Source organism: Noviherbaspirillum pedocola, assembly GCF_016632335.1.
GTDB classification, from domain to species: Bacteria; Pseudomonadota; Gammaproteobacteria; order Burkholderiales; family Burkholderiaceae_D; genus Noviherbaspirillum_A; species Noviherbaspirillum_A pedocola.
In genome coordinates this window covers 1-56,702 of the sequence record NZ_JAEPBG010000009.1, presented here as the reverse complement: position 1 = coordinate 56,702, position 56,702 = coordinate 1, and the positions used below count along the sequence as shown (strand labels likewise).

Genomic DNA, 56,702 nt, shown 5'->3' with positions numbered 1-56,702 from the left:
TCACCAGCAAGGTTCACGGCCGCTTCCAGCCCTGGCATTACTTCATTCCCATCCTGCTGGTCGGCATCCTGCCCTGGCTGGCCGTGATGGCGCAGAGCCTGTGGGGCGCGCGGCGCGAGGCCGGCGCGCGCTTCCAGCCGAAAATCATGCTGTCGGTATGGACCATCTTCCTGTTCGTGTTCTTCAGCATCTCGGATTCCAAGCTACCGTCCTACATCCTGCCGATCTTCCCGTCGCTGGCCCTGCTCATTGCGCTGCACCTGCATCGCGCAGGCCGCGGCGCGGTCGCCGCCTGCGCCTGGCTGATGGCTGCCTTTGGCGCCGCCGGCGTGGTGCTGTGGCCGAAGGTGGCCGCGCTTGCGCACAATGACTACGAAGCGCCGCTGTACCTGTCCTATAGCCATGCGGTCGGCGCGGCCTGCGCGGCCATGCTGATCGGCAGCCTCGCGGCGATCTGGCTTGCGCGCCGCAACTGGCAGTCCGGCATGCTGGCGCTGGCCATCGGCAGCTTTGTCTGCAGCATGTTTCTGCTGGTGGGCCATCAGCCGCTGGGCCGGCATGCCGCTGGTCTCGAACACCTGGACGCGATCCGGGCCGAACTTACGCCCGACACGCCGCTGTACATCGTTGGCCGCTACGAGCAGGTGCTGCCCTTCTACCTGCAGCGCACCATGACGATGGTGCAGCATGCTGACGAGCTGGCATTCGGCCTGCAGCAGCAGCCCGAGCTGTGGATACCGACGCGCGCCGAGTTCGCGCAGAAGTGGACCGCGATGCATGACGCGGGCAAGAAAGCCGTCGCCATCCTGAGCCTGGACGCCTATGACGAATTCCGTCGCGCCGGCCTGCCGATGCGTGTCGTCGCGCAAGATCCGCGCCGTGTGATCGTGGCCGACCTGCCGGCTTCCGGAAAGGCTGGCTCATGAGCTTATCCACCTTCGGTTTCATCTTCACCGGCATCCTGCTCAACGCGCTGGCGCAGCTGCTGCTCAAGGCCGGCACCAATGCGGTCGGCGCGATACACCTGACGGCAGAGAACTGGCTGCGCATCGGTTTTCAGCTGGCCACGCAATTGCCGATCATTGGCGGCCTGTCCTGCTACGTGATTTCGGTGGCGGTGTGGATCATCGGCCTGTCGCGCGTCGATGTCACCATCGCCTATCCGCTGCTGTCGCTGGGCTATATCGTCAATGCCATCGGCGCCTGGTACTTCCTCGGCGAAGCGGTGTCGGCGCAGCGCATCCTTGCCATCGGCATCATCATCGTCGGCGTGGCGCTGCTGACCCGCAGTTGAGCGTCTTGAGCGCCTTCCCTACCCACCCCAAAGAATTCGACCAGCCATGACTACAGCTTTCCTGCCCTTTGCCAAGCCCGTGATCGACGAAGACACCATCCGCGCCGTCGGCGAGGTGCTGCGCTCGGGCTGGATCACCACGGGCCCCAAGGTAGCGGCTTTCGAGGCGCAGCTTTCCGAATACCTGGGCGGGCGCATCGTGCGCACCTTCAATTCCGGCACCTGCACGCTGGAGATCGGCCTGCGCATCGCTGGCGTTGGTCCCGGCGATGAAGTCATCACCACGCCGATTTCCTGGGTCGCCACGGCCAACGTGATCCTGGAAGTCGGCGCCACGCCGGTGTTCGCCGACATCGACCCCGTCACCCGCAACATTGATCTCGACAAACTCGAAGCGGCGATCACGCCCCGTACCCGCGCGATCATCCCGGTGTATCTCGCCGGCCTGCCGGTGGACATGGACCGGCTCTACGACATCGCCCGCCGCCACAATCTGCGCGTGATCGAAGACGCGGCGCAGGCGCTCGGCTCGACCTGGGGCGGGCAGCGCATCGGCAGCTTCGGCGACCTGGTGTCCTTCAGCTTCCAGGCCAACAAGAACATCACCAGCTCCGAAGGTGGCTGCCTGGTGCTCAACAATGCCGACGAAGCGAAGCTGGCGGAGAAATACCGGCTGCAGGGCGTGACCCGCAGCGGCATGGACGGCCTGGAAGTCGATGTCCTGGGCGGCAAGTTCAACATGACCGATGTCGCCGCCGCCATCGGCCTGGGCCAGTTCGCGCATATCGACCGCGTCACGGCGCGCCGCAAGGAACTGGCGCGGCTGTATTTCGACACCTTCGGCTCCGATTTCGAGGCGCGCTTTGGCGCACAGCTGCCGCCGGCGAATTTCGAGGACAGCAACTGGCACATGTTCCAACTGGTGCTGCCCGAGACCATCACCCGCGCCGACTTCATGACGCAAATGATGGAGCGCAAGATCGGCATCGGCTACCACTATCCGTGCATCCACCTCCTGAAGCTGTACCGCGAGCGCGGCTTCCATGAAGGCATGTTCCCGATCGCCGAGCGCGTCGGCCAGCGCATCGTGTCGCTGCCGATGTTCGCTACCATGACCGATGAGGACGTGGAGCGCGTAGTCGGCGCGGTAGAATCCGTGCTTTCCTGATTCCTGCCTTCCTCAATTCCGCTTGATCGATGAATCCTGAAATTTCCGTCGTCATTCCCGTCTATAACGAAGAGGCGGGCCTGGCCAAGCTGTTTGCGCGCCTGTATCCGGCGCTGGATGCGCTTGGCGCGTCGTATGAAATCGTGTTCGTCAACGATGGCAGCCGCGATGCGTCGGCGGCAATCCTGGCCGATCAGTACCGGCTGCGCCCGGACGTGACCCGTGTCGTGCTGTTCAACGGCAATTACGGCCAGCACATGGCGATCATGGCCGGCTTCGAAGCCACGCGCGGCAGCATCGTCATTACCCTGGACGCCGACCTGCAGAATCCGCCGGAGGAAATCGGCAAGCTGGTCGAGAAGATGCGCGAGGGTTACGACTATGTCGGCTCGATCCGCAGAAAGCGCCAGGATTCGGCATGGCGCACCTATGCGTCGCGCCTGATGAATCGCGTTCGTGAACGCATTACCCGTATCAAGATGACCGACCAGGGCAACATGCTCCGGGCTTACGGCCGCAACGTGATCGACCTGATCAACCAGTGCAAGGAAATCAATACCTTCGTGCCGGCGCTGGCCTACACCTTCGCGCGCCGCCCGACCGAAGTCATCGTCGAGCACGAAGAGCGCTCGGCCGGCGAATCGAAGTATTCGCTGTACAGCCTGATCCGGCTGAACTTCGACCTCGTCACCGGCTTTTCGCTGGTGCCGCTGCAATTCTTCTCGATGCTGGGCATCGGTTTGTCCTTTGTGTCAGCGGCACTGTTCTTCCTGCTGCTGGTGCGGCGCTTCCTTCTTGGCGCCGAAGTCCAGGGCGTGTTCACGCTGTTTGCGATTGCCTTCTTCCTGATGGGCGTGATCCTGTTCGGTATCGGCCTGGTTGGCGAATACGTAGGCCGCATCTATCAGCAGGTGCGCGGCCGACCGCGCTATGTGGTGCAGGCGGTGCTCGAGGGCGAGACGCCGCTGTACCGGCGCAGGAGCGATACGCCGCTGCACAGCGTGCAGGAAGCCGCCGGAGGTCAGTCATGAAGCGCGCGGTGGTCTTTGCCTATCACAATGTCGGCGTGCGCTGCCTGAAGGTGCTGGCCGCGCGCGGCATCGACGTCGCGCTGGTGGTCACGCACCAGGACAATCCGGCCGAGACGATCTGGTTCGAGTCGGTCGCCGCGCTGTGCGAGGAAAGCGGCATCCCCTTCATCACTCCGGCCGATCCCTCGGCGCCCGAGGTGATGGCGCAGGTGGCAGCAGCCCGGCCGGACTTCATTTTCAGCTTCTACTACCGTCATATGCTGCCTGTGACCCTGCTGGAGATGGCGCCGCGCGGCGCCTATAACCTGCATGGCTCGCTGCTGCCGAAATACCGCGGCCGCGTGCCGGTGAACTGGGCCGTGCTGCATGGCGAGACCGAGACCGGCGCGACGCTGCATGAGATGACGGCCAAGCCCGATGCCGGCGCCATCATCGGCCAGACCATGGTGCCCATCCTGCCCGACGACACCGCATTTGAAGTCTTCGGCAAGCTGACCGTGGCCGCCGAGCAGACGCTGTGGAGCGCCCTGCCCGGCCTGATCGATGGCACCGCGCCGCGCATGCCGAACGAGCTGGCCAAAGGCAGCTATTTCGGCGGACGCAAGCCCGAGGATGGCCGCATAGACTGGAGCCAGCCGGCGCAGGCGGTGTACAACCTGCATCGCGCGGTTGCGCCGCCGTATCCGGGCGCATGGACCGTCGTCAATGGCCGCACCGTGGTCATCGGCCGAGCGCGTCTGGCCAGGGGCCGTTTTGATGCGGCGCCGGGCCTGTCGCTGATCGATGGTCAGCTTTACGGCGTTTGCGGCGATGGCGGCGCGCTGCGAATCAGCGAGCTGCTCGAGAACGGCCAGGCGCTGGATGCGGCGCAGCTCGCGCAATTGCTGGCGGCGGCATGATGCCGACGCTGGTACTGAAAATTGATGTCGATACCTACCGCGGCACCCGCGAAGGCGTGCCGGCCCTGGCGCGCATGCTGGCGGAACATGGTGCCGGCGCCAGTTTCCTGTTCTCGCTGGGGCCGGATCACACCGGCCGCGCGATGCGGCGCGCGCTGCGCCCGGGCTTCTTCAGCAAGGTATCGCGCACGTCCGTCGTCGAGCACTACGGCATCAAGACGCTGATGTACGGCGTGCTGCTGCCCGGCCCCGACATCGGCCGCGCCGCGGCAAATGAATTGCGTGCGGTGCGCGACGCCGGCTTCGAATGCGGCATCCACACCTGGGACCATGTGGCCTGGCAGGACCATGTCCGCAAACGCGACAGCGCCTGGACCGCGCGTATGATGCAGCAGTCCTACCAGCGTTTCGCCGAAGTCTTCGATGTGGCGCCACGCACCCATGGCGCGGCCGGCTGGCAGATGAATGCGCATGCGTTTCGTCAGCTCGATGCCTTCGGCTTCGCCTATGCATCGGATGGCCGTGCCGCGCTCAATGAAGATGGCAGCCTGGCAGAACCGGGCATCGGTCCGCATCGCTTGTCCGTCGATGGGCAAGCGCTGTCGTGCATACAGATGCCGACTACCTTGCCCACGCTGGATGAATTGCTCGGACGCACGATCAACGGCGAAACCATCACCACGAGCAACATTGCCTCCTTCCTGCTGCGCTTGACCGAAAAACCGCGTGACCATATCTATACGCTGCATGCGGAACTTGAAGGACAGAAACTTGCCCCCATCTTCCAGCAGTTGCTGCAGGGCTGGAAGGCGCAAGGCTATCGCCTGGCGTCGATGGCGGATTACCATGCGCAGATCGCTGACGCTGAATTGCCGCTGCGGCCGATGCGCTGGGGCGAGTTGCCGGGACGTTCGGGCGAGCTGATTCTCGATTGAACGCTGCGCCGCGGTCGCTTGTCCATTGCCGTATCCGTACCCGCCAGACATGCGCCCCAACGCCCGAACGCCGGAACTGCCCACACGAACAAGGAGAACATTGTGGTAGAGAGCCCACCCGCGCTGGATGACATCGTGCCCGACTTTTCCGCCGCGATGACCAGCGATAAAACCTTCCACCTTTCGGATTACCGCGGCCGGAAGATCGTGCTGTACTTTTATCCGAAGGACAACACGCCCGGCTGCACGACCGAGGGCATACGCTTCCGCGAGCTGTACCCGGAGTTCCAGGCGGCCGATGCCGAAATTTTCGGTGTTTCCCGCGACAGCCTGCGCTCGCATGAGAATTTCCGCGCAAAGCTTGAGATGCCTTTCCAGCTCATTTCCGACCCGGAAGAAACGCTGTGCTCGATGTTCGATGTGATCCGAAGCAAGACTATGTACGGCAAAGCGGTCCGTGGCATAGATCGCAGTACTTTCATCATTGACGCTTCCGGCAGGTTGGTGAAAGAATGGCGTGGAGTAAAAGTCCCGGGCCACGTGGACGAAGTACTCGAATTCGTGAAGGCCCTACCCTGAATCGCCAAACATTGAAATCCGTAGAAAGTCTCAGTCCCAAGCCGTTGTCGAGAAAGGATGCTTCCTTTTTCCGCAACGGCTTTTTGCATTCCGGGACGGTGAATGATGTTCTTCCCCGTCCCGGCATTTCCGCCAACCGCCTGATCGCCCGTCAGGCTCGTCAAGATTGAGATCCCATGCCCCTGCCCAAACTGCCCAGCAAGCCTGCCACCCTGCTTTCCCCCAGCGATTATCCGAAGGCTGAGAAAGGCAAGTCGGTCAAGCCATCCATCAAGTTGCTCGAGCCGGCCGCGGCACCTGCGAGTGCGCCTGCGAGCGCGCCAGCAGTCGAGGCTCCGGCCGCGCGTGGCAAGGCAATTACACCGGTCGCGGAAAAGACCCGCGGCAAATCTTTGAAGGCAGTGGAAACGCGTCCGAAGTCGAGCACCAGCCGCGCGGCGGACAAGGCTGGCGGCAGCAAGCTGTTCGTGCTCGACACCAATGTCCTGATGCATGATCCGACCTCGCTGTTCCGCTTCGAAGAGCACGATGTCTATCTGCCGATGATGACGCTGGAAGAGCTCGACAATCACAAGAAGGGCATGTCCGAAGTCGCGCGTAATGCGCGCCAGGTATCACGCACGCTGGACGCGCTGGTGGCCGACACCGACGACAATGCCATCGACCAGGGCATACCGCTGGCCAAGCTCGGCAACAAGGATGCGCGCGGCCGCCTGTTCTTCCAGACCAAGCTGCAGAACGTCACCCTGCCCGAGGGTCTGCCGGTGGGCAAGGCCGACAACCAGATCCTGGGCGTGGTGCGCGCGCTGGAAGACCAGTATCCGGGACGCGCGATCGTGCTGGTGTCCAAGGACATCAACATGCGCATCAAGGCGCGCGCGATGGGACTGCCGGCCGAGGAATACTTCAACGATCATGTGCTGGAAGACACCGACCTGCTCTACAGCGGCATCATGCAGCTGCCGGACGACTTCTGGAACAAGCATGGCAAGGGCATGGAGTCGTGGCAGGAGAGCAAGAACGGCACCGGCTATACCTATTACCGCCTGACCGGGCCGCTGGTGCCAGCCATGCTGGTCAATCAGTTCGTCTACATGGAGCCGACCAACGGCGAAGCGTCGTTCTATGGCCATGTGCTTGAGATCAATGGCAAGACCGCGGTGATCCGCACGCTGCGCGACTACAGTCACGGCAAAAACAGCGTCTGGGGCATCACCGCGCGCAATCGCGAGCAGAACTTCGCGCTGAATCTGCTGATGGATCCGGAATGCGATTTCGTGTCCCTGCTCGGCCAGGCCGGCACCGGCAAGACCTTGCTGGCACTGGCCGCGGGACTGACCCAGGTGCTGGAAACGAAGACCTACAACGAGATCATCGTCACCCGTGTCACCGTGCCGGTCGGCGAGGACATCGGCTTCTTGCCGGGCACCGAGGAAGAGAAGATGTCGCCATGGATGGGCGCTTTCGACGATAACCTCGAAGTGCTCAACAAGTCCGACAATGACGCCGGCGAATGGGGCCGCGCCGCGACGCAGGACCTGATCCGCTCGCGCATCAAGATCAAGTCGCTCAACTTCATGCGTGGTCGCACCTTCGTCAGCAAGTACGTGATCATCGACGAGGCGCAGAACCTCACACCGAAGCAGATGAAGACGCTGATCACTCGCGCTGGCCCGGGCACGAAGATCGTCTGTCTCGGCAATATCGCGCAGATCGACACGCCCTATCTCACCGAGGGTTCGAGCGGCCTGACCTATGTGGTCGACCGCTTCAAGGGCTGGTCGCACGGCGGCCATGTGACGCTGGCGCGCGGGGAACGCTCGCGGCTTGCCGACCACGCCAGCGACGTGCTGTAAGCAGCGCCACGCAAGCGCGCCGCAAGCGCCATAACAAAAGCCCCGCGATGCGGGGCTTTTTTCATTCCATGCATGGCGGGCAGCGCCCGCACGGGGATAGGCCTCAGAGCACGAGCGTGCCGATGTACCAGGCGATCGCCGCCATGAATGCCGATGCCGGGATGGTGAAGATCCATGCCCAGACGATGTTGCCGGCTACGCCCCAGCGCACGGCGGTCACCTTGCGCGACGCACCCACGCCAACGATCGCGCCGGTGATAGTGTGCGTAGTCGACACCGGCACGCCCAGCCAGGTGGCCATGAACAGCGTGATCGCGCCGCCGGTTTCGGCGCAGAAGCCGCCTACCGGCTTGAGCTTGGTGATCTTCTGGCCCATGGTCTTGACGATGCGCCAGCCGCCGAGCAGCGTACCGAGGCTGATCGCGGTATAGCATGCGACCACGACCCACCAGGGCATGCCGGCATCGGCATCGGTTTGACCTGCCACGATCAGCAGCATCCAGATGATGCCCATCGTCTTCTGCGCATCGTTGCCGCCATGACCGAGGCTGTACATCGAAGCAGAGAGCAGCTGCAGGCGGCGAAACCAGCGGTCGATGCGACGCGGCGTGGCATTCACGAAGATCCAGGACACCAGGATCATCATGATCGAGCCGAACACGAAGCCGAGCAGCGGCGACAGCACGATGAACAGGATGGTCTTGAACAGGCCGCTGGCAACCAGCGAGCCGGTTCCGGACTTGGCAACGGCCGCGCCCACCAGGCCGCCAATCAGCGCATGCGAAGACGAGGACGGAATGCCGTAATACCAGGTCAGCACATTCCACACGATGGCGCCGACGAGCGCGCCGAAGATCACATAATGATCAACGATGGCCGGATCGACGGTCCCCTTGCCGACAGTGGTTGCCACCTTGAGATGAAATACCAGGATGGCGACGAAGTTGAACACGGCGGCAACCAACACCGCGGTCTGCGGTTTCAGCACGCCGGTCGACACTACGGTGGCAATGGCGTTGGCGGCGTCGTGGAAGCCATTCATGAAGTCGAATATCAGCGCGAGCGCGACCAGTAACCCAAGGGTGTAGATGCTGATCTGGATGGTATGCATGTGTGTTGTTGGATGAATGGGTACCTGCGCCAGAGCCCTGGATGACACCGTCCGCCTCATGCGAACGGGTGATGCAAGACACTGCCGGAGCGAATCCTGCGGCTGGGCCGCAACCGTCTTCGACGCTCAGGCGTTCTCGACGATGATGCCTTCGAGGATGTTGGCCACGTCCTCGCAGCGGTCAGTCACGCTTTCGAGAATTTCATAGATGGCCTTCAGCTTGATCAGGTTGCGCACGTCCGGCTCGTCGCGGAACAGCTTGGACATCGCGGCGCGCATCACGTGGTCCGCATCCGATTCCAGCCGGTCGATCTCCTGGCACAGCTCGAGAATCTGGCGGGAATTGTCCATGTTGTGCAGCAGGCTCACCGCAGCCTTGACCTTCTCGGTGCAGGACAGGCACAGCTCGGCCAGGCGCTTGGCCTCGGGCGTTACGGCCTTGATGTCGTACAGCGAGACGGTCTGCGCCGCATCCTCGAGCAGATCGAGGATGTCATCCATGCGGGTGATCAGCTGGTGGATATCGTCCCGGTCCAGCGGCGTGATGAAGGTCTTGTGCAACAGCTCGAGGGTGTCGTGGGTGACCTTGTCGGCCTGCTTCTCGATGCCTTCGATGACATGCGCCCGGTTTTCCAGATCATCGAAGTTGGACATCAGGCCAAGCATCTCGCGCGCGCCCTTGATGCACAGGTCCGCATGCTGGTTGAAATAATCGAAGAATTTGCCCTCGTTGGGCATCAGGCGTCCGAACATGATTTGTCGTTGTGTAAGGTTGTCTTCATCGCAGCGTCATTGCCTCGCTGCGGGCTTTATTCATTGCTGAAGATGGCGGAGCCGCCGGTGTAATTGTCGAACTTGGTGAACTGGCCAAGGAAGGTCAGCCGCACCGCGCCGATCGGACCGTTACGCTGCTTGCCGATGATGATTTCCGCGGTGCCCTTATCCGGTGAATCCGGGTTATAGACTTCGTCACGATAAATGAACAGGATCACGTCGGCGTCCTGCTCGATGGCGCCCGATTCGCGCAAGTCCGACATGACCGGGCGCTTGTTCGGTCGCTGCTCGAGCGAACGGTTCAACTGTGACAAGGCAATGACCGGGCAGTTCAGCTCCTTGGCCAGACCCTTCAGGTTACGCGAGATCTCCGAGATCTCGGTTGCACGGTTCTCGCCAGCCGAGTTGGCCGACATCAGCTGCAGGTAGTCGACGATGATCAGGCCGAGCTTGCCACATTGCCGTGACAGCCGACGCGAGCGCGCGCGCAGTTCGATCGAGGACAGTGCCGGTGTTTCATCGATATACAGCTGGGCGTCGTTCATCTTCTGGATCGCGTGCGTCAGCCGCGGCCAGTCCTCGTCATTGAGGCGGCCGGTACGCAGACGATGCTGGTCGAGACGGCCGACCGAGCCGAGCATACGCATAGCGAGCTGCGCGCCGCCCATCTCCATGGAAAACACCGCGACCGGCAAACCGCTGTCGATGGCCACGTTCTCGCCAATGTTGATCGAGAACGCGGTCTTGCCCATCGAGGGGCGACCGGCAACGATGACCAGGTCGCCGGGCTGCAAGCCTGAGGTCATCCGATCCAGATCGGTAAAGCCGGTGGGCACGCCGGTGATGTCGCTGGTGCTGTCGCGATTGTAGAGCTCGTCGATGCGTTCCACCACCTGGGTCAGCAGCGGCTGGATTTCCATGAAACCCTTGGCGCCGCGCGCGCCCTCTTCCGCAATCGCGAAAATCTTGGCTTCGGCTTCGTCAAGCATCTGCTTGACTTCCTTGCCCTGCGGATTGAAGGCGGCGCCCGAAATCTCATCAGACACGGTAATCAGCTTGCGCAGCACACCACGGTCGCGGACGATCTCGGCATAGCGCCGGATATTGGCCGCCGACGGTGTGTTCTGCGCCAGCGCATTCAGGTAGGACAGACCGCCCACTTCCTCGGCCTTGCCTGTGGAAGCGAGCGCTTCATAAACGGTAATGACGTCAGCTGGCTTGGACTCGTTGATCAGCTTGACGATGGACTGAAAAATGATGCGGTGATCGTAGCGGTAGAAATCTTCCTGGGAAACAAAATCGGCGATGCGATCCCAGGCAGCATTGTCGAGCAACAAGCCGCCTAGTACGGACTGTTCTGCTTCGATGGAATGCGGCGGGATGCGGAGGGAATCGACTTGCGGATCGGAACGGCTATTCATGGCGCGCCATTATACCCGCTCGATCTTTGCTGCCACACTGCATATCGCCCGAAATTATTTTCTTCATGGCATTTTTTCCAGCAAGCGCCCTTGCCAACCCGGCCTCCCCTCGTTACATTGGGAGCCACCCTTCTCCTTCCGACACCGATGAGCGACGCTTACCGCCTGGACACCTACTCGCCCGATGAAAGCATCGGTTACCTGATCAAGCGCGCGGGCGGCCAACTGACCACGACCGTGGACAGAGCACTTGCCGAATTCGACATGACGCATGCTCAGCTCGGCATTTTCCTGCGGCTGCTGCATGGCCATGCCAATACGGCGGCCGACCTGGCGCGAGAGATGGTGATTGATACCGGCGCGATGACGCGCGCGCTCGACCGTCTTGAGGAAAAAGGTTTCATCCGGCGCCTGCGCAGCAATGCCGATCGGCGCGTCATTGAAGTCAGTCTCACCGAAAAGGGCAAGTCACAGGCCGATCAAATGACTCGCGTGGCAATCGATGCGCTCAACCATCACCTGCGCGGCTTCAGCCCGGAAGAAATCGACCAGTTCAAGAGCTTTCTGCGCAGAATGATCAGCAACACATAAGGCGGTCAGAAAGCCGATGGACGAAAAAAAACCGGGAAATTTCCCGGTTTTTTATTCGCCAGAAAGGCTTTATTACGCGTGTTCGCCGAGCACGGAAACCGTGACGTCGGACAGGACATCGGTGTGCAGCGAGACCGTGACCGGATGATCGCCAACAACCTTCAGCGGACCTTGCGGCAGGCGAACCTGCGCTTTCTCGACCGGGAAGCCCTGCTTCGTCAGCGCTTCGGCGATGTCGGCATTGGTAACGGAACCGAACAGGCGACCATCAACGCCGGCTTTCTGCGAAATCTGAACGGTCAGACCGTTCAGCTTCTCGCCTTGCGCCTGGGCAGCGGACAGGCGCTCGGAAGCGGCTTTTTCCAGGTCGGCGCGACGCACTTCGAATTCAGCGATCGCAGCGTCGGTGGCACGGCGGGCCTTCTTGTTCGGGATCAGGAAGTTACGTGCATAACCGTCCTTGACTTTCACCACATCGCCCAGGTTGCCCAGGTTGACGACTTTATCCAACAGAATGACTTGCATGTTTTTCTCCTAGTTCAGTCGCCGCTTACGCGTTGTGCAGGTCGGTGTACGGCAGCAGCGCGAGATAACGGGCGCGCTTGATCGCGGTGTCAACCTGGCGCTGGTAGTGAGCGCGGGTGCCGGTCAGGCGAGCCGGCATGATTTTGCCGTTTTCCTGGACGAAGTCCTTCAGGGTGTCGACGTCCTTGTAGTCAACCTGCTCAACCTTGGCGGCGGTGAAGCGGCAGAATTTCTTGCGCTTGAACAGCGGGTTCTGCTGCTTGCGCTTTTCCTTGAGTTTGCTCTTGTCGAATTTTTTACCGAATGCCATGTTCAGGCTCCTGTATCTGTCTGTTTGGTGTACGCCTCGAAATCAGTGACATGAAAAACGAGGCTTTTACTGTTGCGATTCTTGCGCGCCAGGAAACCGGAGAAGCGGTAGATGCCGCCGAGATCGGCATGGTTGAATCTGCCGGAAATCTCGCCCGCGGCGATCGCGGGAATTTCAAACTCTACCTGTCTTTCGATTCTCGCCTCGGTCTGCTGCGAAACATGCTGCAGCCGGGCTGAAACGATCGGGATTCCTGCCGGGGTGTAGCGCAAGACTTCGCGCTCGGCAATGGTCGCAACGAACTGAAACTGATTCACGCTAAGGGCTGTGCCCCCGTCTTAGCTGGCCGAAGCTTCCGCGCGATGGGTCTTCGCGGCGTCTTCCTTCTGCACCGCTTTCATCATCGGGGAAGGATTGGTTTCGGCGCGCTTCATCTTGACGGTCAGGTGGCGCAGGACGGCGTCGTTGAACTTGAAGCCGGTTTCGATTTCCGCCAGCGTTTCGCTGTCGCATTCGATGTTCAGGCAGACGTAGTGCGCCTTGGCGAGCTTCTGGATCATGTAGGCCATCTGGCGACGACCCCAGTCTTCAACGCGGTGAACCTTGCCGCCGCGGCTGGTGACGATGCCCTTGTAGCGCTCGATCATCGCCGGGACCTGCTCGCTCTGGTCCGGATGGACGATGAAAACGATTTCATAGTGACGCATGCAAACTCCTTTTGGACGGATTAACAAATCGCCCACCCCGGCGTCAGGACGGGTGTGGGAAGAGGAAAACCCGCGATCATACGCGAAACGCAACTGCGGCTCAAGCTTTAATCGATTCCGTACGGACTTTTCGATGACCGATTAAATTCTGATGTCAATTGTCTTGCTTTTCAGCGTTCACTGTATAAAAATACAGGCGACTTTTCCCAGACACATTGTCGATCATCGTCGTTCAGCTTCCCTGACGCCCTTAAATCAAGGTGCATTTCATGCTCAAACTCACTGCCCGCCAGGAGCAAATCCTCAGGTTGATCCGGGATGCCATCGAAAAGACGGGCTTCCCTCCCACGCGTGCCGAAATCGCCAAGGAGCTTGGTTTCCGTTCCGCCAATGCTGCGGAAGAACATCTGCAGGCGCTTGCGCGCAAGGGCGCCATCGAAATTTTTCCTGGTACCTCGCGCGGAATTCGTCTGCGAGATTCTTTCGCTTCCCGCTCGCACTCCCATGCACACACTCTGCTGAAGGACAACCCCGACGCGCATCCGATCATGCATCCCGGGGCGATGCAGATGACGCTGCCGCTGGTAGGCCGAGTCGCCGCTGGGTCGCCGATTCTCGCGCAGGAGCATATCGATGCGCAGTACACCGTCGATCCGACTCTATTTAAAAGCCGTCCCGATTACCTGCTGAAGGTGCGGGGCATGTCGATGCGCGATGCCGGCATCATGGATGGTGATTTGCTTGCCGTGAAAAAGGCGGATAGCGCCAAGAATGGACAGATCGTGGTGGCACGTCTTGGCGATGAAGTCACGGTCAAGCGTTATCAGAGGTCGGGCTCGCTGATCGAGTTGCTGCCTGAAAATCCCGACTTCGAACCGATACGCGTTGAAGCCGGGCGCGATGAATTCGCGCTTGAAGGGCTGGCGGTCGGACTCTTGCGCTCCTGGAATTAATCATTGCATGCCGGCCCGGCTTCATCCGGGTCCGGGAAATTGAAAGCCGCGCCAGCCATTCTGGCGCGGCGCAGCTGTCCACTCCCTGGCACTGCTCTTACTCTTCTCCCTGCTTGCGCTTAGCATCCATGACCGCGTCCGGGTTTGCAGGATGCGCGTCCAGAATCTGCCGCGCGATGCCGCGCAGGATATTGACTTCTTCGACTTCCAATCCAGCCCTGGAGAACATGCGCTTCAAACGCGGCATCAACTTCTTCGGATTGCTCGGATCCAGAAATCCCAGCGCAACCAACGCCTGTTCGAGATGGGCATACATGCCTTCGACCTGGTCGACGTCCGCCGACACGCCCTTGAATCCGATGGCTGTTTCCGGCAGCGCATTTCCGACCGTGGCCAAGCGACACTCGTAGGCCAGCACCTGCACTGCCTGAGCCAGGTTCAGCGATGAATAGTCGGGATTGGCCGGAATATTGATCAGCACGTTGCAGCGTGCGACCAGCTCGTTCGGCAAACCGAAGCGTTCATTTCCGAAGATGATTGCCGCTGTCAGTTTCGCATCGGCGGCAAGCTGGGCCGTGAAATCGCGCGGCGTCGTCACCGGCGGGGAATATTCGCGCAGGCGCGCGCTGACTGCAGCGGCAAAATTGCAGCCGGCCAACGCCTCGTCGACAGTACTGACGATGCGCGCGCGCGCCAAAACGTCGGTGGCGCCGCTGGCGAATGCCAGCGCTTCCTCATGAGACCGGGGGTCGGGGTCACGCGGAGCGACCAGGAACAACTCGGAAAATCCCATGGTTTTCAGAGCCCGCGCTGCAGCGCCGACGTTGCCCGGCCGACTGGTTTCGACCAGCACAAATCGAACGCGGTGGAAAAGAGACATACTGGATACAGACAGCTTCATTTAAAATAGCGCGCTTGCGCAGCGCGAACGTAGGCTCCCAACCTGTTCCGGCTGCCGCGCCAAGACTCTACATGCGGTCCATTGCCAGGCAAGGGATTCGCCATTCTAACGGAACCTTTATGCATCCCATGATCAACACGGCGGTCAAAGCCGCCCGCCGCGCCTCCGCCATCATCAATCGCGCTTCCTTCGATCTCGACCGTCTCCAGGTGTCGGAGAAGAAGCACAACGATTTCGTGACCGAAGTCGATCACGCGGCAGAGGCAGCGATCATCGAGGTGCTGCGCGGCGCCTATCCGGACCACGCGATTCTGGCTGAGGAATCCGGCGCATCGGCCAATCTGCATGATGACAACGAAAATGTGTGGATCATCGATCCGCTCGACGGCACCACGAATTTCATCCACGGTTTCCCGCAATACTGCATTTCGATCGCGCTGCAGCAGCGCGGGCAGATCACGCAGGCCGTGGTTTACGATCCGAGCCGCAACGACCTGTTTACCGCCACCCGTGGCGCAGGCGCATTCCTGAATGAAAAGCGCATTCGCGTCAGCCGCCGCGACAAGCTGTCCGACGCGCTGGTCGGCACCGGCTTTCCGTACTCGAACCTGGAAGCGCTGGATGAATACCTGAAGATGTTCCGTCTGATGACGGAAAAGACCGCCGGCCTGCGCCGCCCCGGCTCGGCCGCGCTGGATTTGGCCTATGTCGCATGCGGCCGCTTCGACGGCTTCTTCGAAAAGAATCTGAAACCCTGGGACGTGGCGGCTGGCTCTCTGCTGATCAGTGAAGCCGGCGGCATCGTCGGCACCTTCGCCGGGGAGTCCGATTATCTGTACAAGGGCGATGTGCTGGCTGGGAATCCCAAGATTTTCGCTCAGATGGTTGCACAGCTGTCTCCGTTCGCCCGTTAAAGCGCGTGCACTGCAGCCGCCACGAACCGAAGGCGGCTGTTATACTCCGCATCCCGTCGCCGGTGCGACTTCCCGCTCTCGGCACTCCCTATACCAATTCTTTCGACCCGCGCGATGCGCGTGGACGAACCGCTCATTCCGATTGAGGTTTATGTCATTTCAAGAACTCGGCTTGTCCGAAGCCATTGTGCGAGCAGTTACCGAACAAGGTTACACAACTCCTACGCCTATCCAGAAACAGGCGATTCCCGCAGTGCTCGCTGGCGGCGACCTGCTTGCCGGCGCCCAAACCGGCACCGGCAAAACCGCTGGTTTTACCCTGCCGATCCTGCAGCGTCTGTCCGCTCTGCCCGTCAAGAGCGGTGCACGGCGCGCCATCCGTGCACTGATACTTGCGCCGACGCGCGAGCTTGCCGCGCAGGTGGAAGAAAGCGTGCGGACTTACGGCAAGTATCTGAAGCTGACTTCGGCGGTGATTTTCGGCGGCGTCGGCATCCATCCGCAGATCAAGATCCTGCAGCAAGGCGTGGATATCCTGGTAGCGACTCCCGGCCGCCTGCTCGACCATATGCAGCAAGGGACGGTCGACTTGTCACGCATCGAAATCCTGGTTCTCGACGAAGCGGATCGCATGCTGGACATGGGCTTCATCCGTGATATTCGCAAGGTGCTGCAGGCCCTGCCGCCCAAGCGCCAGAACTTGCTGTTCTCGGCAACATTTGCCGATGAGATCCGTGCCCTTGCCGACAACCTGTTGAATTCACCGGCAACCATCGAAGTAGCGCGCCGCAATTCCACCGCCGAAGTCGTCGCCCAGAAGATTCACCCGGTCGACCGTGACCGCAAGCATCCGCTGCTGGCGCATCTGATCAAGACGAACAATTGGCAGCAGGTGCTGGTTTTTACCCGGACCAAGCACGGGGCAAATCGTCTGGTCGAGCAACTGGCGAAGGATGGCATCAGTGGCATGGCCATTCATGGCAACAAGAGCCAGTCGGCGCGCACGCGCGCGTTGGCCGAATTCAAGGATGGAAGTCTGCAGGTGCTGGTGGCGACCGATATCGCCGCGCGCGGCATCGACATTGACCAACTGCCGCATGTCGTGAATTACGACCTGCCTAACGTGCCGGAGGATTATGTACATCGCATTGGCCGCACCGGCCGCGCCGGGGCAACGGGTGAAGCCGTGTCGCTGGTCTGCGTGGACGAGCATCTGATGCTCAGGGACATTGAGCGCCTGATCAAGCGCGAGCTGCCGCGGGAAGTGATTCCGGGTTTCGAGCCGGACCTGAGCGCGAAGCCGCAGCCGATACAGCTGCGCAGCGGCAACGGCGGTGGCGGAGGACGCACGCAGCAACGGCGCCCTCAAGCCAATCCGTCCGCACAGCCGCGCCAGAACGCGCCACGCAATCACTCCCGCAATCGTTCGCAGACAAGTTCGGCAGCGCCGGCTTCACGCGACAGCCGGAACCGCAAGTCCGCCTGAGAAAAAACGATCTTGCCCAAGCGCCGCTCAGGCGGCGCGGGCGGCGCGGGCGCTGCGCTTCTTACGCACCGGCGTGGGAGCGATCGGACTGTAAACCACATTTTTCAAGGTACGGCCTTCGCGCGGCATAGGCGTCGGCAGACCGAGCATCGACCGCACCGAATTGATGGGCAAACCCGTCACATCATGAATCCGCACCAAAAGTCCTGCAGAAAAACCGATTTTGTTATTTCTGAGCTTGCTGATCACCGGCGGCGGAACCATCAGCTTGCGTGACAATGCCGCATCGCTGGTTACGTTCAGGTTTTCCATGAGGATGTCGAGCATCGCTCCATGGTTGCAGTCGGCAGCGGAGGTGATGGTGGAAATGTCCTTGCTCATCGGTGTTTCCTTCTGTTTCATGATTCCCTTGTTTCGAAATCGTTTTCGGTAGACACGATCTTCTTTGCAGCGCAATCGTCCTGCCGTAACAGGCGGCCGGTGCGCGCTACTTTGAACATCATTCCCTCTCTTCTTACTTACTCAGCTTGCCCGGCATATTTGCCGCACGCAGCACGGAAAGAGAAGTCGAGAACCGTGCGTGATTCAATCAACCCACTTCATCCAGGGCAATGTCCGCAATCGCGAGCAGAGCGCCGTAACCATTTGTATGGGTTAATTGACTATTGGAATCACATCATATGACAGAAAATCAAAATTCACAATAAATTTGACATATCTGTGTTTTTCAAGCAAAATCGCAAAAAATGAAAAAGGATTTTTATGTCTGCTGAAGTTTGCACCACGCAGCAAGCAGCGGCCTTGCTGGGCATATCTGTCACTTCAGTGCAGCAATTGGTGGAATCAGGCGAAATTGAGGCGTGGAAAACCAAGGGCGGGCACCGGCGCATACCGGTGACTGCGATCCATGCATTCAAGGCATCTTCGCAAGGCGATTCGCCGCATGCTGCCGCTGCTGAGCGAGAGGAACGCCTGGTTGTCATGATCGTGGAAGACAATCCGCTGCAGCGCGGTATCTACGAAGCTCAGGTCGGATCGTGGAATTTCCCGGTACGGGTACACTTGTGCGACAGCGGTTACAAGGCGCTGGTCGACATTGCCAAGGACAAGCCTGATGTGCTGCTGCTCGATATCGTGATGCAGGGCATCGACGGTTATGAGGTTATGCAAACCGTGTTGTCCTATCCGGAGCTTGCAGACGTGCAGATTGCAGTGATCACCAGCCTAGAGTTTGAGGACCTGGAACGGCGCGGCGGCCTGCCGGCAGGCGTGACCTACCTCCCGAAACCGATCGCCTATGACGAATTGCGCGGTTATCTGCGGGCTTGCCATGCGCAAAAGCTCAAGAGCATGCATGCGCACGGTAACTGAGCTCGGCTGAGCTTTTCCCTTTACAGCGCACCGCGCGTCCAGCACTTCGGCTTCACGTCCAGCGACGTCGACTGAAACCGGACCCGGATTCACCAATGCTGCCTGCCAGCTACGGCGGAATGTTACGATAGCGGGTTTTCATTGTGGCCATATCCAGGCCTCATTCGCTTCCATTCACCGTAGCCCGGACCTCGCAATGCTTGTTGGAACCAGACAAGACTCCCCGCCCGCCCCCGATCCAAAGCACACGCCGATGATGCAGCATCATATGCTTCCGCCCGCAGCATTCAAATATTATACTGTAAATTCAATGGCTTACTTAGTAACGTATAAATCGTTTTTTATATTTTTTCCAGATTTTTTCCAGATTTCCGCGCCAACCTGAAAAAAATGGCTTTTTTGGACGTTTGTTAGCACTGCGGTAGCATTCTTTCAACCTTCATGTTGGCCAAGATGCGGCCGACGAAAGCCGCGTGCATGTTACTCGCTGGACATCCCCTTGCGCATTGCGTAACCTACAACAATTACAAAATTACAACAAAAGGGGACGCTGTGGTACTCGTGCGCGTGCTCGTTCTAATGTTTTTGGTGGCCTACGGTTTTGCGATGGGCACTACCCCTGAATACCAGCTCAACGGCTTCGGCAAGCTCATGTCGATATCCTTCTTCTTCACGGCGCCCGCGCTCTACTTCCTGCCGACGTATGAAGCCTGGAAGAACCAACAGCCGAATGTGAACGCAATCGCCTTGGTCAACATCTTTCTTGGCTGGTCCATTTTAGGGTAGGTTGTGGCTATCGTCTGGGCGCACAAAAAGCCGGAGCCCACCGTAGTGCTGTCCAAAACTGCGTCGTCGCCCGTGGGGGTGGAACAACCTGCGCCGAAACCAGTGCGCGAGACGAAGACCTGCAGGTTCTGTGCTGAAGAGATTCTCGCCGCCGCTATCAAGTGCAAGCATTGCGGCAGCGACGTCGCCGCATGAGGCGCGCGAGCTGATTGGCGAAGCGTCGCCGGTTTTCGGGGAAATCGTACGGGGCGCAATACCGGGGGATATTCCGCCCAACTGAAAACAAAAACCCCCGGGCTGTGTTGGCCAAGGGGTTGCTGAGCGTGTAGGCCGGCTTACAGCGCAATGCCGTCGTCGCCTTCATCCTTCTGCGAAGCCTGCGGCTTCGCAGCGTCTTTCTTCATGAGCGCATCGATGCTCGCGGCTTGCGCCGTGTCTTTCTCGCTGTACCAGCCGACGAATTCCTTATCCTCGCCGAAGATGTGTGCGAAGAGCAGCTCGGCCATCTCGGAGGGCGACGGCAAGTACCCGTACTTGGATTCGATGAACAACCGATACGCGTGAAACTTTCGTACCTGGCCTTCTTTGAGGCCAAAGGCAACGCGGACGGTGCGCTCCGGCTTTGTAACGTTTTTGATGAGTGCCATGGTGAAGTCTCCTTATGGTTTTTGAGTTTCGTTCGTGCTCACGATGGCGCCGTGATATTACGTATAGCAACTGCTATCGCTGAACGCGCCGCTACACCGAAAATTTTTCTCGCTTGCCAAGGCTTGTCGCACCAGTAGTTTGGCTAGTATTCAATACTAAGAAGAACATCCATCCACTAGGAGTGCATCGTGCCTGACCGTGCTAAGAAGACTCACCTAACCCTTGCCGATAAGCATATTGCAGAAGGTGAAGAACGAATTGGCAACCAACTGAGGTTAATAGAACACCTAACTGCCGACGGGCAGAGCATAGAAAAAGCATTTGAGCTATTGGCGGTACTTATGCAGACTTTACACGCGATGCAGCACCATCGAAGCTTGATATTGAAGAGCTTGGATGAGAGCGACTGACGCAAAACGACACGCCCTGACCAACATCCCTCGCACCTGCGCCGCCCCCCCCTTCACGCGTCGTCGCATGAGCACGCCTGTGCTTGGCACTAATGCGACGATGTCCGCTCCGCGTACCTACGCCCTGCCCTAGCGTCGGCGCATCGGTGTTCAATTTGATTTCAAAAGACAGGCACCGCGCACGAGAAGCCGACGCACTGGCGCGGAGGCCGCGGCTTGTTTCGTTAGTTGCGTTTTTTCGTATTGGCACTTGAATATTCGGCGCCGAATATTCCTGCCGCGGCCGTCGCACAGCGGGGTTGGCCAGGATTGCAGCGTGTCGGGCGCCGGCAGAGCGGGCGCCTGGCGAAGCGGATGCGCGGAGCGTGCGCCGACGTAGCGACGTCGGGTGCCGCCGGAGGTGGCGGCCGGCGTGAGCGGTATGCGCAGCGACGCCAAGAGCGGACGGTCCCAGCGAGGACCGGCTGCGGTGCCAAGGAGTGAGAGGACGGAGCGCGTTCAGCGCATAGTTCTCGAACGGCGAGCGAGCGCACGAAGTGCGCGAGCGGTGTTCAGCTTGTGTGCAGCATTTGGAACGGCCGCTGTGCAGACTTTTGCACGGGAGCTATACCGACTTCGTATACGGTACAAGATGCCAAAACAGGCCCTTCTCGGGCTGCCCACTTTTTGAGCAGAACCGGGGGATTCCCCAACCCTGACCAACCTCATGCCGGTACGCCGATTTCTGCATGTTGCAAAGTAATGCCGTCGCGATTTCGCGGTAATTTCAAAGGCGCAATCCGCCATCCCTTCGCCAGCCCCCGAGCCAGCCCTTCAGCCAGACCCCATTCCGCCAGCCCCTTCGCCAGCCTTTTTTCTCCGGCATGGTCATTTTGACGATAGCACTAGCTATACAAGACAAGCCCCGGCAGACCCCGGCGCGTGCCATGAATGACCCTGGAGACAACTATGAACGAACAACAAATGCAGCCTCGCGACCCGGCAAAGGCGGCCGCATCCCTTGCCAACCTATCCCGGGAGGCTGGAGTCAACAGCATCGCCCGCGCGGCTCGAAATCAAGAGCTGGTGCTGCGTGCGCTGGCTCGTTTTGGCTGGCTGCCGAGCAAGCAACTCGCCGCTTTTGGATGGCCGAACGACAAGACTGCACGCTGCTGCGACCGCGCCCTCGCCGCCCTACGCAAGCTAGGCATGGTGCGCTACAAGACGCGCGTATCGGACAAGACCCGCATGTTCGCGCTGACCGAAATCGGCGTGGCCTATGTCAGCGAAGAGTATGGCGTAGCCGCGGTCTATGACAAGGAATTTGCCAAGCGCGTCGAGGGTCAGTTCGAGCACCGCGCGCTGTCCAACGCCTCCTGCGTTTGGTGGAAGAAATCCGGCGGGGAGTCCGGCGCGGCGTATTTCACGGAGTATGAAGTCGTCAAAGGCGTCGCGCCCCTGCACTCGGTCAAGGGAAAAGACTTCGAGAAGATTCCGGACGCCCTGTTCATGTTCGACAGCGAGTACGCTAAGAAAAAGCGGCTGGTGTGGGTCGAGGTCGAACGCGGCCACAAAAAGGATGTTGACCAAGACACGCTGGTGAAGTCGCTGTGCCACATCCTGTCGCCGCACTTCAAGAACGACGGTCATGGCCTGCAGCTGCAGAAGAACGGCATCCCGTATGAGGTGGTGCGTGCCATCATCGTTTGCCCGACGGAAGACCTGAAATCGCGCTTTGTCGAGTTCCTGTTCAAGTATCTGAAGGTCGCCAAGTACTCGCACGACTTCGCCTTCCTGATGCCCCGGCTGCAGTTTCTCGACCCGGCTACCGGCCAGCTGGCATATGTCGCGGAGTGGGCGCGGCGCGCGGAGTATGCCGCCGACTGGGCGCTCTGGGGATACCAGATAGTACCGCTGGACCAAGCCGCCACGTAATCTCCAAGACCCGCAGTGCGGGGCTTTTTCACGAGCGAACAAAATTATTCTTACGGCATGCGATTCTATGAACGTAAAAAGCACTCCTATGCGCTGTCCCGTTCATTTTTTAAAAGGTCATTGTCGTAAAAACGACAATTGTCGCTCTCACGACAATGAACAACAACGGGGCCTCGCCGGAAGAATTTTTGGATGTTCCCCGCGGCGGCCCATAGCTGTTGCTATACGAGAAATATCATCGCATGGGACGCGTAATGAAATCAATCACACTAAAAGAATGGCTGCAGAAAGCTACCCCCGCACAGCGCGCGCAACTCTACAAGGACGCCGACACCTCGTACATGTCAGTCCACCAAATGGCGGTAGGCCATCGCAACATCAGTCCAGCTAAAGCCGGCGAAATCGAGAAAGCCACCATTGGCATCAACCAAGCTGACCCGAGCCTGCCTCCGGTACTGCGCTTGACGAGCTGCGCCGTCTGCGCAGAATGCCCGTTCGCGAAACAGTGCAACGGGGGAGACCAGCTAATGGTGAACATCGGATTCATTTCGATGCCCGACCTTCCCGAAGCCAAACAAGAAGCGGCCGATGCGCGCTTGGCAGCCCTGGACGTCGAGCAGTGCGAGAAGATTAGGCAGTTGCTGTAAGAGCACTTACCGGATACGAATTCGCACATCCGTGCGTTGGTTGATGAGCGCCCCCCTCGAAGACTTTTGCAAAATGCAACTCGCCCTACTGGCCGACATTGCCCAAAAGAATGCAAATTTGACAACATAAGTAAACGAAGCGTATCTTGCCTTTTTGACGGAGAAGCTCACGTTGCAGGAGCGCGCCGAAGTTGCTGAACGCAAACTGATGGAGGCCGGGCTATGAAGAAGTCGATGGAATACGCTGAGAAAGTCCTTGTTGACTTAGTAGGGCGGGAATACTTGGAGCAGCTGATTGCAGCGACCGCACCTGCGCCGTCCTTGGCCAACCATGACCAAGACGCTGTTGGCCAGGATGGTCTCGTAGGCGAATGGCACGACGCGCCGGCCACCTCCCAGCCTGGCCTTGGCGACCCGTTTGACATGCCCACCGTGTCGCAGCTTGGACACGGTGACCCGTTTGACATGCCCACCGTGTCGCAGCCTGGGCGCGGCGACCCGTTCGACCTGTAATAATCTTCCCGGCGCTTGCTCAAACTTCGCAGGCCGTCGCTAACGTATTGCGTGAGATGTAGTGGGGGGTGTAGTGCCCGGTGGGTGGTGCCGCTGAAAAGGGTCCCGGCTTGTGCCGGGATTTTTTCGCCTCCAAGGCGAGCTGCCGCAAGTCTGCAGCAGGGCAATCTACACGAAGTCTGGCGGCGCTGAGTAAAAGATACTGCACGACGAGAAGCGTGACACGCTTGAAAGCGTCATTGAGGAGTTGGGCGGCGAGCAGCTGTTCGTGGTCTACGAATTCCGGCCAGACCTTGCTAGGCTGAAGGAGCATTTTCCGAAGGCACGGGAGCTGAAGACGCAGCGCGACGAGGAAGACCGGAATCAGGACGACGGCACTGTGGCGCTAATGCTGATTCACCCGCGGTCCGCCGAACACGGCATCAATCTTCAGCACGGCCGGAACATCGCCTGGTTCAGTCATAACTTCAACCTAGAGACATTCGAGCAGGTCCACGAGCGCCTAGGCGTGGTCAGGCAAATGCAGTCTGGCTATGACCAGGTCTATCCAGGAGTTTTACCTCGTCGCGCGCGGCACGGTTGACGAAGCCTGCATCGCGAAGCGTGACAATAAAGGCATCACGCAAGAACAGATTATTGCGTATGCAAAAGCGAAGAACCGGGCTGCTCAGCAGTCGTAGCGCTTTTTGCCGTGCACTAGGCGATATCGACCACCGCGTGGGCCGATGTGGCAGGTGCTGTCTGTTACCGGCTTCGCATGTGTCGCTGTCGAAGACGGCGCCGGGGCCGGGGCCGGAGTTTGCGGCTGGGCAAGCATGACAGGTGCGGGGGCTGGGGCTGGCGTGCGCTTCTCGACCGCGGAGAAGATGGCCCCGAAGCCAATTGTGCCAAGCAGCGCTACGAACAATGCTTTTCTTCTCGCTTTCGCATGCATAATCGGTGCCGATTAAATTGTGGTGCTATACGTAGAAAAATCCTCGAGATTTGCGCTCCGCATGCGGGACCCTTTTCCTTGGCGACGCAGCCCGGCTTTCAGTGGTTCCGCCAGTCCATCGACAGATACTCGCCCGAGTCCCGATAGAGAGCATCCGTCAATTTGTCCCGCTCTTTTCGCATGCGCTCGACAGCTTCCGCTTCTGAATACGACTTGTCGCTTGTCGATGTCCCAGGGAGATATCCAAACAGGCCAGCGTCGCTCAGTTCGACGACGCTCTCCGCTTCACGAATCGAGGCGAGGATGTAGCGCCTATCTTGCTCTTTGTAGAGCTTGATGCCGTTCTCCAGCAAGATATCGCTGAATATGAAGAGAAAGACGGTGACGATGAGAGAAGCTGTTTTCCAGTACCAAGCAACGTCGCTACTGAAAAAGAGGATGCACGTTACCGCGAGCGAAACCCCGAAAAGCATAGCCCACAGACGAGACCACAACGTCTTCCGGTATGCCCGCTTTTGTAAGTCTTTTTGCTCCCCGCTGTTCTTCAGTTCCTCGAGCCGGTTGTAAAAGTCGACATGCTTAGTACCGGGGGAACTGCGTTTGAACGTTCTGTCATGCAGTTTCCAGGTTTTCAGCCAGCCTATAACGAGCTCAAAATCGCTACTGATGAGGCCCGGGGCATTCTTATGCACAGTCGCAGCCAACTCAGCCAGAGCGATATCGCTTCTCGTCTCCAAGTCATCACGCGGCTTTTCGGTATCCTCATAAAGCAATCTTTTGTAGTCCCGCGCTGCACCAAGTGTGTAGTCTTGCGGGCGCATGACTTTTTTGTTCAAGTGCTTTCCTTGTTGTATTAGCAACAATACTTTACTTGCAAATTTGCACTTTGGGTATTCCCTTGAATAAGCATCCCTGCCCTATTGACGTTAAAATTCGGCTTCGCGACATCCCGCACATAGTCTTCACACGCCCTTAGCGCGTCTGCGGTCGGTCTGGCGTCGTCGGTGAGCCGGACAAGAGCTCCCCCGAGTGTCGTCACGAAGTTCGATTACCGGGGCTGCATTACCTCCGCTGGCGGCGGTGGCAGTTGTGGCGGCTGGCTGGGTGGCAGCAGCGTGGCGCAGCCGGCCAGCAGCCCGACTGCGAGCGGTGCCTTTCTGAGTGTCTTTCGCAAGATTATCCGCTACGGTGCGTTTTGCTTGGTTGGCCAGGTGCTCCGCGGTGCGCGCCTCCTGCTGGGAATTTGCTCGTTGCTCCACGACTTGCGCCTTCAGGGCTGCAGCTTTGTGGTTCCCGTACCAGTCGTAATATTGAAACTGGCGACATTCCGGTAGAAACAACATCAGCATTGGAAGATTGCCAACAAAAGATAGGGGGCGGGAAAGCTGCAGCAGTTGCTTCGCTACCTGCCCTTGGTTCCAGACGTCTCCTATAGGCAAAATGAACCCAAATCAGCAATCCAGGGCTAAAACTGGGACAAAAAACGGTAAAGTCATGATGCCACTTCCGATAGGGGCTCACTGCCCTTAATGGTCATACCGTATTCTCGTATTCTCGTATTCCTGTATTCTCGTATTCCTGTATTCTCGTATTCCTGTATTCTCGTATTCCTGTATTCTCGTATTCCTGTATTCTCGTATTCCTGTATTCTCGTATTCCTGTATTCCTGTATTCTCGTATTCCTGTATTCTCGTATTCCTGTATTCTCGTATTCCTGTATTCTCGTATTCCCGTATTAGCTCTCTTCACATGCAGGATTTTAAAAACTAAAGGGGCAAGCCTCGCCCCTTATGACAACTCCCAAATGTGGGCCTAAGTTGCTTTCCTTCCCGGGACCAAATGTGCCACTTGGTCGAGTGCCTTGGAAAGCTCCAGGCCACTCAACGTCTGTAGAAGGATGAGCCCCGCACGCACGATTTCGCTATGCGAGGGAAATTTGCCTTGGCTCGCAGCAAGACCACGCAATATGTCTATCGCCACACATTCCTCAGAAGGCAAGGAGAAGGTTTTTCGAATAAGCGAGGATTGCCCCATCGCCAAATCAGCATTCGCAAAGCGTGAGCTTTTCCTGTCTATGTTCCCATTATGTTTCGCGGCCTGGATAGCAAAGTCATCACTTTTCATTTCGCACCTCCAGTAAGCCAAGGATTTCGTCAGCCAAATTCTTCACCTCCTGTATCGCTGCTCTCGCATTTTTACCTAACTCAGATACCGCTGTCCCGCCATAAGCGGCCACCTGATACGCGGTCCTAGCCGCAAACGAAGAACTCAGCACAGGGATGCCAAAGCTAGCAAGCTCTTTTAGGAGCTTTTTTGAAACATTGGTACGCTCTACTTTGTTTGCGAACACTACCGCAATAAGCTCCTCATTATAGATTTTGGCATTCTCAATTAGCCCCCTCGTCGCTTCTGATGCGCGAATGTCCGGGGCCGACGGCGCAACAACCGTTATCGCTAAGTCAGCGACCAACAACGCAGATTGAGTAGCTGTGCCTGCATCCGCGGACGGCGGCAAGTCGACAATGATGTAATCATAATTTTTGACCTGTTTCTCAATCTCTCGATGGAGCTTTGCTCCGTATGCGGAAAAGCTCGCCACGGCGGCAGGGAAAGGTTTTGAATCGGGGGCGACAGCGGCCCATCCCGTAGCTGTTTGCTGTGCATCACAATCGCAGACGAGGACCCTATGGCCCCGACCTGCTAGTTCAGCTGCCAAAGTGATAGAAATTGTGGATTTCCCGACGCCGCCTTTGCGGTTCGTGACTACTACAGTACGCGCTTCCATGCTGTACTCCTGTTGTTGATGGAATACAGTATTACGATGGGATTTATATTTTCGGCTGAGCCGCTACGTCCATGTAGACGTTTTTCAGGAAATGCTAAGGATTCCCAACATTTTCCGTAGGTGATGCAGAGCAAACGCAAGGCGAAATGCCCCCCACCTAATTCCCGCGGGCCGGCGAAAAAAGGGAGGGAAAGGCAATGCCCGTCCCTCCTCTTAATGACTCTGGTAAAGCCCTAGTCGCCTCGACGGATATCCCGCAGCGCCAGACGACGCAAGTGACGACTAATCGTCGTCATGCTCCCCCGCCCTAGCTCCAGTCGCAGGTTGCAGGGGCTAACCCGCCGCCGTTGTCGCATGAGAGCCAGACAGGCCCGCGCCACATCCACCAAGGTGATGCCCTTTCGTCCCACCATAGTTTTGACCTTTCATGATAGCTGTCCTCTCAGGACACGCTCCATGTATAGGTAGTGGCGCTGCGATTACGTAATCGAAAGTTGCTGCATTGTCGTTCCGCCAAATGCATCCTCATGCTGTTTCAACTCGATGAGGGAAGTCACCATGAGCGATGTCGAATTTCACCACTCAGTAGGTATGCGTACTGTCTTGTATCTTTCCCCTGCGGTATGTACAGCAGCGCTGTTGGCCGCCCAGCAGTCTGGGTTGAGCTTGCACGAATGGATGGAACACCGCATTAGCTACGTTATGGCGGACGACGAGGTGGCGGTCGAGCGCGGATTAGACGCACTGGCTCCATGGTCGCTTGCCTGTGCAGACCTATTCGCGAGGGTGGCGAATCACGCCCCAGAAGTGCTGGAAGGACGGTGGGCTCTGCTGTATGAACGAGTTCGCCTCGAACAGAGCCTATGGCATCAGCCAACCCAGTCGCTTGATAAGGACCGCGACCTTCTAGCTGAACCCTACATTTCAAAAGTCCGGTTGCGTGCGGCGTGGCCGCGCCTCTGCGCTGCGACATTCTGTTTGTAAGTTGCCATACTCGGTGACCGGAGTGGGTCGTTATGGACGACGATGGCCGGCACCGAACGTGGCCACGCCCCAAGGTCGCGGAAATTCGCAAGAATGGAAGTCGGAATGGCGCGCCTCCTCACGTGCTCTCAATCTTAGGTTTCGGGTATAGCCACGTCTGATATGCCGGTGGAATATGTTCTTGCGCGGGACTTGAGCTAGTTGAGTTTCTTGCACCCGCACCGCGGTATGCTGGAGAGCGAACTCTATGCGAGGAAAACCATGGCAAATTCTTGCGGTTCCGGCGCAACCCCTCCCAGCTCGGGAGCTTGTGGCGCACAACCGGGCGGCCGATTCACCTTGGAAGACAATCCGATTACCAGCGCCAATGCCCAGTTGTCGGTAGACGAGCTGCGCCAGCGTATTGGCCAGGCGGGCGACCCGGGCGTAATGGAAGTCTATGCGTACGCCGTGACTTCAGTGGAACCGTATGCAGACCTGTTTCTGCAGACCGGGTCGGGGCCAAACTTTGCCGGCGGGCTCATTACCCTATGTACCTGCAAGCACGAGATGCGCACCGCTCACAGCTCGCAGCAGTGGTCGCAGGGCGACTTCTGGATAGCGGGCCTTTCCAGCTGGGACGTCAAGTTTGGCAAGCGACAATCGCTGGTCTACCTCATGCGCGTGGCCGCCGCATACGATTCGCAGGCAGCGCTGGTGGAGGCGCTGCGGCAAAGCGGGCGCAACGACATCGTGGAATCCAAGAGCGCCAGCGCGAACGTGCTGGGCGACCTCTACCTGCCGAAAAAGGCACTGCCGACGCTGGCCGACAGGCTCATCGTGGACAACTACCTGCCGCCCATTCTCGGGCATGCGCACCACGGCCACCCGCAGGACACGGAATGGGAAGCCGATATCCGACATATCGGCAAGAACACGCGGCCGGCAGCGCTGCTGGTGGGCGACCCGGAATGGAGCTTCACGTGGGACCGGCCGATGGTGGTTCGCAGTCACCCGGGGCCAACGCGCTCCTGCCGGCGCTGGACGCTGTCGCATCTACTCAACGACCTAGTGTGACGCGCGATGCAGGTCGTTCTGCTAAGGGTGGGAGTGGACGCCGGTGCCGGCGGCATGCAGGGGCCGCTGTTTCATGACTATTCGTTTGAGTTAATTCCGATTCCGGACACCTCCGGGCTGGGCTCGCATACCTATGGCGCGGCGACGGGCACCCGGGGCTTGCCGCTCTCCGAATATTTTCCTGCGGCGACTCGGCATCGCCGGGTTGGCCAGACCATGCACTGGGACCCGGAGTTCGAGACGCATACCTATGGCGACCCGACGCGCCCGAAGGCCGGATTGCGACGCCTGCAGCCGGGAGACATGCTGGTCTTCTACGCTGGACTGGAGGGATGGGGCCACCACTGCCCCGCTGCGCTCTATGTCGTCGGCTACTTTGTTGTCCAATGGGCAGGCTTGGCGAGTACGCTGCCGGAGCGCGAACTGCATCAGCTCTGCGGAAACAATTTCCATGTGCGGCATTGGGCAGTGCTCGAGAAGCAGCGCGAGCGCCTGGTGCTGGTCAAAGGCGGACCCGGCAGCCGGCTACTGACACGCGCGCACTGCATCAGCACGGTTGGTATAAACGGTGTGGGCTCGCCGCTGAAGGTGTTGTCGCCGCAGGCGCGAGAAGTGTTCAGCAACTTCGACGGAAAAGTCAGCATCCAGCGCAGCCCGCCTCGCTGGGTACCAGAGTCCCATGTTTATAGGGCGCGAGCCTTCGTGGAGTCATTACCCTAGCAGACTGACAAGAGGTCGCATCGCAGTGCTGTCCTGCGCATTCCGGCACCTTGCAACTGCAAAAGTCAGATGGCGAGGACACTGGAGGTGGTGCAGCAAGTGCGCCGACGCCTTTCACTTCCGGCCTCGAAAACATTTGTAAAGGCATCCGGTTTTTGAAGCGCGCAGTCCTTCTTTGCGCGGTACCCGAATTTTTGCAGGTTAACTACTTTTATTTATAAAAGTCATTCTTAGGGGTAGAAGTTGTTCGCGACGAACAGTGTAGTTTCGCGGATTTATATTTTTCCCGAAAAATATTTTTTTTTATCATTTTGATTTCGCGCCGTTGCTGGAGATTTCGGTTGACGCGAAGATTTCCGGAAACAAAAAGGCAACGAGCGGGTCATGGGAAATGTCGCGCTGGAATGCCGTGTCGCCCTCGCGGAATTTCTGTTTGGCGGCCTCGTATTTCGCGCCCCACTTGCCGGACTTGTCTTCCGCGCGGAGCTGCTCTAGCTTGCCGTAAACCGCCAAGGCCTTGCAGAACGTCAGAAAATGGGTTGGGTGTTTATCATGCACGTGGTGCGCAATCAGCAGGAGGTTTTCGCGCTCGCGGCCCCGCAGGGAGTTCGCACTCTTGTAGCCGACGGGCGTGCCCATCCGGGCCGTATACAGCGCATTCAGCAAGTGATAGTCGAGCCGCGGCGGCACCCATACGCCGGCGCGGCGCAGGTTGGCGAGCAACTGCCTGAATTCGGGGGTGTCCTTAATGTCGAAGTAACCGTCCCTCCATAGCCGGCGGAATTGCTCGCTCAGCTTGTCCGGGTCGCCTCCCCGGCGCGCGAGCTCCGCGCGGATGCGCTCCTGCGGTCCGTAGAAATCGAAGTAGTAAGCCTGCTGCTTTTCCCAGTCGAGGGTCAGGTCCTGGAACGGCACGATGCGCCGCTGCAAGGGCGTGGTCCCCGCCGGGTACAGCGGTTCTTCCCACCGGCACTCGAGCTGCAGCCGGCCTGCGGCGAGCGAGGCCGCGACCGTCTCCTCGGTCATGAGGAAAGCGTTGCGGTTGTTGTTGTAGAACACGTCGTTTTGGGTCAACGGACGGTGGGCGAAGCCGTCGAATTCGGCAAAAATCCAGACCAGCAGTGGCCTGCCACATCTGCTTGGCGCAGTTGCCATCGACCCGTGTCGAAGACCTGCAGTTTCTGAATCGCATCGCTTTCGGTGTCAACGCCAGCACCCTGAACCAGCTTGACCATCTCGGTGGTGCGGCCGTGGCCGACCAAACAAAGAATAGGAAGTAAGTCTGTTCTTCAAGCATCAAATTTCTTGTATTGTGTTCTTCTATACAAGAAAAATGGAAAACAATGGCTGCGGAAAAAAGTGTTTCGATAAGTTTCCGGGTTTCGCCCAAATTCAAAGTTCTTTTGGAGGCCGCAGCGGCACGGGAACATAGAAGCCTCACAAATATGCTGGAAACCCTGTTATTTACCTATTGTGACCAACAAGGATTAACCGAAGCATCTAGTACGGCAGCTGCCTCAGAAAAAAACAAAAAGGGAGCAAAGGAATGAACGAGGCATCTCCTCGCGTTCTCGACCTGCTGACATACATCGAGCAGGTTGAAAAACTCAAAACCAAGCCCAGCTTTTCAGTCCCGACGGAGTACTTCGTCGCGCATCAGCACGAACTCCAGGGGCTTCCGGAACTCCAGTTCAACCTGCAGGCTGAGGGGGACGACGTCTGGCTTCGTGTACCACGCCTTCAAGAAATTCCGGCACCGGACCTAGATGACAAACTTCGGCCTTGGACCACACTGCCCAAAAGCCCCGAAAAGATTCCCGAGTTGAAGTCCGAGTGTGTAGCTTACGACGGTAAGCGGGAAGTCAGTCGGGAACTGCTTAATGAGCACCCTGAAATCAAGCAATTGTTCGACTGGTACGTGGAATACCAGTGGGAGCCTTGGGCTGCTGCGGAACGCCCGCGCCGGAAAGCTATCGCGCGCTACAACCAGTTGTTCGCCCTACAGCAAGCCATTACTTCGGAGGGCGCTGAAACACCCATAGAACTCGTGTGGGGCATTGGTTACGCAGCTTGGAAAAAGGAAGGGTTCGGAACTGCGGTCAAGCATCCGCTCCTGGTGCAATCCTGCGAGATAACGCTCAACGAGAAGACTTTTGACCTCGAAATTAGGCCGAGGGACGTTGAACCCCGGCTTGAGGCCGATTGCTACGCCGAGATGGAGTTGCCCGGTGTCCGGCCGCTTGAGGCGTTCTGGAAAAGCACCTTGGCCACCGGTGCGCACCGAGTCAATCCGTTCGAAGCGTCTACGTTTGAAGGGGTCCTGAAAGCCGCAGTCGGCCACTTGGACCCTTCTGGCGCGTACGAGGTGCGCTCTGACGATGTTACTCCGCCAACGCCGGACGCTCAGCTCAAGATTACGAATACTTGGGTCCTATTCGGACGCAAACGGACTGGGGACATCTTCTTAGAAGACATTCGTCGCTTGAAAAAGAGTGTCGAAGCAGCTCCAGCTCTTCCCGGTGTGATTCGGAGCTTTGTCGAACACGGAGACTCCACGGTTCGCGTGCGGCCAGAGCAGCCATTCCGCGGTCTTTCATCGAGCGATAGCCCGACTGGAGCTTTCGAGCTGTATTTCCCGATGCCCTACAACGACGAGCAAGTCTCCATTGTCCAGAAGCTCGAAAGCAACGATGGCGTCGTGGTTCAGGGGCCTCCTGGCACCGGCAAGACGCATACGATTGCGAATGTCATCTCGCACTACCTCACCCAAGGAAAACGGGTTCTTGTAACGGCCAAAGGCGAGTCTGCCTTAGCTGTTCTGCAAGAGAAGCTCCCTGAACGAATTCGTCCACTGAGCATCGCGCTACTTTCTGATGAGCGGGACGGCATGAAGCAATTCGAGCACTCGATTCAAACTATTGCATCAAGCGTAGCTTCGCTGAATCCAGCGCGGGCGCAGAGCGCCATTACGGCTCTTGAAGAAAAGCTTAACACCATCCATGCCAAAATTGCCGGTGTTAACCAAACGGTTACCGCCTTTGCGGCCAAGCACATGCGGAACTACTCATTCCAGGGTAAAGACGTATCACCCGAAGAAATGGCGAAATCGGTGCTGCAGCAGGCCGAAGAGCATGAATGGTTTGACGATGCGCCGCCGGCCATGCAAGACCAGAAATTGCCCTTCACCGATTCGGACATTACGGTCTTACGTCAAGCTCGGATAAAAGTTGGAGCCGACCTTTGCTACTTAGGTTGTTCGCTTCCAATGCCGGGCGACTTCCCCGCATGGCCTAACCTATTGGAATTGCATCGCGACTTGGTAAAAGCGCGCACTATCGAAACAAATGTTTCGCAAGGGAGCATTCTTCCGCTTGTCGACGCGCGACTTGAAACGCTTGAAAAGGTGCAGATTCTTGCCAAGTTTATTGAAGACCGTACAGCGCTTCTCGCCAAGTTGGATAGCGCGCGCCAGGCATGGGTGAACGCATTTGGGGAACGCTTGGGGGACATGAAAGCAGATGACCCCTTATTGAAAGCGTTGAATGAAGTCTGTACTGATATCGAGAACCTGGAAGGCATCCGCAAGGAGCTTGTATCAAAAGCCGTCGAATTGCCTGCTGGCGCGGAGCTGAACAATGATTTCAATGATGCGCTTACTCGACTTGTCGCAGGAAAAAGTGCGTTTTCCCTCCCATTCGGAAAGGGCGAGGCAAGGAAGCTTATCAGCACAGTGACCGTACTAGGCATGGCTCCGAAATCCGCGGACGAGTGGGAGTTTGCTCAACGTCTTTGCAAATGGCGCGTAGATGCTCGGAAAGCGCTAGCCCGTTGGAATTCGATGTCTGGAGAGTTCGGGCTAGAACCTGCAAGCGATGCCTTTGATGCTGGTTTTAAGGCTATCGTCGCGGCAAAAACCCATATCGTGGACATGCAACGGCTTGTCTTTGAGTTCGATGCAAAGCTTCATGGTCAACTTTCTGAAGTGTTCGGCAAACAGGTAGCCGACAGAATATGGGACGAGGGTGAACCATTCTTGAACGTTCTCTCCGAGAGCTTGGAAGCACATGCCGACAAAGGCCGGCTTGCATACGCGATGAATCGCATGCAGGAACTCTTGCGGAAGCTAGAGGGGCGCTCGGGAGGCATTACGGACGAAATCAGAAGCTTCTTAGCATCGTCGATAGGTAGAATTTCAGCGGATGAGGCAGTACTACAAACCACATGGGGAGCCTTACAGAGTGAGTTGACCAGGTTAGTCGCCCTGCTGCCGTCGCTCGCTCAAATCCAAAGTGTTGCGCTGCAGTTGGACGCGGCAGGCGCCGTCAAATGGGCGTCTCGTGTCCGTATCCAGCCTGCTGCCGGCGACCATGACCCTTTAGTGCCCGTGACGTGGCTTGAGGCATGGAATTGGCGTCAAGCAGCCCTCTTCCTCGAGAAAATTGACGAGCACCAGCGGTTGCGGAGCCTTTTTGAAGAGAGAAAGACATTAACAACCGCCTTGGCTCGTACGTATCAAGACCTCGTTGCAGAGAAAACATGGCTGGGTGTTTTCAACAACTCCCCGGATAGTGTGCGCCAAGCTTTGCAGGCGTACCTCAATGCCGTCCAAGCGATGGGCTCTGGCACCGGAGTGCGCGCAATTCGCCATCGAAAAACTGCAAGAGACGCGATGCTTCGGGCCTATCAGGCCGTCCCGTGCTGGGTACTCCCACAATGGCGTGTTTCGGAAACCATTCCTGCGGAAGTCGGGCTGTTTGACTTGGTGGTAGTCGATGAAGCCTCTCAGTCCGATATCTGGGCGCTGCCAGCTCTGCTGCGTGGCAAAAAGCTCCTCGTTGTGGGCGACCATAAACAAGTTTCTCCCTCCGCCGTCGGCACGGCTGAAGAGAAAATCAAGGAGTTGAGCAACCGATTCTTGGGAAACCAACCGCACGGTGCACAAATGACACCGGACAAGTCTATCTACGACTTGGCACGAGTAGTCTTTGCTGGAAATTCGGTAATGCTCAAAGAGCATTTCCGGTGTGTGCCCGCCATCATCGAATTTTCCAATCGCGAGTTTTATGAAGGCGACATCAAGCCTTTACGTTTGCCGAAGGCAAATGAGCGCCTTGACCCGCCATTGGTCGATGTGTTTGTTAAAGGAGGGTTCCGCAAAGGAGACGTCAATCCTGTCGAGGCCGAAGCTATAGTTGGCGAAATCGAGGCAATCCTTGCTGATGAGCTGTTCAACGGGCGAAGTATCGGTGTGGTCACGTTGCTGGGCACCGCACAAGCTGCGCATATTCAGGAACTGGTGAGCAATCGGATTTTGCCTGCGGATGTCCTGGCACGGAAGATAGCGGTTGGGCCACCGCCAGTATTCCAGGGGCGCGAACGGGACATCATGATGGTATCCATGGTGTTGGCACCTGGGGACCGCGCAGCACAAAACAAGGTCGATATGTACCAGCGATTCAATGTCGCCTTGTCCCGGGCCAGGGACCGGATGTACCTGTTTAGGTCGGTGACAGAAACGACGTTCAAAGAGGACACGCTGAACTCTCGGCTCATTCGCCATTTCCGCCAACCGTTCCGTCAAGAAAGTCAAAAAATACAATCGCTGCGGGAGAAATGTGAGTCAGGCTTTGAGCTTGAGATGTTTGATGAACTCGTAAAGCGAGGGTATCGAGTCCAGCCGCAAGTTCCATGCGGAGGGTATCGCATCGACTTTGTAGTGGAAGGAAACGAAGGCCGCCGTCTCGCCATCGAGTGCGATGGCGACCGCTTCCACGGGCCAGAGCAATGGTCGGATGACATGGCGCGCCAACGGGTGCTGGAGCGAGCAGGCTGGACATTCTGGCGCTGTTTTGCATCCAGCTTTGTACGTCGCAGGGAAGAAGTGCTTCAGGACCTGCTCCAGACTCTCAGTAGATTGGGTATCGAGCCGCTTGGCGCGGAATCGGTTGACAGTACAGTGTGGGTACATGCCAAAGAGGTAGACCCGTACGGGATTGACGAAGAACAGGAGGTTGCTCAGTAATGGCACGCCCCTTAATGCATTACACGATAGCGCAGCTGACGGAGCGGTTTGCTGAAGCAAAGACCGATGCCAAAAAGCTCAAAGAGTTGGCAGAGGAATTGCAACACCGGCGAGTTCCGAGCGCCGTCGCTCTTCTGGGCAAAGTTCAGAAGGCTTTGAAAGCACCACCAGCTTCCGGTGCTGCGGCCGCTCGGTCCGCCGATGTTCCAAAGACGGTACCCACAAAGCAGCCTGACTTGTGGGGTGAGTCAGAAAGGTTATCTCAACAAGAAAAGGCCGAGCCGACTACCGCTGAATCGAAATCGTCGCGTCCAGGGTTCGCACAGAAGTCTTCTATCGGTTCAGCCAGTCCTGCAAATGCAGCAGCTGATAAGGACGCGACAGTTCCTCTCTCGATAACCATAGATGAGGCGTACAAACTCTTGAAGGCAACTCCGAGCTCAACATGGGAAGCCATTGAGCAAAATCGCCGGCAGCTGGTACAGCAGTCGCATCCGGACCGGATTGCCTTGTTGAGCCCCAAGCAGGGGCTAGATTTTCAAGCCGAAGCCCGTCGCATCAACGCGGCATACGCAGTTCTCTGCCGATTTCGGCTGGGTGCGCCCTAGGCCCGCTGGCTTTGGCGTGCCGAGACGGCTGCCGTTCGATATTAAATTTAGACAACCTAGAGCTCGCCGGCGCCGCGCCGCATTTCAGCCAAGCCATTTCTTAATTTCGTCTTGGCTTGATGTATTTGAAGAAGTGGTTACGCATTGCCGCGTTCAACGCGGCATATTCACTTGGGCAGCGTGCAGCCCTCAATTCCGGCAATCCCACGAATTGCGCCGTTTTACTACCGCGCTCCGGATTTGCTCCGAGCGCCCAACAGGCGACATTGTAGGTACGCTGGTCGTCCAAGCCATGTTCGTTTGCCAGGATATTGCGCAAGGCGTCATCGGACATTTCGCCGATGTCGTGTCTTTTTGCCAGCGCCCTCCAAAACCAAACGACCGGAGTAACAATCGGCTGCTTGGCGAGGTCCACATAATTTACGGCATACCAAAGCGAGAATTGGTCAGCAACATCCTCTTCCCGTCCCGTGACATTAATCCCGTTGACGTGGATAAGTGCGTGAGCCAGCTCGTGAAAATACACGCCCCATATCACACCGCGTATCCAAGTGACCAACTGAGTCTTGTCGAGCCGGGATGTCAGTTTTTGGTCCGCTTTCACCTCCTGCAAAATTAACTCGAGGAATTCAGTACAAATTACCAGCACTTGCTTTTGTGGGATGAAAGCGGCGTTAGGCTGACCGCAAGAGGCGAACCCGACCGCGATGTTGCTTCGGAGTCGAAAGCCTTGGGCGATGGCAGCCATGCGCTCCGCCATATGGTCACTCCGGACAGCTACCATTACTTTTTGCTGCTCTTCATCGCTCGCATTACCGTAGAACGGAACTGCCTTCCCCGTCCACAGGAGCTCAACAGTGGGGATGGCGCCGGCCGCCGCAAAAGCGTGCACGGCCAGCGTAAGGCAGAGGAGCAAGAAGGATTTCATGCAGCGTCAAAAATGATTGTAAATAAGCAACAAATCATATCAGCAACTGCGCGCGCCGCCTAGGAACCCTCATGAGCGGCATCCCCCTCGAGGAACTATTCGGAATTTCTGAATAGTTTCATTTGCGTCAGGCCCTCGCCGTTTAATGCAAAAACTGCCAAGAATTCCTAAGAAAAACCAAATTCATTGCCATATGTGGTCGAATTTTTGGCTAGCTCAGGCAATTAAATTCCGCTTTTTGCAGCCGAATTCAATTCCCCTCGCTACATGACCAAGCTTATGTCGCTAGCGACAGGATGATATTCAGTAGGACATCGGTCTATTACTGAATATGTTGTGCGATGCCTGTCTTATGAGAGGCACAGCGCGCATAGGAAGTTGCGGGCGAGGAGGATAGCTCGGGTTCGTTCATCCGGGAAAGTCATAGCTATCCCGCTACGAAGCAAAGAGCCGAGCTATTTCTTCTTATGTGCATTGGCAGTATCAGGAGACCATCCCCAGTCAGTGTACCCATGCGGGTCACCGTGGCGAAGACACTCCGATACTTCCTCTTCCGTACGCTTAGCCATAGATTCCCGCCGGCGTACTGGGGCGACAGTCAGATGTTCCCTCAGCAAATGTTTAGGGCGGGCATTCTTGATGGTTTGCATCACATCGTCTCTATGAAAGTTCGAACGTCATCAGGTGTTATTGCGTCTTTACAAAAGGCATTGATGTTAGTGTAGGCATTGGTTCTATTTTGTTTCTTTGCAGTTGAACGCCCTTGAGGGTCGACAACAAGAAAGCATTCTTTACCATCTGATACGCACGACCACCTTCGGGTTCCATCCGCAGCAACTTCGTAACGCCAATCCAGTTCCGGCCCATCAATTTCTGCAAGCGCATTAGTGATTTGAAGTACTGATTGATATCTATTCCCTTCCTCAGGAGCCATACATTTCCTAACAATAGCCCGCAGACGTTGCGGAATTTGCTCAGGAAACTTCGTCCGGTCGGGGAAATGTCCTTGCTTTACCGCCCTCATAAACAAGTCGCGACGAAAAACCCCATTTTCAAAAAAAGAATTCCACTGTAGATAAAATTCCTTATCGCCAATGCACATTCTATAAAGCGTAACACCTGTCTGATAGATATCGTGCAATATGCTGAATTCCCCCTCCCCTTCAACGCGCTCCGGGGGAGATATCTTAGTATATGAAATTGGCTGCTCTGCAAAGCCTTCCGAATCCATTTGCTTTGCAAGTCCAAAATCAGAAACAAGAGCCTCTTTCCTTTTCGACAGCAATATATTGTCAGGCTTTATGTCGAAATGGATAAGACCCTTGGTGTGAATGTTATGCAATCCACTCAAAAATTGTATTGCGAAGCGAACTATTTCCCGCACAGTCAAAAACCGGGAATCCATTAATGACTTCAGCGACCCATTTGGGAAAAATGGCATCGCAATGTAAATAAACCCCTCATCCTGGCATGCGTAATGAACAGGAACGACGTTCGCGTGCTCACTTTGATAAAGAATGCTAGCTTCGACGAAATATGCTGCAGGGTCAGCGAAAGACCCTTTGCTGATTTTTTTAATCACCAAATCAGCATTCAGTTGATGGTCGCGAGCGAGGTAAACCTCAGAATTTTTCCCCTCTTGACCAATATTTCGAACAAACTCGAACGAAAGATGGGCGCGCTCAATTGGTCTAAGCATTAGCAGCTCCCAACGCCGTCAAAATCGCCTCACGTTCCTCTTTGTTATGAGACTTCCAATCTTCAACACAATCCAGCTCCAGTTCTCCGCTAACATATTTCCCAAAATCCTTGGATGAAAATCCCAAATACTTGGAAATTGTGGCAATCCTTCCGCAGTAATAAGCAGCAATGGGACTGCTAGCAAAAGCCTCCTGAATTACGCCCTCCATTTGAATACGCTCATGCGAAATCGTCCTCGAATTGCTTTCAGTAATACGTACCCCAGCCTTTTCTACTCCATACTCGCGAATTACGTCTAAAAGTGTATTCCGCACGAACTTAAGCGAATCCGGCACTTCCAAAGCCTTTGGAACCTTGATGCTGTCTACGGAAACGATTTCATTCTCTTCGGTGTTGTAAATTACAAAGGTGACGGCGCGCGGGGCGACCCGAATTCCGATTGTTCTCATTCTTTCTTTTCCGACCTTGACCGTCCGTGGCGCCACGAGCTACTTTTGCAGCAAGCCGAGAGACGGGTGGAACACTTTGCGACACTATAACACTGTATGTTTATCCAGTGCCATAGTGCTGTTTGAAGATGCAGCATCCCATGGCAATCATTGCAACTTGGAAATGTGCTGCGGACGTGGATTGTAAACGGGTACTTCGACGGCTACAATCCATGGAAAGTACCAATAAACTAGCGCGCCTAGCCCGACCATTTTGAGAAGAGAAGTCCAACAATTTGGGAGTGTCAGCTACGCAGCCAGAAGAAGGTGCTGCCGAAATTCAGGAATCTCTCTCAGAAGAAGGCTGAATACCGAGTTCCAAAGAAGCACTCGCTTACTTGAGCATCGATTCTGCCTTTCTTTTCTGAGCAGGGGTGCATAGGAGATGACTAGACTGGCGTATATTGCCAAGGCCTATACGTGGACATACCACGTCCGAAAGTTCGAATGCATACCCGAATCAATAGCTATACGCTTGAACAAGTCGAACTGCTAGAGCTAGACGACATCAAAGGCATTATCGCCTCTGGCGAGCACGATTTCCTCTTCGCATACTCCCCTGATGCTATGCGAAAAATTTGCGAGCAATCCGCAGCAGCTCAGCGCTTGCTCGAGACCAAGCTTACCGAACTCTTCGCTTCGACCAGCCAAGATGCCGCCCCTCTCTATGAGCGCGAGGGATTCAAGCGGCCGATGTCCGATAGAGAATGGCTCGGAAAGATTCTAAGAATCATAAGAGGCGTCGCCGCGGGCGAAGTTTTTGTGATGGACCCCGATGAAGTAGGCTATGCAGAGGCGCTTGCTGCCTTAGAGGAGCGACGTGCGGCACGTGAAGCGCGCGCCTCCCTCAAAGAGCCGCAGAGACTGGCGGCCCTGCGACAAATACAGCCCAAGGCCTTGACGCCTCAGGGCCGAAACGATGAACCTGTCGCTGAGCATTCAACGCACGAGCAGGGCGGCACCCCAGTCGCTAGAGGCGGAGGCAAGCACCAAGAAAATAGATGCCCCCCGACGTCCGATACTTCCACAGAGCAGTCACCTACTGACGTTGTACTGTTTGATGTTCACTTCTATCGGGGCCAGTTACAGGTTTCGAATCTTGTTACCGGCTCTAGGCTGCTTACGATAGGCAAAGGCGCGCGGAAAAGCTGGAGTGCCTCGAACCCGCTCGTAGTGTCCCGTATTTCCGGCGTACGCGCCGAGACAACCACCATTGAATACGTGGGCGAAGAGCTGCGCGTTAGCGACATCGAGACTTGGGTGACGGCGCTTCGATACGGGGCGCAAGCAAAAGACGCGCAGGGAGCAAGATTGCCGCTTGGTACCGATGTTCAGCTACGCGAAATAGATATGCTGAAGGCTATGAGACGCGGAGATAGTACTCCACAGTACAAATCCCTGCGAGGCCAAGTCTTGCGACTGCAAAATGCAAAAATTGTCATTACAACAACGTATTCGCGGCTTATAGAAGCTATAGCGGTCGCCATGCCAGATGACAAGGATGCACAGACAGCCTTAGAGACGAAGCGCCTTCATGTTGTCGTAAGTCTATTAGGCGATTCGACATCGGCAGCGAAGCGCGATGCACCAGGTACATTCACTATTACAATCCCATCCCGCGTACGCGCCCTCTTCGGCAAAGGGCTTTCTACTTGGTTCAAGGAAGACGAATACTACAGCTTGAAGAACCCGACGGCGCGCCGTCTCTTTCTGCTATACGACCGCCATGCATGGCCTCATCCATTTACTCTAGCCGAGTTGCAAGAATTCTTAGGGGCGAAGATGGCGGACGCCCCATTGCGACAAGCAATTAACGTGGCGCACAAAGAGCTTTTTGCGAAAAGGCTGATTAGCGAAGTGCCTAAATACAAAATGAACGAGGAGCGCCCGGGGGCGAAAACCTATCATATTAAGCTGGCTCGCAACGAGGACCCCGCCCTCCGTAAATGACTATGTGCCCCCCCGTAGACGACTATGTTTTCTCCGTAATTGGCTATGACTTTTCCCGTAAGCAACTATGTGCTACGGCGTCAAAAATCGTTAAAAATACTGGAAAAACGTTACCCATACCTTATAGATAGCTTCTTTACTTCTATATGACTATCTTAAGAAGTACCACGCCAGAGGCAGTTGCCACGCAGCGACGTCGGAACGAGCAGTCTTTTAAGGAAGAGGTGCGTAGGGTAAAGCATGTTGGCCAAGAACCGACGCGGGCGTTTTCCGATGCCCGTGGCGCCGGCATCCTGGCCAACCTTGCGTAGATGCAGATACGCAGCCTTCCCAGGATTGCAGGCCAAGCAACTCGAAGCGATATCCATCGTCTTAGCCAATCTTGGCCAACTACATGGTCGCCGTCGTTCAATCGCACACCTTGGTACGCCTCCAGTGTTAGGAGGACGTTGAGCCCGTGGTTACCCCATCGACTTGGATTGTATGCTTGGCATCGGTTTTCCATGACATAGTAATGGTGGCTTCTGCCGACTGTTGGCCAAGAGCGATGCTGGCCGTTGCAATGTCACTCGCGTCAGTATCTTGGCCAACTTGCCGCAGGCGCTCCGCAGTAAACGCGGCGCAGTCCGAATTTAGGTCCTATGAGAGCGGAATCAAGAAGACCTGACTTGCACGCCGTACAAACCAGCTCTTTCTGGGCACCTTGCACAATCTTGCACAGATTAACGGCCTCATGCTGTAGTGAAGAGGTCCCAATCGCGAGCGCTTTCCGATATCGCCTGGCCAATGCAGACGTGAAGTAGCCCCCTGATTCTCCGGACCATCGGTATTCCTTAAACTTACGACTAGGAATACTGCTATGGATATGCCTATGCCTTCAGGGAGAAATCAGGAAGTGGAAGTCATTACCGGGGTCCAACGGCGCAGACGCTGGACCCCGGAACAGAAGCTGGAATGGGTCAGACGGACGATGGAACCTGGGATGTCGGTCTCGCTAGTGGCCCGCGAAGCGGGCATCACTGCCAGCCAGCTGTTCCAGTGGCGCAAGGCCTATACCGAAGGTTCGCTGGTGGCGGTAGGCGCCAATGAGCCCGTGGTGCCAGCGTCCGAGCTGCAGGAGGCCATGCGGCGTATCAAGCAGCTCGAAGCTGCCCTGGGCCGCAAGACGCTGGAGAACGAAATCCTTAAGGAAGCCGTGGATTTCGCCAAATCAAAAAAATGGATTGCGCGCTCGCCGCTGTTGCCCAGGGAAGACCAATGAGAACAGTCTGCAGTACCCTTGGCGTGGCGCGCAGCCATCTGGTGGCAATACATAGCCGTCCTGCTGACTGGACTGACCGCCGTACCGCGCGCAACCACCGTGACGACGGTCCAGTTCTGGAGGATATTCGTCAGGTCGTGCATGAACAGGCCACTTATGGCTATCGCCGGGTATGGGCCGTGCTGCGCTACCAATGGGGATGCCGCATCAATCACAAGACCGTCTATCGCGTCATGCGTGACCATGGCCTGCTGCTGTACCGGCACGGACAACGACCAGTATCGACCCGCAAGCATGACGGCAAAGTGGCCGTGGACGTCAGCAACCAGCGCTGGTGCTCCGATGGCTTTGAAGTCGCGTGCGACAACGGTGAGCGGGTGCGCATTGCCTTTGCCCTGGACTGCTGTGACCGCGAGGTGATGAGTTGGGTTGCCACCACCAGAGGGATTGATGCGGGGCTCGTAGGTGACTTGATGATGCAAGCCGTGGAGTCTCGCTTCGGTGCTAACCAGACGGCGCCGGCCGAGATTGAATGGCTGTCGGACAACGGGAGCTGCTACACCGCTGCCGAAACCCGTTCCTTTGCCCGCAGCCTGGGCCTCAAGCCGGTGACGACTCCGGTACATAGCCCACAGAGCAACGGCATGGCGGAAAGCTTCGTCAAGACCATCAAACGGGATTACGCTAGGTTGGCACTGCGGCCGGACGCCAGAACCGTGATACGGCAATTGCACAGCTGGTTCGAGCACTACAATACGCAGCATCCGCACAGCGCATTGAAGTACCTGCCGCCACGGACATTTAGAGAAAAACAGGCTTTAAATAACTAATGCCGATGGTCCGGAAGTACGGGGGCGAATCCAAGACGCCATCCGTAGTCTTGATACGGAAGCCGCGGACGACAGACGGTTTTCGGCTTTTTGCAGCTCCGGTGCCAGTAGCGTCTCATGCGAATTTCCCGGCTCGTACCAAGGTGCCATCGTTGTCTTGAGCGCGCGGCGCACTTGAGCGTATTTACACCTTGGCCCAAGAACTCGTCGCAAAAGGCGGCAAGGCCTTGACTGTGGGAAACCGACGTCACCCAACGAGAACAAGTTCAGCGCCTGATTGATACGGCTGTGAATACTAACGGGCGTATCGACGTGATGTTCAATAACGCAGGCCTGATGCCAAGCTCTCCGCTGGAGCGGCTGAAGGTTGATGACTGGGACCGCATGATTGACGTGAACCTCAAAGGCGTCCTGTATCGCATTGCGGCGGCATTACCGCACATGCAGCGACAGAAGTCCGGTCACTTCATAAATGTATCCTCAATGGCCGGGCATAAGGTACACGGCGGCGGCGCCGTCTATGCGGCGACCAAGCATGCGGTTTGTGCACTGTCTGAAGGGCTGAGGCAAGAGGTAAAGCCCTACAACATCCGGACGACAATCATCTCTTCCGGTGCAGTCGCAACCGAACTGACAGAGCGTGTCACTGAACCGGTGGATATTGCGGCCTACATGAAGCAGGTCTATGAGTCTGCGATTCCTGCAGACTCATTCGCACGGGCCGCTGCCTATGCCGTGTCCCAGCCGGATGACGTCGACATCAACCAAATTCTTTTCCGGGCGACAGCGCAAACATTCTGAGGTCGACGAGCTGAAATGCAAACGATAACGCCCGCATTGCGGGCTTTATTTCATTCCAAGGAAGCAGAGGATAAGCGATTATTTCGCGGCCGGCGTCGCAGCTGCATCAGCCTTCGCTACTGGTGCAGTAGCTTCTGCTTTAGCTTGGTCATCCTTCTTCGCAGCTGCTTTCACATGCTTCTTCGCGTGCGATTTCTTGTGCTTGACTACTTTCACCGGTGCCGCAGCGGGCGCGGCTTTTTTAGCTTCAGCGCCGTTTGCCGGTGCAGTAGTAGCAGCCGGCGCGGTCGCAGCGGCTGGTGCAGCGGGAGCAGGTGCAGCGTTTTGCGCAGAAGCGATACCGGCTATGGCAAACTAAGCAGCGACGACGAGAGCTTTCTTCATTTTGAATTCACTTTCAAAGTTGAGGCAAAGGAGACAGTGCCCTTGCTACTCCCTACAACGCGGTGGCTCGCGTGCCGATGACCAGAATTACAATCTGTTGCAAAGCGACATCAAACAATGCCCGAGAAAGCCTCTTCCTTCTTTGGAAAACTCTGACTGTGCAGTGACTCAATATGGCGAAAACCCTCAGCTTATTCTTTGCAACAGCTATAGCCGAACTCGTTGGCTGCTATTTGCCGCTCCTTTGGCTAACGTCTAAAGGAAGTCCTTGGCTACTTCTGCCGGCCGCCGTCAGCCTCGCCATCTTTGTGTGGCTGCTGACTCTGCATCCAACGGCGAGCGGCCGCGTCTACGCCACCTACGGGGCTGTCTATATCGCGACAGCACTTGGCTGGCTTTGGGTAGTCGACGGTGTGAAACCGACATGGACGGATGTCCTCGGTGTAGGTCTGGCGTTATGCGGCGCAGGCGTCATTGCTCTCGGCCAGCGGCAAGTGTGAGCCTGGACTGTCGCTTTCCGGCCTTCCCAGCGGCTCACTCGACACCGCGACTAATAATCAGAATTGCTGCCAGCACACTGAACAAAGCTCCCGCATAGAAAGTTGTGGCGGCGCCGAGTTGTTCCCAGAGGGTGCCAGCGATAGTACTGACAGAAAGCATCGCGATACCGCTCACCAAGTTGAAGAGGCCGAACGATATTCCCTTCAAGGCGGGCGGCGCCGTATAGGTCCTATGGACGAATCCAACCTAACGCAATCGGATGGGCTAAAACTCGGCCATAGAGCTGCGTAGCAAACGCAGTAATGCGTGTGCCGAGCAAACGCCAAATCGGGCTGACCACAAGCCACGCAAGGACGGCTACAGCAAATGCACCGACCATGTCCAACGGAAAGTGCACACCAAGGAAGACCCGCGCCCAGGCTACGCCTACCCCGGCCCAAAGCGTTCCCCAACCAACCAGCGAACGCCAATTTGCAAAGACCAGTGTCAAACCAACAGCGGCAAACACCGTTGCGTGGTCACTTGGAAAAGAAGAATCGGGCACATGCGGAATGTAAGTATGGCCGAGCCCTATTATGAAGGGCCGCGGATGGGGCCAGAGAACTGCCAAGAGTTGGTTCACACCTAGCGCGACAACGGCAATTATACAGGCTTTTAATGCAAGATTTCGCTGTTCAGAGGTCCCCCATAGCCAAAAACAAGCCAAACATAGGGGAATTGCATATATAAAATCTTCTGCCGCAATTTTGGCAAGTATAAGCTCCCAGGTCGGGCTCAAAGCATCTGCATTGAGACTCAAAAATAACGATTGGTTGATTGCTTCCAGTGAGGTCATTGCATTTCCATTCGACAAATTTTTAATATTTAGTGCTGGTGTAGTGGTTGAATGTATTTGAAACGGATGCCCATTTTGCCGGGCGAGATATGGTTATTAAGTAGGCTGACGCGACCACCAAGTCGGTCCGCTGCACTGCGCACAATGGCTAGTCCAAGTCCGCTTCCTACTTGTCCCGAACCGGCTATCCGGTAAAACGGGTCAAAAACGCGCGAAATTTGGTCTTCTGGAATTCCAGGGCCGGTGTCTTCGACCTCTAGCACGGCCATGTCCGCGTCACGGTAAAACCGCACGTCGACCTTGCCTCCCGAAGGCGTGTAAAGCACGGCATTTTCAATCGCATTTCTCGCCAATGCGCGGAAATCATGCTCGCTACCGCGGAGGACGATGTCCTCACCTACTACTAGGCCCAAGTCGATGCTTTTCGAATCGGCAAGTGGAAATACTTCCCCTAACGTTTCCACAACGATGGACTTCCCGTCCATCTTCTGAGGCGATGCTGGAGTGCTTGCCTCTAGCTTGGCCAACATCATCAGTTGCTCCACCAGTGCTCGCATGCGCACGAGGCTTGTTCCAAGCGGTGCGAGGCGGCACCCCACCGCTTCGGGCATCGTCTCGACAGCCATGGCGTTTTCCAGCTGCAGAGTCATTGCGGTTACCGGCGAGCGCAGTTCATGCGCCGCGTCCGCCACGAATTGCCGTTGATGCTGGAGCGAAGACTTAACGCGCCCAAGAAGCTTGTTGGTGGCAGTGACGAACGGAAGGATTTCCGCCGGTACGCTGTCAGGAAGAATAGGCGTTAGGTCCGTGTCGTCCTTTCTATCTACTTCCTCGGATACCTCATTGACCTTGCGAAGCAAGAAGCGAATAAGCAAGGCAACCAAAACCATCAGGATTGGGATTACCAAAAGGAACGGAGTCAAGGTACGGAGCGCGCTATCCCTAGCAATCTCGTCTCTTGCAGAAGTTCGCTGGGCGACCGCCAAACCATACCCAGCGTTCACAGTCCTCACATAGAGACGCCAAGACTCGCCCTTCGAACCCACCGTGTGCAAGCCGTCCGAAAGGTTGGGCGTCAGGGTAAGCGATAGGTCTGGCGTCGAGACGTTCCCTCCCGCCTTCGGTATGCGAATCACCCAAACCCGCATTTCAGGCTCATCATCGACTGGCGGGTGGGCCTCTGAAGAAATCGCGTTTTTCTCGTCCAGTGATACCAGCTGCGCGATTTCTCTGAGTTCGTCGTCCTGAAGGTCGCGCGCTTCCTCAAAAGCAAACCAAAACGAAGTCAGCGCACCGAGGATGCCGACGACGAGAATCGTCCCGCAAATCGAAACGGACAGCAGCCACAGCAGGGACCGGTTCACTGTGCCTTTGGAATCATCCATCCGACGCCCCTTATGTTCCTGATGACGCTGGTGTCGAGCTTTTTCCTCAGACTGTGGATGAGGAATTCGACTGCGTTACTTTCGACTTCTTCATTCCAACCATAAATACGCTGCTCCAGGTCACTGCGGGAAAGAATGATGCCGGGTCGACGGAGGAATTCGTAGAGCACGGCGAACTCGCGCGCAGACAACTGCTGCAGCGTGCCCTGGTACCAGACCTCATGGGTAGCGGGGTCCAGCGACAGGCTACCGTTCTGTAGCACCGGCGGTACGTCCGGTCCTTGGCGCCGTGCAAGCGCGCGCACTCGAGCGAGAAGTTCACCGACATGGAAAGGCTTTACCAGATAATCGTCCGCGCCCAAGTCCAAGCCGGCGATACGGTCTTCCACTGCATGGCGTGCCGTGATTACCAGAACGGGCACGCGGCTTCCGTGGGCTCTAAGCTCTCGCAATACCTTCAATCCATCCAGTTCCGGAAGCCCCAGGTCGAGCATGACGACTGCATAGTTTTCCGTCGTAGTCGCCGTCAAGGCTGCCCGCCCGTCGGTTGCCCAATCAACCGTGTAGCAAGCATCCCGCAATGCTTGGCACACGGCTTCACCGATAAGTGGGTCGTCCTCTACCAATAAGGTTCTCATTTCTTGCATTTTCCAAATGCTTGCCGGGAAGTAGCAGCAGCATCTCATCCCAAACTTAGCAAAGGCTTAGAAAGCCAACCTTTCCTATGCCCATACCGGCATACATTCCATCAATCAACAAATGCTGACGCAAAATAATACTTTCTAAGTATTTGCTAAGTTTGCGCCGATAGCGTTGGGACGCCATGATATCTCCGAGTGCGAAATTGTCATTAAAACAATATATAGCTAGTGAGGACCGATGTCGTCCCTGGCGACGACTTGCTCTGCCATTGCTTTGCTGCCTTCTTGCCGCATGTGCTACCCAGCACTACGATGCACGCCCGATTTCTGCAGAAACCATTGCGCAGAACCTGAGTAGCCATTCACTCAGCTCCCCGGAGCTCCGGGATTTCATCCAGGCCCATACTCGCCAAGCAGGACAATCCTGGCCGCCTCAACGATGGAATCTCGATAGCCTGACCTTGGCAGCGCTCTTCTTCAATCCGGACCTCCAAGCTGTGCGAGCCAAACTGGCGACAACGGAGGCTGGCCAAGTCACGGCGGCCCAGCGGCCAAACCCGGTTCTGCAATTTCCTTTGCAATGGACGGTGAATCCGAATACCGGCGTGTCTCCCTGGATAGTCGGGTTCGCACTGGATATTCCAATTGAGACGGCGGGCAAACGCGGTTATCGAGTGAATGAGGCGGGCCACCTCGTCACTGCTGCTCGCCTTCAGACTGCGAATGTCGCTTGGAGCATCCGGAGTCAGCTAAGGGAGCAACTCCTCTCCCTCTGGTCGACGTCAGAACGCTTCGGACTTCTCCAACGGCAGGTTGACCTGGACCAGAAGCTGGTAACGATTTTGGAAAAACGCCTGGCAGCCGGTTATGCATCGACTTGGGAAGTGAACCAACAACGGCTTTCGCTGATTCAGGACAGGAACGAACTACTGGCTGTCCAACGCGAGATGGCAGCGGCCAAAGTCCGGGTCGCGTCGGTGCTCGGATTGCGGGCAGAGGCACTCTCCAATGCACAACTGGACCTGACCGGGTTCAGCTCTCCTGTCCCAGAATTGCCGCCACAGGGAATTCGGCGGCAAGCATTGCTGAACCGGGCAGATGTACTCGAGGGCTTGGCGCAATACGAAGTCAGCCAAGCCGCGCTTCAGCTTGAGGTGGCCAGGCAGTACCCGAACCTGCATCTTGGGCCCGGGTACACCTTCGACCAAGGCGCGCACAAGGTCGGCTTTGACTTCACGGGTCTGGAACTGCCGATTTTCAACCGGAACGAAGGGCCCATCGCTGAAGCGCGCAGCCGGCGGCTTGAGGCGGAAGCGCGCGTGAAACAGCTAGAAGCAAAGGCCTTCGCCGAAGTCGACAGCGCCGTCGCTGCCTACAACACCACCCGTGGGATGATGAGCCAAAACGAGAGCCAATTGGCTGTTCAACGTCGTCAACTACGGACCGCTCAACGCGCACTGGAATTGGGCCAAGACGACCGAATGTCCCTGACCTTGGCCGAGAAAACCGAACTCCTCGCCCGACTCGCGGTGTTGGATGCCACCGTCCAGATGCAGCAGGCAGTCGGAAAAATCGAAGATGCGATGCAGCGGCCAATTTCCGGCCCGACTGTTCCCGACAGCCTGAGTGAGTTCGCCAAATGACCATATCAAAATCAAAAAGAACAATCCTCAAAGGCCTCTTATTGCTGTCTCCGACCATCTTGGCTTTGGCCATATTGGGCGAGTACTGGCTGAGCAAGGGCGAACAATCTAATGAGGCGGAGCGGGAAGCCCCGGTACGCAACTCAGTCACTATCGAGGTCAAGGACGGCGTCACGACGCTAACGGTAGACCAGGCATCCCAAACGCACAGTGGAATTCAGACGGCGGCAATCGAAGAGATGGCGGCCGCAGACGGCCCTACCGTTTATGGCACTGTCGTCGACCTCCAGCCATTGGTAGAGCTATCCAGTCGCTATACATCTGCTCTCGCTGACCTCAGCGCAGCCAAGACCGAGTCGGCGACAAGTCGAGCAGAGCTAGGTCGAGTCAGAGCACTATATGAGGACGACCAGAATGTGTCGCAGAAGGCATTCGGCGCCGCGAGCGCTGCAGACGCCGCTGCGACTGCAAAATTAAACGTCGCGCAGGCTACGACCAACGCGGTAGCTGGCTCGATACGCCAGCAATTCGGAGCCACCGTTACAAGTTGGGTAACTTCGCCCCGGTCTCCCGAACTTGCTCCATTTACGGCTCGTCGCGAAGTGCTCATTCGCATAGTGCTGATGTCACAGTCCGCGCCGGCTCCGGCCACCTTGACGCTATACGGAAACGGGGACGCTCCCATCCAGGCTCGGCTGGTGTCGGAGTCGCCGCAAACCGACCCGAACGTCCAAGGTCGAGCCTATTTCTACCGAACCTCTACGCCACTCGCGGTTGGCGCCCGCGTGATTGGACATCTCGGGAAAGCCCAAGATATCGGCCTAGATATCCCGGCGAATGCCATCGTCTGGTACGGTGGCCAGCCTTGGGCGTATGCCCGAACCACAGCCACGACCTTTGAGCGTCGGGCAGTTGACGCAAGCATCCCAAGGAATGGGGATTACCTTGTGACACGTGGATTCAGGGCCGGCGAACAGGTCGTCGTCCGCGGTGCACAGCTTCTCCTATCCGAAGAAAGCCGTGCCTTGTTGAGCAAAGACTGACCATCTCCCGCCCTCAACATGCTGACACCAATTATCGAATTCTCAGTGCGCCTGCGTGGCGTCATTTTTGTACTTGCCTGCCTTGTCTTTGCGTACGGCATCCACGCCTTCCGCCAGAGCAGGCTTGATGTGTTCCCTGAGTTTACGCCGCCCTTGGTGACCATCCAGACGGAAGCTCCTGGATTGTCTTCCGAGCAGGTTGAGCAGTTAGTTACTCAACGCGTGGAGAACGTGCTCGGCGGCTCCATCGGTCTGCAGTCGATGCGCTCGCAATCAATTCAAGGGGTATCGGTAATCACCCTCATCTTCGACGAGGCGACCGACATTCACCGCGCGCGCCAGACTGTCGCGGAGCAGCTGACAACAGTTGCGGGGTCTTTACCTGCCGATGTCGGAACGCCCAAGATGACGCCTTTAAGTTCGTCAAGCACGCTGGTACTGGGCCTCGGGCTCACTTCGAAAACACGGTCACTGATGGAGCTGCGCACTATTGCTGATTGGACTATCAAACCGAGGTTGCTGGGCAGCCAGGGTGTCTCCGATATCAGCGTCTATGGCGGTGAAATCAAGCAGTATCAAGTGCAAGTAGACCCCAACAAACTGGTAAGGCTCGGTCTTTCTCTCCATGATGTGGTGAATGCTGCACAACGAGCGACCGGCATCAGCGGGGCCGGGGTACTCGACACACCTAACCAGCGCCTCGTTCTAACTACCATTGGGCAAACCACGAATGCCGAACAGCTGGGGCAAGTGGTGCTGCTTCAGAAGAATGGTTCTACAGTGCGGCTCGCTGATGTTGGGAAGGTGGTAGTCGGCCAGGAAGTGCCTGTCAGTGGCGCGAATATACAAGGGATACCGGGCGTCGTGCTTATGGTCAGCAATCAGTACGGCTCCGACGTCGTATCCGTCACCAAGAATGTCGAAAGCGCTCTGGCTGAGTTGCGGCCCCAACTAGAAGCCAACGGCATCGAACTCCATCCCAAGCTGTTCCGACCAGCCAATTTCATCATGACGTCGACCGGACATTTGCGCGTGGCACTATTGGTCGGCGGCGCGCTGGTTGTCATTGTCCTATTTCTCTTCCTGCTCAATGTTAGGACCGCCTTTATCTCGGTAACGGCTATCCCGCTATCCCTGCTGGCGGCAGTCATCGTTCTGTACCACTTTCGCGTCCCTCTCAACACCATGACGCTGGGTGGGTTGGCAATCGCTCTGGGCGAAGTTGTGGACGACGCCATTATTGACGTCGAGAACATTTATCGACGTCTGCGGGAAAACCGCCGCCTGCCAAATCCCCAACCTGCGATTCAGGTCGTCGTTGATGCTTCGACTGAAGTGCGCGGCGTCGTCATTTACGCCACGTTCACCGTAGCTGCAATTTTTCTACCTGTTTTGACTCTGTCCGGCGTCGCTGGGAAGTTGTTCGCCCCCCTAGGCATCGCCTACATCCTGGCCATCATGGCATCACTCTTGGTCGCTCTTACGGTAACGCCGGCGCTTTGCTACACCATGCTCGCCGGACGCACCGAGGATAAGGATGAACCGCGCATGTACCGATGGCTGAAGGTGCGCTATACCGCCATCCTCCGTGAAGTGGAGGAGCATTGGGCTCTCGCACTGATTGCCTTCGGCGGCTTTCTGGTCGCGGCCTTGATTGCCATCCCATTCTTCAGCAGGGAGTATTTGCCCGAACTGCGCGAAGGACACTTCATCGTCCACATGCAGGCTGTACCCGGCACTTCTGTCCAAGAATCCATGCGCATTGGCGAACGCGTTAGCCGAGCCTTGCTCCAAGTCCCCAATATCAGGTCCGTTGCCCAACGCGTCGGGAGGGCCGAGCGCGGGGTTGACGTGTTCGGCCCACAGTACAGCGAATTTGAAGTCGACTTGAAGTCCGGACTGGGCGCAGAAGAACAGGAGCAGACTATGGCTGCCATGCGCAAGAGCTTGGCAGGCTTTCCCGGGCTGGTCTTTACCGCGGAGACCTTTCTAACCGAGCGCGTCCAGGAAACGATTTCCGGCTATACCGCTCCAGTCATCGTCAATGTCTTTGGCCCCAATCTGGACGTGCTGGATAACTTGGGTGGCCAAGTCGTAAAGGTGCTGAATTCAGTCCCGGGAGCCTCTGGTGTGACGCTACAGGCACCTGCTGCCCTGCCCCAACTGTCAATTCGCCTGCGCCAGGACCAATTGACCCGATGGGGCTTGGCGCCGGTGGACGTCATGGAGGCCATCCAGGCGGCCTATCAGGGTGCGGAAGTCGCGCAAGTTTATGAAGCCAGTGCGGTTTTCAATGTCGCCGTCCTCTTGGATGCTGGTGCTCGCAACAGCCCGTCTCAGATTGGTGAGCTACCGTTACGCACTGCGGACGGCGCGGTCATCCCGCTCAACAAGCTTGCCGATATCCGACAAACCGACGGTCGGTATCTAGTTCTTCACAATGGCGGTCAGAGGCTTCAGACAGTCACCGCACAGGTCAACGGGACATCGGTCGCTCAGTTCACAGATGAAGCAAAGAGGCGAGTCAGCTCGCAACTGAAGCTCTCCAAGGGCTACAACGTCGTCTTCTCCGGGGAGGCACAAGCCCAAGCCCATGCGCAGCGGGACCTTACAATGGATTTCGCCATTGCTGCCGTCGCTATCTGCTTGCTCGTTTTTCTTGCGCTACGCAGCGTACGCGGCTTGCTGCTCGTGATGAGCAACCTGCCGTTCGCGCTCGTCGGTGGAGTCCTGACCGTTTTTGCAACGGGCGGCGTCATGTCACTTGGTTCGATGGTGGGTTTCGTCACGCTGTTCGGCATTACGCTTCGCAACTCCATCATGCTCATCTCGCATTATCAACACCTGGTACATCAGGAGGGGCGCCCGTGGAATATGGACACTGCAACCTTAGGCGCCACTGAGCGGCTCGCGCCCATTTTGATGACTGCGCTGGTGACGGGGCTTGGTCTGCTGCCACTCGCCCTTCAAAGCGGCGAACCAGGAAATGAAATTGAAGGCCCGATGGCCATTGTCATTCTAGGCGGACTCTTTACGTCGACCGTGCTAAATCTTCTTGTCTTGCCGGCTCTGTCGCTACGATTCGGGAAGTTCAGGCAGCCCAATAATTAGTGTCGGACTCGTTCTTTTCCCGACAAGCACCCTTTTGCATTCGCATACCTTCAGAACATTGTTGAAGCTAACGCAAGCATCGCGCAGACATCCATCACAAGCTGCTCAGCGCGCTTCATTCACTGCCGAAACTTTGGAAGGCGGCACAAGAGAAATTACGTTCGCACCGGCCGCCATGTCGTCCTGAATTTTTTCCATTTCCGCAAGGAGGCTCAACAACGTTTTGAGCCAGGGATAGCGCATAAACCGCTGTGTTTCGTTTGCAACGCCAAGCTCGGCGACGAAGATGCTGGTCAGGATGCGTGGCTGTATCCGACTACATACCCCTCCATGCAACTGGGCCCGCCGTCCAAGATATGCCAAAGCACCTGCGCGCTTGTATGGCAATAACCCACCATAAGCGTTGAGGACCCTCGGACTTTGATTAGCGGCCTCCAAAAGGTGTTGTCGATAGGCGACCCAGTCCCCTTCCAAGATATTGCTCGACAAGGTTCCGTCCCTTGGCCCATCGATGCTGTCTGTAGAATCAAGCAATGTATCCATGTTTCCTCCGAGCGAGGCTACGTCGCAACCAAAAACCGCCGCGTTCCATTAAGTATTTTTTAAATGGCACGTCTGATATTGCTCGAAATTCATCCTACTGAACTGGAGCAGGCACCGCAATTATTTCCGAGTGGAATCGAATTTATGTTGATAATTAGCAACTACAGTGACTTTATTGGTGTGTTTCACACCAGTTGACCGTTAATGTCGAGCCAAAATCAGCGCCGCCTGTACGACAGGACACCTGAGCCCAAGCCCGTCAACGACGCGTTGAAAAGTGATGATTTGGACTTTGAATAGCTAGCTGAAGCATTCAACAACAGAGGTAAGCTGGGGACGTCGTTCAGGCTCGTCGGCCGCTCATGCATACGCGGCTCAGGATTTTGGATAGCCCACCTTCAAAGCGCCCTCGGTCCCCTATCATCAGGATGGCCGATTCTCGCAATGTTTCACAATGACAACTGGAGCGGCCCCCTGAAATGCCGGACACAGTCTCCCACTTAAAATAGCGGGTAGGCATAAGACTGTGTTCATGACTAATACGAAGAAAGAAGTGATGGAAGTATTGACGGGTCCGGAGCGCCGGCGACGGTGGTCAACCGACGAGAAACTGGCGATGGTTAGGGAGAGCTGCGAGCCGGGAAAGACGGTTTCGATGGTGGCACGCCAGCATGGCGTCAACCCCAACCAGCTCTTCCATTGGCGCAAGCTGTACCAGAACGGCAGCCTGTCAGCAGTCAGCGCCGGCGAAGAAGTGGTGCCAGCCTCCGAACTCAATGACGCGCTCAAGCAAATCAAGGAACTGCAGCGGCTTCTCGGCAAGAAGACAATGGAGAACGAGATTCTCAAGGAAGCCGTGGAGGTAATGAAGTCGCGAAAATGGCTAGCGCGCTCGCCCTTATTGCCAGGGGACGACCTGTGAAGCGGGTCTGTGAAGTTCTCGGCGTAGCGCGCTCGAATGTGGCAGTCAAACTGGCCCGGCCAACTGGCTGGCAGGATGGACGTTCCGCGCGCAAGACTGACGATGCTGGCCTGGTGGAGGAAATCCGCGCGTCGATAGCGCACTTGCCGAGCTATGGTTACCGCCGCGTTTGGGGACTGTTGCGACGCCAACGAGAGCGCCAGGGTGCAGTTGCTGTCAATGCCAAGCGCGTCTATCGCGTCATGCGCACGCATGGCTTGCTACTGCAGCGCCGGCCAATACCGCCACGGGCACAGCGGCGGCACGATGGCAAAGTCGCCGTCCCCAAAAGCAACCAACGCTGGTGCTCGGACGGCTTCGAGTTCCGCTGTGAGAACGGGGAGCCATTACGGGTGACGTTTGCGCTGGATTGCTGCGACCGGGAAGCCATGAGCTGGGTCGCCACCACCGGCGGGCATAGCGGCGATGTCGTACGCGATGTCATGCTGGCCGCGGTAGAAAACCGCTTTGGCGCGACGCTGAAGGCGCCAGAGGAAATCGAGTGGCTGACCGATAACGGCTCAGGGTATATTGCCGAGCGCACCAGGATGTTTGCTGCCGAACTGGGGCTCAAGCCACTGACGACGCCGGTATGCAGCCCACAGAGCAATGGCATGGCAGAGAGCTTCGTGAAGACGATGAAGCGCGATTACATCGCCTTCATGCCCAAGCCCGATGCCGTGACGGCGGTACATAACTTGGCCATCGCCTTTGAACAATGATATGAACGCCTCCCGCCCTGGTCAGCCTTGGCCGAAAGAATATAGTTAGCTCGTCAGGGAGTCGTGATTTTGCATCGGAGGTCACTATGTTACTCATGCCTGTAGGGATTGATATCGCAAA

54 protein-coding genes and 2 pseudogenes (1 of these 56 running past the window's edge) are annotated in these 56,702 nt (G+C 57.0%); 33 read left to right on the top strand and 23 right to left on the bottom strand.

Annotation, left to right across the window (positions count from 1 at the left end):
* From JJB74_RS19560 to JJB74_RS19525, 8 genes are all read left to right on the top strand, one after another.
* A protein-coding gene (locus JJB74_RS19560) for a glycosyltransferase family 39 protein (RefSeq protein ID WP_200594651.1) crosses the window boundary here: on the top strand, positions 1-926 show its 3' portion. The gene continues 751 nt to the left of window position 1, outside the view; the window shows 926 of its 1,677 coding nt (coding positions 752-1,677); the start codon falls outside the window, past its left edge; it ends in the stop codon at positions 924-926.
* Entirely contained in the window at positions 923-1,294 is a 372-nt protein-coding gene (locus JJB74_RS19555; protein WP_200594649.1) for an EamA family transporter, read from the top strand. The genes JJB74_RS19560 and JJB74_RS19555 overlap by 4 nt, the downstream gene beginning before the upstream one ends.
* A 46-nt stretch (positions 1,295-1,340) precedes the next feature.
* Positions 1,341-2,462 (top strand): DegT/DnrJ/EryC1/StrS family aminotransferase, encoded by a 1,122-nt coding sequence (locus tag JJB74_RS19550; protein WP_200594646.1) that lies wholly within the window; start codon positions 1,341-1,343, stop codon positions 2,460-2,462.
* A gap of 29 nt (positions 2,463-2,491) precedes the next feature.
* Positions 2,492-3,493 carry a glycosyltransferase gene (locus JJB74_RS19545; protein ID WP_200594645.1) on the top strand — a complete coding sequence of 334 codons (1,002 nt, stop codon included), beginning with the start codon at positions 2,492-2,494 and terminating at the stop codon, positions 3,491-3,493.
* The gene (locus JJB74_RS19540) at positions 3,490-4,392 is read left to right on the top strand and encodes a formyltransferase (RefSeq protein ID WP_200594643.1); all 903 of its coding nucleotides are present in this window, start codon (positions 3,490-3,492) and stop codon (positions 4,390-4,392) included. Before JJB74_RS19545 ends, JJB74_RS19540 begins: the two co-directional genes overlap by 4 nt.
* The gene (locus tag JJB74_RS19535) at positions 4,392-5,327 is read left to right on the top strand and encodes a polysaccharide deacetylase family protein (RefSeq protein WP_200595004.1); all 936 of its coding nucleotides are present in this window, start codon (positions 4,392-4,394) and stop codon (positions 5,325-5,327) included. Before JJB74_RS19540 ends, JJB74_RS19535 begins: the two co-directional genes overlap by 1 nt.
* Before the next feature lie 102 nt (positions 5,328-5,429).
* Entirely contained in the window at positions 5,430-5,906 is a 477-nt protein-coding gene (locus JJB74_RS19530; protein ID WP_407672392.1) for a peroxiredoxin, read from the top strand.
* A 176-nt stretch (positions 5,907-6,082) separates the two neighbouring features.
* On the top strand, positions 6,083-7,762 hold the full coding sequence (locus JJB74_RS19525) for a PhoH family protein (RefSeq protein ID WP_200594641.1): 1,680 nt from the start codon (positions 6,083-6,085) through the stop codon (positions 7,760-7,762).
* Positions 7,763-7,865: 103 nt separating this feature from the next.
* Here the strand turns inward: JJB74_RS19525 and JJB74_RS19520 are convergent, their stop codons facing one another.
* From JJB74_RS19520 to JJB74_RS19510, 3 genes are all read right to left on the bottom strand, one after another.
* The gene (locus JJB74_RS19520) at positions 7,866-8,873 is read right to left on the bottom strand and encodes an inorganic phosphate transporter (protein WP_200594639.1); all 1,008 of its coding nucleotides are present in this window, start codon (positions 8,871-8,873) and stop codon (positions 7,866-7,868) included.
* A 126-nt stretch (positions 8,874-8,999) separates the two neighbouring features.
* Positions 9,000-9,626 (bottom strand): DUF47 domain-containing protein, encoded by a 627-nt coding sequence (locus JJB74_RS19515; protein ID WP_200594637.1) that lies wholly within the window; start codon positions 9,624-9,626, stop codon positions 9,000-9,002.
* Positions 9,627-9,682: 56 nt separating this feature from the next.
* Positions 9,683-11,068, bottom strand: coding sequence for a replicative DNA helicase (locus tag JJB74_RS19510; protein WP_200594635.1), 1,386 nt, complete (start codon positions 11,066-11,068; stop codon positions 9,683-9,685).
* Between JJB74_RS19510 and JJB74_RS19505 the strand changes: the two genes are divergently transcribed.
* Complete coding sequence (locus JJB74_RS19505; protein ID WP_200594632.1) at positions 11,045-11,659, top strand: MarR family winged helix-turn-helix transcriptional regulator; 615 nt, start codon at positions 11,045-11,047, stop codon at positions 11,657-11,659. The two genes, JJB74_RS19510 and JJB74_RS19505, sit on opposite strands and share 24 nt — an antisense overlap.
* A gap of 72 nt (positions 11,660-11,731) precedes the next feature.
* Here the strand turns inward: JJB74_RS19505 and rplI are convergent, their stop codons facing one another.
* The 4 genes from rplI to rpsF are packed head-to-tail and all read right to left on the bottom strand — an operon-like array spanning position 11,732 to position 13,201.
* A complete protein-coding gene (gene rplI, locus JJB74_RS19500; protein WP_200594630.1) occupies positions 11,732-12,184 on the bottom strand; it encodes a 50S ribosomal protein L9 in 453 nt (150 codons plus the stop codon).
* Positions 12,185-12,209: 25 nt separating this feature from the next.
* Positions 12,210-12,494, bottom strand: coding sequence for a 30S ribosomal protein S18 (gene rpsR, locus JJB74_RS19495; protein ID WP_194713504.1), 285 nt, complete (start codon positions 12,492-12,494; stop codon positions 12,210-12,212).
* A gap of 2 nt (positions 12,495-12,496) precedes the next feature.
* Entirely contained in the window at positions 12,497-12,811 is a 315-nt protein-coding gene (gene priB / locus JJB74_RS19490) for a primosomal replication protein N (protein ID WP_200594628.1), read from the bottom strand.
* A gap of 21 nt (positions 12,812-12,832) precedes the next feature.
* Positions 12,833-13,201: a 30S ribosomal protein S6 gene (rpsF, locus tag JJB74_RS19485; protein ID WP_200594626.1), complete on the bottom strand. Its 369-nt coding sequence runs from the start codon at positions 13,199-13,201 to the stop codon at positions 12,833-12,835.
* A 269-nt stretch (positions 13,202-13,470) separates the two neighbouring features.
* Between rpsF and lexA the strand changes: the two genes are divergently transcribed.
* Positions 13,471-14,154, top strand: coding sequence for a transcriptional repressor LexA (lexA, locus tag JJB74_RS19480; RefSeq protein WP_200594624.1), 684 nt, complete (start codon positions 13,471-13,473; stop codon positions 14,152-14,154).
* A gap of 97 nt (positions 14,155-14,251) precedes the next feature.
* Here the strand turns inward: lexA and JJB74_RS19475 are convergent, their stop codons facing one another.
* Positions 14,252-15,055, bottom strand: coding sequence for an RNA methyltransferase (locus tag JJB74_RS19475; RefSeq protein ID WP_200594622.1), 804 nt, complete (start codon positions 15,053-15,055; stop codon positions 14,252-14,254).
* A gap of 119 nt (positions 15,056-15,174) precedes the next feature.
* Between JJB74_RS19475 and JJB74_RS19470 the strand changes: the two genes are divergently transcribed.
* Positions 15,175-15,969 (top strand): inositol monophosphatase family protein, encoded by a 795-nt coding sequence (locus JJB74_RS19470; protein WP_234484319.1) that lies wholly within the window; start codon positions 15,175-15,177, stop codon positions 15,967-15,969.
* Positions 15,970-16,120: 151 nt separating this feature from the next.
* Positions 16,121-17,455, top strand: coding sequence for a DEAD/DEAH box helicase (locus tag JJB74_RS19465; protein ID WP_200594620.1), 1,335 nt, complete (start codon positions 16,121-16,123; stop codon positions 17,453-17,455).
* A gap of 27 nt (positions 17,456-17,482) precedes the next feature.
* Here the strand turns inward: JJB74_RS19465 and JJB74_RS19460 are convergent, their stop codons facing one another.
* A complete protein-coding gene (locus JJB74_RS19460; RefSeq protein ID WP_200594618.1) occupies positions 17,483-17,857 on the bottom strand; it encodes a helix-turn-helix transcriptional regulator in 375 nt (124 codons plus the stop codon).
* Positions 17,858-18,217: 360 nt separating this feature from the next.
* On the opposite strand from JJB74_RS19460, the gene JJB74_RS19455 reads away from it, so the two are divergent.
* Both JJB74_RS19455 and JJB74_RS19450 read left to right on the top strand, forming a co-directional pair.
* Positions 18,218-18,826 carry a response regulator gene (locus tag JJB74_RS19455; RefSeq protein WP_200594616.1) on the top strand — a complete coding sequence of 203 codons (609 nt, stop codon included), beginning with the start codon at positions 18,218-18,220 and terminating at the stop codon, positions 18,824-18,826.
* Between the two features lie 477 nt (positions 18,827-19,303).
* Complete coding sequence (locus tag JJB74_RS19450; protein ID WP_200594615.1) at positions 19,304-19,612, top strand: superinfection immunity protein; 309 nt, start codon at positions 19,304-19,306, stop codon at positions 19,610-19,612.
* Positions 19,613-19,947: 335 nt separating this feature from the next.
* On the opposite strand, the gene JJB74_RS19445 is transcribed toward JJB74_RS19450, so the two are convergent.
* A complete protein-coding gene (locus JJB74_RS19445) occupies positions 19,948-20,259 on the bottom strand; it encodes a hypothetical protein (protein ID WP_200594613.1) in 312 nt (103 codons plus the stop codon).
* A gap of 189 nt (positions 20,260-20,448) precedes the next feature.
* Between JJB74_RS19445 and JJB74_RS19440 the strand changes: the two genes are divergently transcribed.
* The 5 genes from JJB74_RS19440 to JJB74_RS19420 all read left to right on the top strand — a co-directional run bounded on the left by JJB74_RS19440 (position 20,449) and on the right by JJB74_RS19420 (position 24,327).
* Positions 20,449-20,670, top strand: a complete 222-nt coding sequence (locus JJB74_RS19440) for a hypothetical protein (RefSeq protein WP_200594611.1) — start codon at positions 20,449-20,451, stop codon at positions 20,668-20,670.
* Positions 20,671-21,600: 930 nt separating this feature from the next.
* A complete protein-coding gene (locus JJB74_RS19435) occupies positions 21,601-22,584 on the top strand; it encodes a hypothetical protein (RefSeq protein WP_200594609.1) in 984 nt (327 codons plus the stop codon).
* Between the two features lie 254 nt (positions 22,585-22,838).
* Positions 22,839-23,231 carry a hypothetical protein gene (locus tag JJB74_RS19430; protein WP_200594607.1) on the top strand — a complete coding sequence of 131 codons (393 nt, stop codon included), beginning with the start codon at positions 22,839-22,841 and terminating at the stop codon, positions 23,229-23,231.
* Positions 23,232-23,453: 222 nt separating this feature from the next.
* Entirely contained in the window at positions 23,454-23,744 is a 291-nt protein-coding gene (locus JJB74_RS19425; protein ID WP_200594605.1) for a hypothetical protein, read from the top strand.
* 268 nt (positions 23,745-24,012) lie between these two features.
* Entirely contained in the window at positions 24,013-24,327 is a 315-nt protein-coding gene (locus JJB74_RS19420; protein ID WP_200594603.1) for a hypothetical protein, read from the top strand.
* A gap of 449 nt (positions 24,328-24,776) precedes the next feature.
* Here the strand turns inward: JJB74_RS19420 and JJB74_RS19415 are convergent, their stop codons facing one another.
* From JJB74_RS19415 to JJB74_RS34190, 4 genes are all read right to left on the bottom strand, one after another.
* The gene (locus JJB74_RS19415; RefSeq protein WP_200594601.1) at positions 24,777-25,514 is read right to left on the bottom strand and encodes a hypothetical protein; all 738 of its coding nucleotides are present in this window, start codon (positions 25,512-25,514) and stop codon (positions 24,777-24,779) included.
* A gap of 976 nt (positions 25,515-26,490) precedes the next feature.
* Entirely contained in the window at positions 26,491-26,802 is a 312-nt protein-coding gene (locus tag JJB74_RS19410) for a hypothetical protein (protein WP_200594599.1), read from the bottom strand.
* Positions 26,792-27,463, bottom strand: a complete 672-nt coding sequence (locus JJB74_RS19405) for a ParA family protein (RefSeq protein WP_200594597.1) — start codon at positions 27,461-27,463, stop codon at positions 26,792-26,794. Before JJB74_RS19405 ends, JJB74_RS19410 begins: the two co-directional genes overlap by 11 nt.
* A 233-nt stretch (positions 27,464-27,696) precedes the next feature.
* Entirely contained in the window at positions 27,697-27,876 is a 180-nt protein-coding gene (locus JJB74_RS34190; RefSeq protein WP_200594595.1) for a DNA-binding protein, read from the bottom strand.
* 145 nt (positions 27,877-28,021) lie between these two features.
* Here JJB74_RS34190 and JJB74_RS19395 point away from each other — a divergent pair, with 145 nt between their 5' ends.
* From JJB74_RS19395 to JJB74_RS19385, 3 genes are all read left to right on the top strand, one after another.
* On the top strand, positions 28,022-28,447 hold the full coding sequence (locus JJB74_RS19395) for a hypothetical protein (RefSeq protein WP_200594594.1): 426 nt from the start codon (positions 28,022-28,024) through the stop codon (positions 28,445-28,447).
* A gap of 339 nt (positions 28,448-28,786) precedes the next feature.
* On the top strand, positions 28,787-29,503 hold the full coding sequence (locus JJB74_RS19390; RefSeq protein WP_200594592.1) for a hypothetical protein: 717 nt from the start codon (positions 28,787-28,789) through the stop codon (positions 29,501-29,503).
* A gap of 6 nt (positions 29,504-29,509) precedes the next feature.
* Complete coding sequence (locus tag JJB74_RS19385) at positions 29,510-30,223, top strand: Nmad3 family putative nucleotide modification protein (protein WP_200594590.1); 714 nt, start codon at positions 29,510-29,512, stop codon at positions 30,221-30,223.
* Positions 30,224-30,529: 306 nt separating this feature from the next.
* On the opposite strand, the gene JJB74_RS19380 is transcribed toward JJB74_RS19385, so the two are convergent.
* Positions 30,530-31,378 carry a hypothetical protein gene (locus JJB74_RS19380; protein ID WP_200594588.1) on the bottom strand — a complete coding sequence of 283 codons (849 nt, stop codon included), beginning with the start codon at positions 31,376-31,378 and terminating at the stop codon, positions 30,530-30,532.
* A 188-nt stretch (positions 31,379-31,566) separates the two neighbouring features.
* On the opposite strand from JJB74_RS19380, the gene JJB74_RS19375 reads away from it, so the two are divergent.
* Genes JJB74_RS19375 through JJB74_RS19365 form a run of 3 tightly spaced genes read left to right on the top strand, consistent with a single transcriptional unit; the run spans position 31,567 to position 36,853 of the window.
* A complete protein-coding gene (locus JJB74_RS19375) occupies positions 31,567-31,773 on the top strand; it encodes a hypothetical protein (protein ID WP_234484306.1) in 207 nt (68 codons plus the stop codon).
* Positions 31,770-36,245 (top strand): AAA domain-containing protein, encoded by a 4,476-nt coding sequence (locus tag JJB74_RS19370; protein WP_200594586.1) that lies wholly within the window; start codon positions 31,770-31,772, stop codon positions 36,243-36,245. The genes JJB74_RS19375 and JJB74_RS19370 overlap by 4 nt, the downstream gene beginning before the upstream one ends.
* Positions 36,245-36,853, top strand: a complete 609-nt coding sequence (locus tag JJB74_RS19365; RefSeq protein WP_200594585.1) for a J domain-containing protein — start codon at positions 36,245-36,247, stop codon at positions 36,851-36,853. The genes JJB74_RS19370 and JJB74_RS19365 overlap by 1 nt, the downstream gene beginning before the upstream one ends.
* 100 nt (positions 36,854-36,953) lie before the next feature.
* Here the strand turns inward: JJB74_RS19365 and JJB74_RS19360 are convergent, their stop codons facing one another.
* From JJB74_RS19360 to JJB74_RS19350, 3 genes are all read right to left on the bottom strand, one after another.
* The gene (locus tag JJB74_RS19360; RefSeq protein WP_200594583.1) at positions 36,954-37,781 is read right to left on the bottom strand and encodes a DUF4344 domain-containing metallopeptidase; all 828 of its coding nucleotides are present in this window, start codon (positions 37,779-37,781) and stop codon (positions 36,954-36,956) included.
* A 649-nt stretch (positions 37,782-38,430) separates the two neighbouring features.
* Entirely contained in the window at positions 38,431-39,480 is a 1,050-nt protein-coding gene (locus JJB74_RS19355) for a serine/threonine-protein kinase (protein WP_200594581.1), read from the bottom strand.
* On the bottom strand, positions 39,473-39,931 hold the full coding sequence (locus tag JJB74_RS19350; RefSeq protein ID WP_200594579.1) for a hypothetical protein: 459 nt from the start codon (positions 39,929-39,931) through the stop codon (positions 39,473-39,475). The genes JJB74_RS19355 and JJB74_RS19350 overlap by 8 nt, the downstream gene beginning before the upstream one ends.
* Before the next feature lie 486 nt (positions 39,932-40,417).
* Between JJB74_RS19350 and JJB74_RS19345 the strand changes: the two genes are divergently transcribed.
* The 4 genes and pseudogenes from JJB74_RS19345 to JJB74_RS19330 all read left to right on the top strand — a co-directional run bounded on the left by JJB74_RS19345 (position 40,418) and on the right by JJB74_RS19330 (position 45,696).
* Positions 40,418-41,920 carry a hypothetical protein gene (locus JJB74_RS19345; protein ID WP_200594577.1) on the top strand — a complete coding sequence of 501 codons (1,503 nt, stop codon included), beginning with the start codon at positions 40,418-40,420 and terminating at the stop codon, positions 41,918-41,920.
* Between the two features lie 859 nt (positions 41,921-42,779).
* Positions 42,780-44,011, top strand: a protein-coding gene (locus tag JJB74_RS19340; protein WP_200594575.1) for an IS3 family transposase whose coding sequence is annotated in 2 segments (ribosomal slippage) — positions 42,780-43,140 and positions 43,140-44,011 — 1,233 coding nt in all. Because the reading frame shifts where the segments join, the coding sequence is not laid out codon by codon here.
* 40 nt (positions 44,012-44,051) lie between these two features.
* Positions 44,052-44,812 (top strand): annotated as a pseudogene (locus JJB74_RS19335) (SDR family oxidoreductase).
* Positions 44,813-45,369: 557 nt separating this feature from the next.
* Positions 45,370-45,696, top strand: a complete 327-nt coding sequence (locus JJB74_RS19330; protein ID WP_200594573.1) for a YnfA family protein — start codon at positions 45,370-45,372, stop codon at positions 45,694-45,696.
* Positions 45,697-45,926: 230 nt separating this feature from the next.
* Here JJB74_RS19330 and JJB74_RS19325 read toward each other — a convergent pair whose 3' ends face one another.
* From JJB74_RS19325 to JJB74_RS33685, 4 genes are read right to left on the bottom strand one after another with little or no spacing between them, the layout of a single operon-like run.
* Complete coding sequence (locus tag JJB74_RS19325) at positions 45,927-46,532, bottom strand: phosphatase PAP2 family protein (protein WP_200594571.1); 606 nt, start codon at positions 46,530-46,532, stop codon at positions 45,927-45,929.
* Positions 46,533-46,561: 29 nt separating this feature from the next.
* Positions 46,562-47,917, bottom strand: coding sequence for an ATP-binding protein (locus JJB74_RS19320; protein ID WP_200594569.1), 1,356 nt, complete (start codon positions 47,915-47,917; stop codon positions 46,562-46,564).
* The gene (locus JJB74_RS19315; RefSeq protein WP_200594567.1) at positions 47,893-48,555 is read right to left on the bottom strand and encodes a response regulator transcription factor; all 663 of its coding nucleotides are present in this window, start codon (positions 48,553-48,555) and stop codon (positions 47,893-47,895) included. The genes JJB74_RS19320 and JJB74_RS19315 overlap by 25 nt, the downstream gene beginning before the upstream one ends.
* Positions 48,556-48,610: 55 nt before the next feature.
* The gene (locus JJB74_RS33685; RefSeq protein WP_267913172.1) at positions 48,611-48,742 is read right to left on the bottom strand and encodes a hypothetical protein; all 132 of its coding nucleotides are present in this window, start codon (positions 48,740-48,742) and stop codon (positions 48,611-48,613) included.
* Between the two features lie 277 nt (positions 48,743-49,019).
* On the opposite strand from JJB74_RS33685, the gene JJB74_RS19310 reads away from it, so the two are divergent.
* The 3 genes from JJB74_RS19310 to JJB74_RS19300 are packed head-to-tail and all read left to right on the top strand — an operon-like array spanning position 49,020 to position 54,355.
* On the top strand, positions 49,020-50,201 hold the full coding sequence (locus JJB74_RS19310) for a TolC family protein (RefSeq protein WP_200594565.1): 1,182 nt from the start codon (positions 49,020-49,022) through the stop codon (positions 50,199-50,201).
* Positions 50,198-51,244, top strand: a complete 1,047-nt coding sequence (locus JJB74_RS19305; RefSeq protein WP_200594563.1) for an efflux RND transporter periplasmic adaptor subunit — start codon at positions 50,198-50,200, stop codon at positions 51,242-51,244. The genes JJB74_RS19310 and JJB74_RS19305 overlap by 4 nt, the downstream gene beginning before the upstream one ends.
* A gap of 18 nt (positions 51,245-51,262) precedes the next feature.
* A complete protein-coding gene (locus JJB74_RS19300; protein ID WP_200594561.1) occupies positions 51,263-54,355 on the top strand; it encodes an efflux RND transporter permease subunit in 3,093 nt (1,030 codons plus the stop codon).
* 105 nt (positions 54,356-54,460) lie between these two features.
* Here the strand turns inward: JJB74_RS19300 and JJB74_RS19295 are convergent, their stop codons facing one another.
* Positions 54,461-54,898: a hypothetical protein gene (locus JJB74_RS19295; RefSeq protein ID WP_200594559.1), complete on the bottom strand. Its 438-nt coding sequence runs from the start codon at positions 54,896-54,898 to the stop codon at positions 54,461-54,463.
* 556 nt (positions 54,899-55,454) lie between these two features.
* Here JJB74_RS19295 and JJB74_RS19290 point away from each other — a divergent pair.
* Positions 55,455-56,575 (top strand): annotated as a pseudogene (locus tag JJB74_RS19290) (IS3 family transposase); the annotation flags it as partial.
* Positions 56,576-56,702: the final 127 nt, after the last annotated feature.

What these genes read in the sequence shown, in the direction of transcription:
- JJB74_RS19555 (WP_200594649.1), top strand. Translation starts at nt 923, where the DNA reads ATGAGCTTATCCACCTTCGGTTTCATCTTCACCGGCATCCTGCTCAAC.
- JJB74_RS19550 (WP_200594646.1), top strand. Translation starts at nt 1,341, where the DNA reads ATGACTACAGCTTTCCTGCCCTTTGCCAAGCCCGTGATCGACGAAGAC.
- JJB74_RS19545 (WP_200594645.1), top strand. Translation starts at nt 2,492, where the DNA reads ATGAATCCTGAAATTTCCGTCGTCATTCCCGTCTATAACGAAGAGGCG.
- JJB74_RS19540 (WP_200594643.1), top strand. Translation starts at nt 3,490, where the DNA reads ATGAAGCGCGCGGTGGTCTTTGCCTATCACAATGTCGGCGTGCGCTGC.
- JJB74_RS19535 (WP_200595004.1), top strand. Translation starts at nt 4,392, where the DNA reads ATGCCGACGCTGGTACTGAAAATTGATGTCGATACCTACCGCGGCACC.
- JJB74_RS19525 (WP_200594641.1), top strand. Translation starts at nt 6,083, where the DNA reads ATGCCCCTGCCCAAACTGCCCAGCAAGCCTGCCACCCTGCTTTCCCCC.
- JJB74_RS19520 (WP_200594639.1), bottom strand. Translation starts at nt 8,873, where the DNA reads ATGCATACCATCCAGATCAGCATCTACACCCTTGGGTTACTGGTCGCG.
- JJB74_RS19515 (WP_200594637.1), bottom strand. Translation starts at nt 9,626, where the DNA reads ATGTTCGGACGCCTGATGCCCAACGAGGGCAAATTCTTCGATTATTTC.
- JJB74_RS19510 (WP_200594635.1), bottom strand. Translation starts at nt 11,068, where the DNA reads ATGAATAGCCGTTCCGATCCGCAAGTCGATTCCCTCCGCATCCCGCCG.
- rplI (WP_200594630.1), bottom strand. Translation starts at nt 12,184, where the DNA reads ATGCAAGTCATTCTGTTGGATAAAGTCGTCAACCTGGGCAACCTGGGC.
- rpsR (WP_194713504.1), bottom strand. Translation starts at nt 12,494, where the DNA reads ATGGCATTCGGTAAAAAATTCGACAAGAGCAAACTCAAGGAAAAGCGC.
- rpsF (WP_200594626.1), bottom strand. Translation starts at nt 13,201, where the DNA reads ATGCGTCACTATGAAATCGTTTTCATCGTCCATCCGGACCAGAGCGAG.
- lexA (WP_200594624.1), top strand. Translation starts at nt 13,471, where the DNA reads ATGCTCAAACTCACTGCCCGCCAGGAGCAAATCCTCAGGTTGATCCGG.
- JJB74_RS19475 (WP_200594622.1), bottom strand. Translation starts at nt 15,055, where the DNA reads ATGAAGCTGTCTGTATCCAGTATGTCTCTTTTCCACCGCGTTCGATTT.
- JJB74_RS19470 (WP_234484319.1), top strand. Translation starts at nt 15,175, where the DNA reads ATGCATCCCATGATCAACACGGCGGTCAAAGCCGCCCGCCGCGCCTCC.
- JJB74_RS19465 (WP_200594620.1), top strand. Translation starts at nt 16,121, where the DNA reads ATGTCATTTCAAGAACTCGGCTTGTCCGAAGCCATTGTGCGAGCAGTT.
- JJB74_RS19460 (WP_200594618.1), bottom strand. Translation starts at nt 17,857, where the DNA reads ATGAAACAGAAGGAAACACCGATGAGCAAGGACATTTCCACCATCACC.
- JJB74_RS19455 (WP_200594616.1), top strand. Translation starts at nt 18,218, where the DNA reads ATGTCTGCTGAAGTTTGCACCACGCAGCAAGCAGCGGCCTTGCTGGGC.
- JJB74_RS19450 (WP_200594615.1), top strand. Translation starts at nt 19,304, where the DNA reads ATGTTACTCGCTGGACATCCCCTTGCGCATTGCGTAACCTACAACAAT.
- JJB74_RS19445 (WP_200594613.1), bottom strand. Translation starts at nt 20,259, where the DNA reads ATGGCACTCATCAAAAACGTTACAAAGCCGGAGCGCACCGTCCGCGTT.
- JJB74_RS19435 (WP_200594609.1), top strand. Translation starts at nt 21,601, where the DNA reads ATGACCCTGGAGACAACTATGAACGAACAACAAATGCAGCCTCGCGAC.
- JJB74_RS19430 (WP_200594607.1), top strand. Translation starts at nt 22,839, where the DNA reads ATGAAATCAATCACACTAAAAGAATGGCTGCAGAAAGCTACCCCCGCA.
- JJB74_RS19425 (WP_200594605.1), top strand. Translation starts at nt 23,454, where the DNA reads ATGAAGAAGTCGATGGAATACGCTGAGAAAGTCCTTGTTGACTTAGTA.
- JJB74_RS19410 (WP_200594599.1), bottom strand. Translation starts at nt 26,802, where the DNA reads ATGAAAAGTGATGACTTTGCTATCCAGGCCGCGAAACATAATGGGAAC.
- JJB74_RS19405 (WP_200594597.1), bottom strand. Translation starts at nt 27,463, where the DNA reads ATGGAAGCGCGTACTGTAGTAGTCACGAACCGCAAAGGCGGCGTCGGG.
- JJB74_RS34190 (WP_200594595.1), bottom strand. Translation starts at nt 27,876, where the DNA reads ATGGTGGGACGAAAGGGCATCACCTTGGTGGATGTGGCGCGGGCCTGT.
- JJB74_RS19395 (WP_200594594.1), top strand. Translation starts at nt 28,022, where the DNA reads ATGAGCGATGTCGAATTTCACCACTCAGTAGGTATGCGTACTGTCTTG.
- JJB74_RS19385 (WP_200594590.1), top strand. Translation starts at nt 29,510, where the DNA reads ATGCAGGTCGTTCTGCTAAGGGTGGGAGTGGACGCCGGTGCCGGCGGC.
- JJB74_RS19380 (WP_200594588.1), bottom strand. Translation starts at nt 31,378, where the DNA reads ATGGCAACTGCGCCAAGCAGATGTGGCAGGCCACTGCTGGTCTGGATT.
- JJB74_RS19375 (WP_234484306.1), top strand. Translation starts at nt 31,567, where the DNA reads ATGGCTGCGGAAAAAAGTGTTTCGATAAGTTTCCGGGTTTCGCCCAAA.
- JJB74_RS19370 (WP_200594586.1), top strand. Translation starts at nt 31,770, where the DNA reads ATGAACGAGGCATCTCCTCGCGTTCTCGACCTGCTGACATACATCGAG.
- JJB74_RS19365 (WP_200594585.1), top strand. Translation starts at nt 36,245, where the DNA reads ATGGCACGCCCCTTAATGCATTACACGATAGCGCAGCTGACGGAGCGG.
- JJB74_RS19360 (WP_200594583.1), bottom strand. Translation starts at nt 37,781, where the DNA reads ATGAAATCCTTCTTGCTCCTCTGCCTTACGCTGGCCGTGCACGCTTTT.
- JJB74_RS19355 (WP_200594581.1), bottom strand. Translation starts at nt 39,480, where the DNA reads ATGCTTAGACCAATTGAGCGCGCCCATCTTTCGTTCGAGTTTGTTCGA.
- JJB74_RS19350 (WP_200594579.1), bottom strand. Translation starts at nt 39,931, where the DNA reads ATGAGAACAATCGGAATTCGGGTCGCCCCGCGCGCCGTCACCTTTGTA.
- JJB74_RS19345 (WP_200594577.1), top strand. Translation starts at nt 40,418, where the DNA reads ATGCATACCCGAATCAATAGCTATACGCTTGAACAAGTCGAACTGCTA.
- JJB74_RS19330 (WP_200594573.1), top strand. Translation starts at nt 45,370, where the DNA reads ATGGCGAAAACCCTCAGCTTATTCTTTGCAACAGCTATAGCCGAACTC.
- JJB74_RS19325 (WP_200594571.1), bottom strand. Translation starts at nt 46,532, where the DNA reads ATGACCTCACTGGAAGCAATCAACCAATCGTTATTTTTGAGTCTCAAT.
- JJB74_RS19320 (WP_200594569.1), bottom strand. Translation starts at nt 47,917, where the DNA reads ATGGATGATTCCAAAGGCACAGTGAACCGGTCCCTGCTGTGGCTGCTG.
- JJB74_RS19315 (WP_200594567.1), bottom strand. Translation starts at nt 48,555, where the DNA reads ATGAGAACCTTATTGGTAGAGGACGACCCACTTATCGGTGAAGCCGTG.
- JJB74_RS33685 (WP_267913172.1), bottom strand. Translation starts at nt 48,742, where the DNA reads ATGGCGTCCCAACGCTATCGGCGCAAACTTAGCAAATACTTAGAAAGT.
- JJB74_RS19305 (WP_200594563.1), top strand. Translation starts at nt 50,198, where the DNA reads ATGACCATATCAAAATCAAAAAGAACAATCCTCAAAGGCCTCTTATTG.
- JJB74_RS19300 (WP_200594561.1), top strand. Translation starts at nt 51,263, where the DNA reads ATGCTGACACCAATTATCGAATTCTCAGTGCGCCTGCGTGGCGTCATT.
- JJB74_RS19295 (WP_200594559.1), bottom strand. Translation starts at nt 54,898, where the DNA reads ATGGATACATTGCTTGATTCTACAGACAGCATCGATGGGCCAAGGGAC.